The organism is Hymenobacter monticola, assembly GCF_022811645.1.
Taxonomy (GTDB): Bacteria; Bacteroidota; Bacteroidia; order Cytophagales; family Hymenobacteraceae; genus Hymenobacter; species Hymenobacter monticola.
Window position 1 is genome coordinate 1,601,523 of the sequence record NZ_CP094534.1, and the last position, 57,302, is coordinate 1,658,824.

A 57,302-nucleotide genomic window follows, 5' to 3' on the forward strand; every position below is an offset into this window, starting at 1 on the left:
ACATTTATTGAAAAAAGCAATGATGTCTCTGGGCCGCAAGAGTGTTCGTTGAATCATATAATCAAAGCCTGAAAGCTTGCCACTGCCACTCTTTGGCATGATGTCATCTATCGTAGGGGTTTCACGGCTGTACTGGCGGCGCATCAATAGGGCCAGTCTTTTGTTTAAAAGCTCTTTCAGAGAAGCATGATTCCACTCTAGATTTAAGTTAAGCTGTCTGAATTTTTCTCTTTGCATACGTCGAGCTTCGGTCTCCTGCAAAGCTTTTTCATATAGATTATCACGCAAAGCAATAATCACTTTTATTCCTGGTATGCCTTTTAATTCATTTATGGTTATTACTAGAGCGCGTATTAAATCATATACTATAGTAATATCTACCCAATCTTTATCTAAATCATCAATAATAATATAAAATCTTTTTTGACGAGTATTGAAAATGTCCTCCTTAAGTATATCATAAACTTGATAAATGGAATCGGCCTGTAATTCACTGATTACCTTCTGTGCTCTGTTTGCAATTTCCTTTTTGTCAACTAACACATCACCCATTTCAAACTTGAGCGTACCATTGAATAGCTTTTGAAGCGCTTCGGGAGCAAGTTTTAATTCTGTTGTTAGCCCCCTTTTGACTTGGTCTTCTATAGTGCGAACTCTAATGTCGGTCTTCTCCCAGAATCCATCGTCATGGTATTTGCGTAAGTACTCTAATAGTGTACGCTTCTTATTGCCCATCAAAAATCTTTGGATAAAGGACGATATTGCTCCGTTCTCTTTATTAACATCATCCCCAAATTGCATCTTCAAAAATTCTACAATGAATACATGTTTCCACAATACTTTGTAGAATAAGTCGAGGTTTGTCCCTAAGCCCTTAAGATATTTTATGATATCTGAGTTGCTCAGATATTTCAATGACATTGCTTCAGGGTTTATTCGCTTCGTATTCTCCTCCACTGTTTCCAGATACGTCAATAGCGCAGATTTGCCCGAGCCTGTGCGGCCTACTACAATAGACCTTACATTTTCTGTATCCTTCAACACCGATATGTCCCCTTTATCAGTAAAAGCTTCGATTAAGAAACTGTCTGTTTCCGCCTCAAGACTTCCTACATCTAGGTTACGACGAAAAGTGAACTTGTTGGCCATGTGTGGTGTATAGTGGTTTTTTGCACAAGGTAGGAAAACAAAGCTGCATTAACTTTTTTTGCGAGCCTCTTGCATATCCAGTTTTTAGTCGTACCTTTGCACACCTTTTAACGTATTGATTGGATATTATCGAATAAGGCGGACTGCCGGCGTCGAAGCCTACGGGTGGGAATAAGACCGGTCCTTATTCATACATAATGCCTTGGCTGCTCTCAGTCAAGGCATTATCTTTTCTAAAGAACCAAAAGCCTCGCTCATCAGCGGGGCTTTTTATATACCCGACCCCTACCTTGCCCCATGAAACACCTGCTACTCCAGGCGCTCCACGGTGCTCAAGCCACCACGCATAAGGCAACCCCTCAAAACTCCACAATGAACCCCACCGTCGGCACCACCAGCGCGTCGCTGTCGGGCAGGAGGATGGGGACGGCGTTGCTGCCATCGGGGCGCAGGGGCTGGCCGTCGGTGGTGGTGTAGGCGGAGTTGTCGGGCAGGCGCTCGAAGGTGTAGGTGGGCACCGATACCGGCTTGGCCAGCAGCGCGTTCTGCACGTCGATGTAGAAATCGAAGCTCAGGCGGCGCAGGCTGATTTTCTTGTCGAGGCGCAGGTCGAGCTGCTGGAAGGAGCTGAGGCGCTGGGTGTTCAGCTGGCGGTAGTCGAGGACGCCCTGGCCCACGGCCTGGTAGCTGGCCCGGCTGGCGGCCGCGTCGTAGGGCGTGTAGGGCGCGCCGCCGCCCAGGCGGAATTTGGCCCCCAGCTCCCAACCGCGGCCCAGTTTGTAGCCCAGCAGCGCCGAGCCCAAGAAGCGCGTGTCCCAGGCCGTGGGGCGGTACACGCCATCGGCGCCGTTGAACTCGGAGCGGAAGGCCGTGAGCGACACGATGGCGAAGAGCTTGCCGCTGAGCTTCTGCTGGAAAAACGCCTCGGCCCCGTAGGCGCGGCCCTGGCCGGTGCTGGTGACGGCCTCGTTGCCGATGGCGTTGAAGTCGCCGCCCAGGTTGGCCAGGCTGATGCCGTCGCGCACGCTCACCGGGTAGTAGGCGTACTTTTTATAGAAGCCCTCCAGCGTGAGGCGGGTGGCGGCGCCGGGCAGCCACTCCAGCCCCGCCACGGCGTGGTCGGAGCGGATGTAGCGGCTGTCGGAGTTCACGCGGGCGCCGTTGGGGGCACGGTAGCCCAGAATGGTGCTGGGCGGAATCTTGAAGTAGCGGCCCAGGCTGGCGTTCAGGTTCAGGGTGGGCAGCAGCGCGTAGCTCAGGGAGGCCCGCGGCGAGAGCGTGCGGTCGAGCCGGTAGGCGCCTTCGGTGAGGGCTGTGGTGCCGTCGGTGCGCAGGCCGGCCGACACGGTGAGGCGGCTTTCGGCGCCGTAGGTGCGCGTGGCCTGCACAAAGGCCCCGTAGCGCAGAAAGTCGAGGTCGGTTCTGAAGCGCACCGCTACGGCCGGGCTGATGAGCGCGCCGCTGGCATCGCGCACCTCGGCGCGCAGGCGTTGGAACAAGTCGTTGTCGTAGTGCACCAGCTGGCCCACCACGCCGTAGCTGTACTGCCAGCGGCCCACGCGCTTGTTTACGTCGGCGCGCAGCTTGTTTTCTGTTTCGCCGCTGCGGGCGCCCAGCTTGCGGCGGCTTTCGTCGCCCACGTAGCCGTACTCGAAGGCATCGGCGGTGCTGTGCTGCTGGGTGCGGCTCAGGGCCACGTTCAGGTAGCCGTTGGGCACCAGGTGGCGCAGGTTCAGGCCTACGGTGTAATTCCACTGGTCGATGGTGGGATTGGAGCGCAGCACGTACTCCTTGTTGGGCGAGCTTTTCTTGGGCGGCACAATCTCGAAGTGGTCGATGGCGCCCAGTCCCAGGCTGGTGAGCGTGGTTTTCTCCGACAGCTTGGTGGTGGTTTTGAACTGAAAATCGTAGAAATCGGGCCGGATGGGCAAGTCAATCAGCTTGAACAACACTTGCAGGTATGAGCGCCGGGCCGAGGCCAAAAACGTGGTGTTCTGGGTGAGCGGGCCTTCCAGCGTGGCCGCCACCTCGGTGCCCGAGGTGCGCAGGTTGCCCTGAATGCGCTCGGCATTACCGTCGCGCTGCCGGAACTGCAGCACGGCGCTCAGCGCATTATCATAGCGCGCCTGGAAGGCCGACGAGCTCAGCGTCACATCCTCGATGAAGCTAACGTTGAGGATGCCCGCCGGGCCGCCCGCGCTGCCCTGGGTGGGAAAATGGTTGATGACGGGCACCTCGATGCCGTCGAGGTAATACACGTTTTCGTTCGGTGCGCCGCCTCGGATGATGATGTCGTTGCGGAAGCCCGCCGTGCCGCCCGAGCCCCCGCCGCCCACGCCGGGCAGGCTCTGCACCACCCGCGAAATGTCGAAGTTGCCGCCCGGGTTGCTCTTGATTTCCTCGGTGGTGAGGCGCTGCACGCTGAGCGGCGTTTCGGCGGTGGCCACCCGGATGGCGCGGTTGGCCGTCACGGTCACTTCGCCCAGCGCCTGCGGGCTTTTGTTGAGCTCGAGGTTGAGGGTGTTCACGTTGCCGCTGCTCACGGCCACATCGGCGCGCAGCAGGGCATCGTAGCCGACGAAGCCGACGCGCAGGTTGTAGGCCCCGGCCGGCACGCCCGCGAGACGGTAGCGCCCCTCGGCATCGGTGGCCGTGCCGAAGCTGGTGCCTTCCAGCGTCACGCTCACGCCGGGCAGGGCTTCCTGGGTGGCGCGGTCGCGCACGGTGCCGGTCAGCGTGCCGGGGTTTTGGGCGTGGCTGATAAGGGAGAGGAGCAGGAAAAGCAGCAGGGTAAGGATTCGCATAAGGCAGTAAGTATTCGGAAAGGAGAATGTTCAGACGTCGGGATTCCATCCCTATCTGTTATCCTGAACGCAGCGAAGGACCTTCTCACGTATCCTGAACGCAGCGAAGGACCTTCTCACGTTCGGGCAAAAATGTTCTTACGTGAGAAGGTCCTTCGCTGCGCTCAGGATGACAGATGGTTGCGCATACTGATGAAAGCCGATTGTGCACGGCACATTAGGCCGTCTCAAAGAAATTTTACCGTCGAGGCAATCCGCTCACGCAAGCCGTGGCGTAGGTGAGGCATCTTTCAAAACATTCAGTCATCTGACTATATCCATGAAAAAGTCCCTGTTTTCCCTCGCTTTCGTTGCCCTGTTCAGCTTTGGTGCTACCCACACCGCTTCGGCCCAAAAAGCCAAGACCGTGATGGTGGGCGGTGCCCCCATGTACCCCACGAAAAACATCGTGGAAAACGCCGTTAACTCGAAAGACCACACCACCCTGGTGGCCGCTGTGAAAGCCGCCGGCCTGGTGGAAACGCTGCAAAGCGCTGGTCCCTTCACCGTGTTCGCCCCCACCAACGAAGCCTTCAATAAGCTGCCCGCTGGCACCGTGGAAACCCTGGTGAAGCCCGAGAACAAAGCCACCCTCACCAAAATCCTGACCTACCACGTAGTAGCCGGCCGCATGACGGCCGCCGACCTGATGAAGGCCATCAAAGCCGGTGGCGGCAAGGCCACCCTCAAAACCGTGAGCGGCGGCACCCTGACGGCCATGATGAAAGGCAAAGGCATTGAGCTGAAGGACGAAAAAGGCGGCACGTCAATGGTGACCATCGCCGACGTGATGCAGAGCAACGGCGTGATTCACGTAGTGAACACGGTGCTGATGCCTAACTAGTTTGCAGCTTTTTGCAGATTGTGAAAGCGCCGCTGGCTTCGTGCCAGCGGCGCTTTTTGTTGCTCTGAGTATTCGCTCAATCGCCGCTGCCGGTCGGACCGCCCTAGGCAGTCCGACCGGTGGTCGTTATTAGTCAGAACGTCATTGCTTCAACCGGTCGGACCGCCTAGGGCGGTCGGACCGGTGGTTCCGCTTCGCACGCGTGCTTCTACGCGGCTGCTGAAATCACCTGCATTCCGCCTCCGCAGCGCGGGCGTATTCGTAGCCCAGGTTCACCGCCCGGTGGTAGAACTCGCAGGCCGCCGTGGAGTCGCCAGTGTGGGCGGCGAGGCGGCCCAGCAGGAAATGCGTGCGGCCATCCTTAGGGTTGGCTTGCAGGGTATTGAAGTAATCGGTGCGCGCTTCGTTGTAGCGGCCCAGGGCCGTTAGGGCCAGGCCGCGCACCTGCACATAGCTCCAGGGCGTGGGGGCCGCCGCGCGGCGGCGTTGGGCCAGGCCGGTGGTGAGGTCGGTCAGGGCCAGGGCGGCGTTGTTCAGGTCGAGCAGGCGGCCTTTGCCGCGCGACAGGTAAGCGGCGCTGAGCGTGGTGTCCAGCCGCAGGGCGTGGGAATAGTTCAGGTCGGCATCGGCGGGGCGGCCCAGGGCGGATTCGCAGCGGCCGAGGTGGTAGAGTACCTGGGCCTTGACGCGGCGGGGCTGGGAATGGCGCAGCGCCGCCCGAAAATCGGCGCGGGCGGCCTCCGGGTCGTGCTCAAACAGGCGTTCCAGCTCGCCGTGGCGGCGCAGGGCAGGGGCATATTCGGGCCGAAAGTGCAGGGACTCTTCCAGGAAAGCGTAGGCGGCGGCAAAGTTGCCGTTGGCATAAGCGCGCAGGCCGTCGTCGTAGTTGCGGTTGGCCGAAACGCGGTCCATCGTCACCTTCACGGCCAGCGAAAACAGCGCGATGCCCAGCAGAAAAAGCAGCGTGAGGCCCCAGTCGCGGGAGTTGAAGCGGGCGCGCTGCTGCGGGATGCGCTGGTAGTGCCGCTCGCGGCTGCCGGCGGGTGGGCGCGTGCGCAGCGGCGCGGGCGGCGGCATGGGTACGCCGTACACGTGCTGGCTAACAGGGCGCTGCTGTTGCTGGCGGCGGGCTTCCTCGGCGCGGCGGGTGGCCTGCTGCAGCTGGAAGTCGTAGGTAGCGCGGCGGCCGGGGTCGCCGAGGATGCGGTAGGCCAGGGCCACGGCCTTGAACTCCTCTTCGTAGCGCACATCGCCGCCGTGCTTATCGGGGTGGTAGCGCACCACGAGCTGCCGGTAGGCGCGCTTGATGTCGGCCGCGGCGGCCGAAGGGGCTACTCCAAGAACTTGATAATGATTCTGACTCACGCTAGGCGGCAAACACAAACGACCGCACAAAAGTCAGCCACGCGCCGAAATATTCCGTAGAACCGGCGCAGTCTATTCTCCCTTTCGGGGGCAATGGTTGCGCTTTCCCGCCTTTTATTCTTTCGTGCCACTCCTTTCACGCGCCGTATGGTCACCGACGACGACACCTCCAAAACCCCTCGCAACGATAGCCTGATTGGCAATCTGACCGGCTACCTGGACACCCGCATCGACTTGGTGCGGCTTGAGCTCCAGCAAAAAATTTCCACGGGCCTCGTGGGCACCATTCACGGCGTGACGCTGGCAGTGCTGGGCATGTTCTTCCTCATTTTCCTGAGCGTATTTGCCGGACTGGCGCTTAATTCGGCCCTCGACAGCCCGTTCTGGGGCTTTGGCATCGTGGCCGGTTTCTACCTGGTGCTGCTGGTGCTGGTGCTGGTGGGCGTCGACAAATCGGCCTTCCAGGGCATCGTCAACAAGATGATGAAGGACACTATCTATAAATCTGACAAACGCCAAGCCTAACGCCTGCCATGAGTGACCTGCAAAACCCCCTGTTCGACGAGGAAAAAGAATTTCTCGAACGCAAAAAGCTGGAGTACGAGCGCGCCCTGCGCGGCGACGTAGACCACATCAAGGACCAGTCGGTGAAGGTGGGCAAAGTGGCTGCCGTGGGCGTGGGCCTGGCCGGCAGCATCTGGCTCATCACCAAAGCCTTCAGCGGCAAGAAGAAAAAGAAGCACAACCCCTACGTCGAGGAGGAAGACCACGACTACGACCACGAAGATGCGGGCAGCTACGGCCATTACGATGGGTTCGATACCCACGAGTTTGACCGCGACAGCGAAGCCTTCGACGAGGACGATGAAACCGGCCCCGGCTACTACACCGCCGGCAACGGCAAGCGCTACAAGAGCAAGTTCTACCGCAAGTCGGCCGCCGATTCGGCCCGCGCCTTTGCTGCCCACGACGAGCACAACGAGCATGGCCACTACGGGCAGGAGCAAAGCAACGAGGACGACCGGCCGGACTTCGCCACGGCCACCTCGCACGCCGAAAACCGCGCCCAATTGGCGGGCGCCGGGCTACCCGCCTATTCATCGGGCCACGACACCGAGGAATTTGAGGACGACCCCTTCCAGGATTTGCCCTACGACGACAGCCGCCGGTTGCCGAATACGCACGCTTTTGACGAAGAGCACGACCATGTGGACGGCAGCCGTCCCGCGCGCCCCAGCTTTGTGGGCGAGGTGTTGCAGTCGTTTTTGAAGTCGGACACGGGCAAGGTGCTGGTGGGCCAGGTGGCCGCCGTAGCCCTGGCGCTGGTGACCAAAAAGGTGAGCGAGTTTTTTCCGGCCGATAAGAATTCGGATGCGGCTTCTGACAATTCGGGCGTTAATTCCGACCTTGCACCTTCCTCGGGCTACGCGCCCGTTGAAACCGGGTTTGCCCCCGTCGCCTCGTCTGTCTCCCTAGATTCCCCGGATGCGTCCACCCACTCCCAGTCTTTATGATGCGTTGCGGCTGCGTCGGCAGCACGGCCACAAAGCGTTGGCGGTGCTGCTCGACCCCGATAACTTAGATGAAAACAGCCTGTTGCAACTGCTGCGGTTGAGCGCAGCCCATCCGGTCGATTACTTTTTCGTGGGGGGCAGCCTGGTGCTAAGTTCGCACCAGGCTGCCCTCATTGCGTTGATTAAGGAGCACTCCAGCGTACCGGTGCTGCTCTTCCCCAGCCACAGCCTGCACCTCGACGGCCCCGCCGACGGCGTCCTACTGCTTTCGCTGATTTCGGGCCGCAACCCCGATTTTCTGATTGGCCAGCACGTGGTGGCCGCCCCGCGCCTACGCGCCAGCGGCCTGCAGCTGCTGCCCACGGGCTACATGCTGGTCGACTCGGGCCGCCAAACCACGGCCTCCTACATGAGCGGTACCACGCCGCTGCCCGCCGATAAGCCCGGCATTGCTGCCTGCACTGCCCTGGCCGGCGAACAGCTGGGCCTGAAACTGATGTACCTGGACGGCGGCAGCGGCGCCCAGAACCCAGTGTCGGCCGCCATCATTCGGGCTGTGCGCGACACGGTGGAAACCCCCATCATCGTGGGCGGCGGCCTCAACACCGGCAAGAAAGTGTACGCCGCGCTGGCCGCCGGGGCCGACGTGGTGGTGGTGGGCAACCACATCGAGGCCCATCCCGAGTTTTTGGGCGAAGTGGCCGGCGTGGTGGCCTCGTTCAACCAGGTGGTGCAGGAGCGGTAACGGCAAACGATTCAGCAATACCTTCGCAGTAGTATGCTGATTTTGTTTGGTTTGGGAGCTGTTATCGGCCTCTATTTCCTACTGCTTAGAATCCTGCCCCTCTTTCTGTACCCGGAAGTGGTGCGGCACCCGTTGCAGTGGGCCCACCGGGCGAGTGCCATCCTGATACCGGGAGCGGTGCTGGTGAGCGGCATCTGGAACCTGCACATCCGCTACCCGATGCTGTTTACCTTGGTGGTGGTGGGTAGTGGGCTGGTGGGCGGCCTCCGCGCGAAGCTGGAGGTGATTTCGGAGTGGGCCCGGCCCTTTGCCCGAACTCAAATGATAATGACGCCCATTCTCACGCCGGTGCTATTCCTTTGGGCAGTTTTCAGCACGGAAGACGTGGTGTATTCGGATGCCCATGTGACCGTTGAGGTCAGCACGCACACGGGATGGATGAGTGGCATTACCAGTACACGGGTTACGCTGTACCAGGCCTGCGGCATTTTATTCGATAAGCATGTCGGCGATATAGGGGTTGGGGAAAGCCGCGAGTATGGTGTTGGGGAGCCGGATTTCAAGCAGAAGGAATGGTGGCAAACGGTTCGGTGGGTGACCTTCAACACCGTTACGCTGACGGGCGTGGTGCAGCAAGTGCAGGGCTCATATCCCTTTGGAGTAGAACGGGCGTGGCGGAAGGTGCCTCCGCCGCCCGCTGAGACGTCCGCACCAGCGCCCGGCGGATTTCCGACAGTTGAGGACCGATAGGCTTACCCTCGCATGGGTAGCGCTGACCGTGCCGCGCTATGGCGAGCGGGAGGCAATGCCGTTTGCCTGGTTTGGCTAGCACGTTCTCTTTATCCCAGCGGCAGGGCCACCACCACGGCAAAGCCCGATGGCTGTGCCTCGTAGTGCACGGAGCCGCCCACGGCTTGGGCCCGGGCCTGCATATTGGCCAGGCCGTGGCCGCCGGGGCGGGGCTGGCCGTTGTGGCCGCAGCCGTCGTCGGCCACGGTCAGGGCCAGGCCGAGGGCGGTGGCGGCCAGCCGCACCGTGACGGTGGTGGCGCGGGCGTGCTTCACCACATTGTGCAGAGCTTCTTTGTAAATGAGGTAGAGGTTGTGCCCGAGGTCGGGGGCTAGCTCGGGGTCGGGCAGGTCGGCGGCGGTGAGGAAGCGCACGTCGAGGCCGGCGGGGGGCAGCACCTCCTGGGCGTGGTCGCGCATGCGGGCCAGCAGCTGGCTGAGGCTGAGGTGCTGGGCGTCGAGGCCCCACACCACGTCGCTCATTTGCTGCGCGGCCTGGCGAGAGGCAGTGGCCATGGCATCGAGCCGGGCCAGGGTCTGGGCCGGGCTGTGAGGCGTTTCGCGCAAGAGGCTGCTGTGCATGCTGATTTGGGTGAGCAGGTTGCCCACGTCGTCGTGCAAGTCGGCGGCAATGCGGTTGCGCAGGGCGCGTTCCGCCTGCCACTGCTGCTCGCGCTGGCGGGCGCGGCGCTGCTGCCACCCATACACCCCGCCCGCCGCCACCGCCATCAGCAGGCCCGTGAGGGTAGCCCACACGCCGGGCCGCCGCCACCAGTGGGTGCGAGCCCGCACCGGCACGCGCAACACGTGGCGAGCGGGGACGCCCAAGCCGGTTTCGGCCCTGATTTCGAGGGTATAGTCGCCAGGTTCCAGCCCTTGCAGGCGCAGGCGGTTGCCGGTGCCCAACTCCTGCCAGGGCGCGGGCCCGTTGCCCCGCAAGCGGTAGGCGAAGCGCCCTGCGGTGCTCACGTCATCGCTCAAACTCAGGGCTAGGTCGGCAAAGGCATCGCCGGGGGCAAGCTCCAGGCCCGGGGGCAGGGTACCGGCCAGGTAGTTGGTGCGAATGGTGTCGGGCTGGGCGTGGTGCTGGGTAACGGCGGTGAGCAGCAGCCGGGGGCGGTGCTCGGCGGCGGCCAAGGCTTGGGGGGCGAGGAAGCTCAGCCCGCCCACGCCGCCCACGTACAGGCGCTGCCGGGCCGTGTCGTACCAGGCCGACTGGCGGTTTAGTTCGTTGGTGGCCAGGCCCTGGGCGGTGGTCAGGTTGCTGCGGCGGCCGGTGCGGGGCTCTTAGCGCACCAGGCCGTTGTGGGTGCCCACCCACAGCACCCGCCCCGGCGGCGGCGCCACCACAAAAGCCACGGCCTCGCTAGGAAGGCCCTGGCTCAGCGTGAGCTGCCGCTGCACGCCGCGCCGGGGGTGCAGCAGCAACAGGCCGGCGTCGAGGGTGCCCACCCATACGCTGTCGGGGTGCAGGGGCAGCACGCAGCGCGTCAGGGCCGTGGGCAGGCGGTAGGGCGGGGGCTCGGTGGGGCCGTAGTGACGCAGGGCGCCGGTGACGGGCTGCAGGCAGTAGAGGCCCTGGTTGGTGGCCAGCCACAGTTCGCCGCCGGCCCCTTCGCTCATGGCTTCAATCTCGCAGTGGTGCAGGGGCCAGGCGGGGTCGGCGGCGCGGTAGCGGGTGCGCCGCCGGTGCGGCAGGTCGAGTTGGAACAAGCCCTCCTGCCCGCCCGCCCACAGCTGTCCCGCCCGGGTGCGTAGCAGGCAGAAGGTGGACTTGCCCACCAGCGGGGGGTGAGGGCCGGGCCATGCAATCTCCTCGAACCGCCCCCCGCTCAGCACCACGATGCCGTAGTTCTCGAGCCCGATGACCAGGCGCCCGTCGGGCAGGCCCAGGCTGCAGAACCACACCGGCCCCGGTATCGGGCCCAGCCAGGGGCGCAGGGGGGCTTGCGGGCTGTCGGCGGCCTGCGTGAAGGTGCCCGCGTAACTGCCCACCACCAGCCGGCCGTCGGGCAGGCGGCTGATGGCGCGGGTGCTCAGCTGCAGCCGGCCGGCCACGGGCAGTGCCTGCACGGCCACCCGCCGAGGCCGCAGCTCAAACACCCCCGGCATGCCTTCGGCAAAGGCCCACAGTCCGGTCTGGTCGCGGTTGTAGCACAGCCACCCGTTCCAGCCCCCGGCCAGCGCCAGCGCCAGGTGCTGCACCCGCGGCGCCTGCCGCTGGCGCCGCACCGACATCGCCAGTACTTCTCCCTGCCCCAGCCAGTACCAGGTGCTGTCCAGCTCCAGCACGTTGAGGTGCGGCACGGCGGCGGAGGAGAGGTTGCGCCTCCAGCGGGCCAGCACGCGCGGCGGCTGCCCGGGCCGCTGCTCCAGCAGGGTGCTGTCGAGGAGGGCGTAGGGGCCGTGGGGCAGGCGCAGCGGGTGGGTGGCTGGCTGCGCCCAGCGTCGGCCGTTGGCCTGCTGCACGCGGTAGCGGTGGCTGTTGCCGGGCATGGCCAGGGGCCGCACGCGCCCATCCGGCCCCAGCCGCCAGCACACCTTTTCCCCAAACAGCAACAGCTGCCCCACCGAATCGGGCTCAACGGCCATCACTACGCCCTGCGACAGCTGCCACACCAGCCGCGGCACCTGCCGGGGGTGCCGCAGCGGCAATCGGAACAGCCGAAAAGGGTTGGCGCCCTGGACCACCCATAGCGCACCCTGGTGCAGCAGCAAGAGGCTGCGCCAGTTGTCGGCGCGGGGTGGCAGCGGTACCTGGCGCAGCTCGCCGGTGGCGGGCACGAAAGCGTACACCGCGCTCAGCATCCCTATCCACACGGTGCCGGCCGTGTCCACCACTACCCGGGTGACTTCGCCGTGCGGGCGGGGGCCCTGCCGCACCAGCTGGCCAAGAGGCACCAGCTGCCGGCCGTCGTAGCGAAACAGGCCCTGCCGGGCGGCTACCCAGGCAAAGCCGGCGGCATCGCGGGCAATGTCGCGGACGCCCACCGTGCTCAGCACACGGTCGGTGTGCTGCTCCAGGGGCTGGGCGCGGGCCACTGGTCCGGCCAGCAACAGGCAGGCCAGGGCCAGCAGCCAGTGTGTGATTTTTATTCGCTTAAGCACAGTGATGGCCGGATAGGCCAGCAACTTGCCGCCAGAAAATTGCTAATAGAGTAAAGGTTATTTTCATCTAAAAAATAATAAATGTGATATTATAATGCAAGAGTACGATATAAACGCCGCAGATGAAAGCGGCCGCGAGCCTTAAGCTTTGTCCGGTTCTGGCCTCTTCCACAAGCGTTTTGAACGCTCGCATCTTCCTTCCGGAATATCTAAAAAGCGAGACTCCCCAGACCTTGCCCCTTAGCCAAAAATTATTGACTAGCGCTGGCGAGCAACATGGCCAGCGAGTAGCGCCCAAGACCGGTACAGTTGCGGCGTGCTTGCACAAAAAAGAATGCCCGCAACCTGCGTTGCGGGCATTCCCCATAAAGCTGCGTTAACCTTACGCGTGGCCTGCCGGGCCACCGGGGCTACTTTGCTGCTACCGTCGTCGCGGGCGGCGTCAGCTTGTAGCCCAGTGCCTGCGTCAGGCTCAGGTTGTCGAAGTAGAAACGGTCCAGGTCTATTTTCCCTTTCGTGACGTGGGCCGTCATCTGAAAAGGAGCGCGCAGGGTTTTGCCGTCCTGGGTGAACGTGTATTCGCCCCAGGTGGCCACCCAGTTGCCCATCAGCCGGCCAGACTTCACCCGAAAAGCCGTCTGGCCTTCCGCACCTTGCGGTTGAGCTGCGTTTTGTAGTGCTGCTGCCAGCTGGCCATCAGTTGGTCGCGGCTAGCCGAATCAGTCGCGGCGGGGCCGTAGCCCCGGTAGGTATCCGTCAGCAGTAGCCGGGCTTTGTCCGTATCGCCGGCTATCAGCAAGTTGAGGTAGTTCGTGACGGTCTAAATGTCGGCCTCGGTGGTGGGGTTCTCGCCCACCAGGTCCGCGTAGCGGGCCGCTGGGGCAGGCTTGGTCTGGGCCTGCACCGGCCGGTGGGCCGCCAAAACCGCCACAGCGGCCAACAACAGGGTGGAGGTGAAGTTTTTTTGCATGGTTGTGATGGTGCTAAAAAAGGATTGCTGAAAGAATGAAAAATGCTGGTCGCACAGGGAAGAAGGTCCTTGCACGGCAGCGCCTGCCTTATTCCACCACCACGCGCTTCACCACCAGCGCTTCGCCGGTTTGAAGCCGCAGCGAGTACACGCCCGGCGCCAGACCGCGCACGTCAAACTCGGCGGTGCCGCCGGTGGCGGGCAGGCGCAGCGGCCGGGCCTGCACCACTTGGCCCAGCGCGTTGAGCAGCGTGACCGAGGCCGCGCCCAGCGGGCCGGCGGGCACGGCCAGCGTGAAGGTGCCGTGGGCGGGGTTGGGGTAGAGGCCCACGGTGGCGGCCAGGGCTTCGCTGCGCGTAGCCGTGACGAGGGCCAGCCGGACATTATCAAGGCCGATGTCGGAGGTGGCGGGGCCGTAGTCGCTGGTGGCGCGGAAGCGGATGACCGTAGTGGCCGAGGTGCTGGCAATGGTGGCCGTTTGGCGCGTGATGGCGGGGCTGACGCCAACCGTGAGCACAGGCGCGGGGCCAAACGTGGCGCCGCCGTCGGTGCTCACCAGTACGTCCAGCACGTCGGTGCCACCCAGGTTGATGTAGTTAAACGTCAGTATTTTGGCGCCGGCCGCGCTTAGGTTCACGTACAGGTCGAGTGCCCCGGTGGTGCCCAGCGGGGCATCGTAGGAGTTGAAACGGGCCGAATGCAGGCTCTGGCTGCCGCTCCCGGGGTAGGCGCCCAGGTTGGTAAGCCAGTTGGCGGAAGCGCCGTCGTCTTCGCGGCGCCACGACTGGTTGCCGCTGGCGGGGGTGTTGCGCCAGTTGCTGCTTGGAGCGTCGCGCACGGCCCCGATGCTCAGCCACGGCCCCTCGAAGCCTTCGCTCACGGGCAGGGTGGCGTAGGCAGCCGCGGCCGGCGGCGGGGTGGTGAAGGTGACAAAGACCGGGAATGAGCTCTGGCCGCTGCCGCAGCTGGCCGTCACGCTCGCCGTGTAGGTAGCGCCTGCCACAAGGCCGCTGAGCGTGACCGACGAAGCAGAGACAGCCAAGGTGGTGGCAGGCTGCATGCTGCCAAAATACGTCAGGGAATAGCTGCTGCTGCCCCCGGCCGGCGGCGTAAACGTGAGCGTGGCGCCATTGGGCGTGAGGGCGGTAGCCGACAGGCTGGCAGGCCCGGGGCAGGCAACGGCTGGGGCCGTCACGGCCTCTATCATCAGCCGCTTGTAGCCCCCGGTGTTGCTATTCAAGGGTTCGGGAAGCGGCAAGGAAGTGGCCGTAACGACGTAGAAAGCATCTTTCCGGCCCGGCTCGTCCACCTGAACACCGAAGGGCGCGTAGTTGACCGTCTGGCCGGCCGGGTACACCGCCACCATACCCACCAGCACGTCGGTGCCCGCCGGCAGGGGCACCTGGGTTCTCAGGGGCAGGGTTACGTAGGAATTGATGTCGGTCGCGGTCAGCACGTAGTCGTTCGAGCGGGCCAGCACCGCGCCGGTGACCTGGTCAACCAGTATTCGCCAATGCTACTCCCGGGTTGGCCGGCCGCCAGCCCGCTGAAATTGACAACATACGAGCGAATCTGCGTCACGCTGACGGGGCTGTTGATGCGGTAGTGGCAGGCAAAAGCCCGGTCGGCCGGGTCAATTCCAAGCTGAAAAGCACCCGTGGCACCGCCCAGGGCGGCGTGAGAATAGGTGGTAGCATTTACCTCTTGCGCCACGTTGCGGCTGTTGTTGGTATTGTCGTCGTCGGTGGGGGTTGTTACGGTCAGCGTGTTGGTGCCCTGGTTAGCAGGCGAAAAGCTGTTGAAAGTCACCCTGATGGAGGCACCCGCGGCCAGCGAGGCCACGGTCTGGGTATCGGTGAAGGCATTGGCTCCGCTCACGGTCAGGGTCACGGACAGGTTGGTCTGGGCAGTGGCGCCCTGGTTGCTCACCACGGCCCGCACCACGTGCGGCGCACCCGCCGGAATGGGCAGCTGCGTGAGCGTGAGCACCGACTCCACGGCCGCGTCGTTGGCTGCCGGCACCGTGGCGCAGATGGTGAAGGCGCCCTGCGTATCGGTGGAGCCGTAGCCCGATACGGCCACGTAGTACGTAGCGCCGGGCGTGAGGCCCGCCGCCACCAGCCGGGCGGCCTGCGCGTTGTTAGAGCCGCCGTTCGCGCAGGCAATGGCCGTGAAGGGGCCCGCCCCGCCCACCGTGGTCGAAAACAACCGCACCTGGCCCGCGGCGGTACCCGTCACGGCAATGGCCGCCGCCGTGCTGCCGGGGTTGCCGGCCGCGGGGGTTCTGAAGCGAAACCACACGTCTTTCGGGGCGGTGGCAACGCCGCAGCCGGGGTTAGCGTAGCCGTTGGGCGTGGTGGTAGTGGCTCCTGCGTTGGTGGCGTTGGTAGGCGTGCAGCTGGTGGCCAGGGGCAGGGCAATGGCACCCAGGGGGTCATCGTTGGCGGGAGCTTGGGCGTGGCCGGCCAGGGGCAGCAGCGCGACCAGACACAGTCCGGCGCGGGTCAGCCAATGGGGTAAAGAAATTTGCATGATGTGAAGGGATAAGGGTGAGGTGTGACGCTCGAAGGCCACAGCCCCCGGTTGACACAAAGCACGTCCTTCCTCTCATGCAGCACAATGACACGAAAGTGTTATACTATTCGGATAAAAATAACCTAGCCGCGCCGCTTCAGGGCCAAGGCCAGTAGCTCGCCTTTGGAGTTGATGTGCAACTTGCGGTACACGGCCCGCAGGTGGTTTTTCACCGTGTCGAGGGTGATGCCCAGCGCATCGGCAATGAGCTTGTAGCTCAGCCCTTCCTCCACGGCCGTCACAATGTCCTGTTCGCGGGGCGTGAGGCGCTCCTCGGCCGAGGCCGCCACGGCCACCGGCGGCTGCCGCCGAAACGCCTGCAGCACATGCCGCGCCACGGCCGGCGACATGGGCGAGCCGCCCGCCGCCACTTCCAGCAGCTGCGCCTTGATGACGGGCAACGGCGTGTTTTTTAGCAGGTAGCCCGCCGCCCCGGCGCAAATGGCCTCGAACACCCGGGCCGCATCGGTGAACACGCTCAGCATGAGCACCTGCGCCTCCGGCAGCTCCGTGAGAATGAGGGGCAGCCCCTCGATGCCCGAGCGCCCGGGCAGGCCAATATCGGAGAGCACCAGGGCCGGCCGGGTGCCCAGCGCGGGCAACTGCCGAAAAAAGTCTTCGATGGAGTTGGCCGTGAGCACGCACTCAAACTCGGGCTGCGCGCTCAGGTACTGGCGCAGCATTTCCCGAATGGCGGACTGGTCTTCGATGATGGCCAGGGGCAGGCGATTTTGCATGGGCCAAATGTAGCGGCCCCGTTCACGCCGCGGTATGACACAAAAGGGGGGTATGCGCCTGGACTACGGCCCCTACGCCACCGTGCCGCCACAGCTGGAGCCCGCGCCGGCCGTGCAGCCGTAGCAGTGCTGGTTCACCACAATGGGGCGCTGGGCCAGGGCCGCGGCGTCGAAGTCGCGGATGTGCTGGCTGGTGCTGGCCACGTGCAGGTCCAGCATCTGGTTGAAGTCGCAGTCGTAGAGGCCGCCGTCCCAGCCCACCGAGATGGTGTCGCGGCACATCACGCCCGTTGCCGCCGTGGGGTTGAAGGCCGTCACCAGCTTCTCCATGTAGCCCGCGTAGTTGCCCGACTCGATGAGGTAGTCCAAAAAGCGGCTCACCGGGATGTTAGTGATGGCAAACAAGCTGTTGAACACAATGCCGAAGTCCTTGAGCAGAGCCCGCTTGAACTGCTGCTCCAGCCCCGCCTGCGGCCCCGGCATGAAGGCCCCGGCCGGGTTGTACACCAGGTTCAGCACCAGGCCGCTGCCGGGCTGGCCATAGCCCACGGCGTTCAGCATTTGCAGGGCCTTGATGGAGTCGGCAAAGACGCCGTCGCCGCGCTGCCGGTCGGTTTTGTCGGCCGAGTAGAAGGGCAGGGAGCTGACCACCTCCACGCCGTGCTCCTTAAAAAACTCGGGCAGGTCGTGGTATTTCTTGTTGGCCACGATGATGGTGAGGTTGCAGCGCACTAAGACTTTGCGGCCCAGCTTGCTGATTTCGGCCACAAACCACCGGAAGTCGGGGTTCATCTCGGGCGCGCCGCCGGTCAGGTCTACGGTCGGAATGTCGGTTTGGGCCAGCGCGTCGAGGCAGAGCTGCATGGTCTCGCGGGTCATGATTTCCTTGCGGTCGGGGCCGGCGTCCACATGGCAGTGCTTGCACACCTGGTTGCACATCTTGCCCACGTTGATTTGCAGCACCGCTGGCGCTACCGGCCGCAGCGGAAATAGCCCCACCTCGGCCATTTTCTGATGAAAAGGCGGCAGGTGCAGCACATCTACCACTTCCTGGCGCAGCACCGTCAGCTGAAAAGCCGAGTCGGCGAGCTGATTGCCGGTGGCTTTAAGGGATTTTGTCATGAGATAAGGGTAGTAGGCGGGCCAGGCAGCAAAAAAGAACGTCAGGCGGCACTGCTGCGCATCAAACAGCATGCGCCGTCTGACCATTCAATTGGCACGTAATTACATCGACAACTCTTTTACCTTGTTCATCATCTGCACGCCGTGCACCAGCGTGGCCCCGCCGCGAATGGCGGCGGCCACGTGTACGGCCTCCATCATCTCGGCCTCGGAGCAGCCTTTTTCTAACGTGTCGGCCGAGTACGCGTCGATGCAGTAGGGGCACTGCACAGCGTGAGAAACGGCCAGCGCAATCAGGGATTTCTCGCGGGCCGTGAGGGCGCCCTCGGCAAAAACAGCGCCGTAGTAGGAGAAAAATTTATCGGCAAACTCTTTCTGAAACTCGCCGATGTTGCCGAATTTCTTGAGGTCGGCGGGGTTGTAATACGTTTCCATGCGTGGGGTTTATAAACAATACGAGAAAAAGGAAGGGGGCAGATTGCCGCGGGCTACTCGTAGAAGTTCCGCATCCGGCGCTGGGAAGTTAGCACCACCCAGTCGCCGAGGCGCGGCAGCAGCGAGTGCACCACCAGAATGAGGCGGCCCAACGCCGAAATAACCGTGCGCCGTCGCCGCCGCTGTACGTGCTTCACAATGATGGCCGCCACCTCGGCCTGCGACTTTTGCCAGCGCGGCGGGCGGTGCGCAATGGGCACGGGCTGGCCTGCCGCGTCGAGCACACGCTTGTCGGGGTCGTTCTGGGTAAAGCCGATGTGCACCACCCCGAAATGCACCCCCGCCTCGGCCAGCTCCAGGCGCAGGGTATGGGCCAGGTTGGCCAGTGCCGCCTTGCCGGCGCAGTAAGCCGAGCCGCTGGGCATGCCATTCAGGGCCGAAATGGAGGAAATAAACGTGACGCTGCCCCGACTGGCCATCAGGTGCGGCAAAGCGGCCTTGAGCGGATACACCGAGCCGTACACGTTGCTATCCATCACTTGCTTGAATACCTCGGGCTGCATATCGGCAAAGTAGGCGCGCTGCGAGATGCTGGCGTTAGTAACCAGTGCATCGAGCCGGCCGAAGCTGGCAATGGCCGTAGCCACCAGCCGCTCGCAGGCCGCGTAGTCGGTCACGTCGGCCACGCAGGCTGCCACCCGGCAGCCCTCCGCCGCCAAGGCCTGGCGGGTGTGCTCCAGGCGTTCGGCCTGGCGGCCGTTGAGCACCACGGCGGCCCCCAGCCGGCCAAAGGCACGGGCCGTTTCGCGGCCAATGCCCGACTCGGAGCCGGTAATCAAAACGACCTGGCCCGCCAGCGGGCCGGCGGTGGGGTTACTGGACATAATTGTGGGCTTTAAACCATTCAAAAGCCTCGGCCACGGCCTCACGAACCGGCGTCTGGGGCAACCCCAGTTCGGCGCGGGCCTTCTGCGGAGTGAAGTAGTGCCCGTCGTTGGCCACGGCTATCATGGCCGGGTTCACGCGGGCGGGGCGACCGGTGAGGCTGGCGTGCCAGCTGCTGAGCACGCCGTAGCAATTGGCCAGCGGCGGCAACAGGGGCCAGCGCGGCGCGGCCACGCCCAGCACGTCGGCCATCAGTCTGAAGGCGTCGCGGTAGCTCAGATTTTCATTGCCCAGAATGTAAGACTCGCCCACGCGGCCTTCCGTGAGAGCATTCACGCAAGCCACGGCCACGTCGTGCACGTGCACGTAGTTTTTGCCGCCTATGGGGTAACCGGGAAGCCGGCCGGCGCGCAACTCCAGCAGCAGCGCGCCAGAGGTGGGTCGGGCGTCGCCGGGCCCCAGCATAAAGGTTGGATGCACCAGCACGGCTGGCAGCTGCTCCTGGGCCGCGGCGCGCAGCACCAGGTCGGTAGCGGCGCGCTTGCTGTCCATGTAGTCGAGGCCGTAGCGCTGGCCGGCGTAGGGCCGGGTTTCGTCGCCGGGCTGCTTTAAAGTGCCGAAACCGAAGACGTTGGCCGTGCCCACATACACCAGGCGCGCCACGCCAGCCTGCTGCGCCAGGCTCAGCACCTGTTCCGTGCCCCGCAGGTTGGTGGCCCACACGGCTGGGCTGCGGGCTGGGTTCACCTGGGCCAGCGCGGCGGCGTGGATGATGGCCCCGCAGCCGGACGCCGTGGCCACCAGCTCCGCTTTGCGCACGGCACAGCTGAGGTCCAGCTCGCATATTTCAACCGGCAGCGTGTGCAAAGGCGGCAGGGCCGGGCTAGGCGGGCTGCCAGGCCGCACCAGGGCGCGCACCGGGTAGCCACGGCGCAGCAGTTCCGCCACGAGGTGGCGGCCCAGAAAGCCATTGGCACCGGTCACGAGCACGCGGGGAAGCATCAGCGGTAGTTGAGCAGGGCCTTGTAGGTGCGGGCAATGCGGGTGGGCGGCAGCCGGAGGAAGTACATCGAAAAGGCGGTGAGGTTGGCCAACTGCACGCGCAGCCAGCTGTTGGTTTCGTACTTGCGGGCCGACACCACCACGTCCTGCGGCACGATGTAGAAGCTGGCCACTCGCCGGATGCGCTCAATGATTTCAAAATCTTCCATGATGACGAACCGCTCGTTGAAGCCGCCCAGCTGCTCAAACAGCGCCCGCGTGATGAACAAGGTCTGGTCGCCGCCCCGGCTCATGATGCCCTTGAAGCGCGTGCCGTAGCTGTTGATGCGCAGCAGCGGATGCTTCGAGTCGAAGCGGAAGCGGTAGCAGCCCGCGGCGTGGCCCCGGGCCACGGCCTCCCAAATGGTGGCCACGTAGCCGGGGTGAATGCCCACATCGGCGTGCACGAAGTAGAATATATCGCCCTGCGCCTGTTGCGCCCCCAGGTTCATCTGGGCGGCGCGGCCGGGCCGGGCGTGCTCCAGCACGGTGGCACCGGCCGTGCGGGCGGCGGCGGCCGTGCCATCGGGGCTGCTGGCATCGACTACCAGGATTTCGACGGTGCCCGGTGGCGCATGGCGGCGCAGGTCGGCCACAAGGCGGCCAATATTGGCAGCTTCGTTGTAGGTAGGAATGATAACGCTGAGCATCGGGGGCGGAAGGGCTTAGGGCCCGCAACTTCCGGATTAATTGACAAATCAGAGCGGCAGCCGTTATTGCTTACGAAATGGCCGCGGCCGAAGGATGGCCTGACAATCTTTACCGCTCCGCTTTCTCGTATATGGCCGCGATGAATAAACGCTTGAACCTTGCCGCCCTCGGCGCCCTGCTGCTGGCGGCCGGCATGCCCGCCGCCGGGGTCCCCGGCCTGCCCGGCCACCGCCCCGAGTGGCATCCTGCCCACGCCGCCGCCAGCGCCGCGGTCGACCACAGCGCCTTCGACAAGCTGCTGAAAAAGCACGTCTCGGCCAAGGGGCTCGTTGATTACAAGGGATTTAAAGCCGATGAGACGGCTTTTAACCAATACCTGGCCATGCTCAGCAAAAATCCGCCGGCATCCAGCGCGCCCAAAAATGAGCAGATGGCCTACTGGATTAATGCCTACAATGCCTTCACCATCCGCCTCATCCTGGACCACTACCCGGTGCAAAGCATCAAGGACATTGGCTCCAAAATCAAGATTCCGTTCGTGACCACGCCCTGGGCCGCCAAGTTCTTCAGCATCGGCGGCGAGAAAATGAGCCTCGACAACATCGAGCACGGCACCTTGCGCAAGAAGTTCGACGACCCGCGCATTCACTTTGCGCTGGTATGCGCCTCCATGTCGTGCCCGCGCCTGCGTAACGAGGCTTACACGCCCGCCCAGTTGGAAAAGCAGCTCGACGACCAGGGCCGCGACTTCCTGAACAACCCGGCCAAAAACAAAGTCGGCAAGGCAGCAGCCCAGCTCTCGAAATATTTCGACTGGTACAAAGGTGATTGGCAGAAGAATGGCCAGTCGGTAGCGAAGTGGGTGAACCGCTACGCTTCCGTCAAGATGGACGAGAATACCAAGATTTCCTACCTCGACTACAACTGGAGCCTTAACCAGCAATAGCCTAAACCTCCCCTTTATGAGTTACCTCGAAACCACCGCCGACGTGTACCGTCAGGCGGCCCAGGAGCCCCAGGTGGGCCTGTGCTGCACCACCAACCCCGTGTGGCAGCTGCCTGGCCTCAGCATTCCGCAGCGCATGCTGAGCATGAACTACGGCTGCGGCAGCACCGTGAACCCGCGCGACCTCACCAACTCGCCCACCGTGCTCTACGTGGGCGTGGGCGGCGGCATGGAGCTGCTGCAATTTGCCTACTTCAGCCGCCGGCCGGGGGCCGTGATTGGCGTGGACGTGGTGAGCGAGATGCTCGACGCCTCGCGCGAAAACATGCGCACGGCCGAGGAGCAGAACGACTGGTTCCGCAGCGAGTTCATCGACCTGCGCGCCGGCGACGCCCTGCACCTGCCCGTGGCCGACGAGAGCGTGGACGTGGCCGCCCAAAACTGCCTGTTCAACATCTTCAAGCTCGACGACCTCAAGCGCGCCCTGCAGGAAACCTACCGCGTGCTCAAGCCCCACGGCCGCCTCGTGATGTCGGACCCCACCTGCGAACAGCCCATGAGCGACGAGCTGCGGGCCGACGAGCGCCTGCGCGCCCTCTGCCTCACCGGCTCGCTGCCCCTGCAGCAGTACCTCGACATGATAACCGAGGTGGGCTTCGGCACCGTGGAGGTGCGGGCCAGGCGCGCCTACCGCGTGCTCTCGCCCCAGCACTACGCTACCGATGAGGTTATTTTCATCGAAAGCGTGGAAGTGTGTGCCATCAAAGACCCCATGCCAGCCGATGGGCCCTGCATCTTCACGGGCCGCACGGCCATTTACTACGGCGGCGAAGAGTACCTCGACGACCACAAAGGCCACGTGCTGCTGCAAAACCAGCCGCTGGCCGTGTGCGACAAAACGGCTGGGGCACTGGCCGCTCTGGGGCGCGACGACATTTTCATCTCGCCTTCCACCTTTCACTACGATGGCGGCGGGTGCTGCTAACTAGTTTTACAATAGTGTTTTATCAAAAGGCCGTGCCTGCCGCGAGGCAGCACGGCCTTCTTTTTCCTTTCTACCCAGCGCCCTTTCATGTCGCTTGCTTCTTTTCTGCTGCTCAGCGCCTTGGCGCGGCCTTGTGCTGCGCGCCCGCCCGTTGCGGCCGAGGTGCGGCGCTACGGCATTGAGGTAGCCGGCATTCGGGTAGGCACGATGACGGCAACGAGGCAGGCCCCGCCCGGGGCCGATGCGACCTACACCTTAGTGAGCGACGTGAAAGTTGATTTTCTGTTCTATCACCTCAAAATCTACTATCAGGTTACCAACCGCTTCCACAACGGCCAGCTGCTGCTTTCGACGGTGACGGCGCACACCAACCAGGGCGATTTTGCCTCCCGGGCCGAATGGAAGGGCGACCACTACGACATCGTGGCCGACCAGTACAAGCACCACTACCAGGCCACCGAAACCCAGCCCATTCGCTACGCAGTAACCAACCTGTTTTGGGGCGAACCACCGCCGGGCCAAGCCCGTGCCTTTGCCGAATACTTCGGCGACTACTTCGCCCTGAGCCGGGGCAGTGCGGGCGCCTGGAAGGCCGTGCGCGATGGGCGCGAGGACGAATACCGGTACGCCACTGGCCAACTGGTGACCATTATCAAAAAGAACCCGCTCAAAAATTTCATCATCCGCCTACTGCCGGAGTAGGAGCCAGGTCGGCATTAGCTGCTAAAAGCAAAAAGCCCCGGAAAATGCTTTCACGGGGTGAAAAGCTTTTCCGGGGCTTTAAGAAGAGCCGATTATTGGACTCGAACCAACGACCTGCTCATTACGAATGAGCTGCTCTACCAACTGAGCTAAATCGGCTTGTTCCCGGCCAACGGTTTTGGAAGGGAGCGCAAAGATAGGCACGCCGCTAAACGCCGCGCAACCTCTGAGCCGGAAAAAATTTAGCAACTCCGGTTTCGGACGTGCGTTTGATTGAGCAACATTCCTTTCCACCCCATGAAGCTTCTTCGTTCCCTTGCCGCCGGCTTTGCCGGGGCCGTCGCCCTCACCGCTATTCACGAAACCGTGCGCCGCCTGCGCCCCGAAGACGCCCCGCGCATGGACGTGCTGGGCATGCGCGGCCTGCGCAAGCTGCTGGGCAAAGCCAACGCCCCGCAGCCCGACGATGACACTCTCTTCAATTTGACCATGGCCGGCGATGTGCTCAGCAATGGCCTCTACTACAGCTTGGTGGGCAGCGGTAAGCACGCGGTGCGGCGCGGGCTGCTGCTGGGCGTGGCCGCCGGCGTGGGCGGCGTGGTGCTGCCTGGCCCGTTGGGCCTGGGCGAGGGCCCCAGCAACCGCACGCCCCAAACCCAGGCCATGACCGTGGCCTGGTATACGGCCGGCGGCCTCGTGGCCGGTGCTGTAGCTCGGGCGCTGCGGAAACGTTAGGCCCAGCCGGGGTGTTGGCCTGAAGTATAGGCCCGGCTCAAACGTCAGCCCGCGCTGGCTGTACCTTTGGGGCAGCCCCCACCTGATGGACTCTATGAAATTCTGGCTCATTTTCATTCTGATTTTTTTCGCGGTTCGCTACCTGCTGCCCATTGTGCTGCGGCTGGTGCTGAGCAGCTTTGTGCGCAAACAGATGCGCAACGGCGGCTTCGTGGTGCCGCCACAGGCGCAGGCCGGCTCTCCGCCGGCCCCCGGCCAGGTGCGCGTCGATTATGTGCCGCCCGCCGCGAAAGCCACCAACGCGCCGCAGGACTTCAAAGGCGGCGAGTATGTTGATTTCGAGGAGGTAAAGTAGGCGCGCAAGGTTGCGCAAGGCGAAAAGAGGTTTTGCGGGGTTGCCATTGGGCTAAACCTTGCGAAACCTCTTTTCACCTTGCGCAACCTTGCGCGCTGTACCTTCGGGCACGTTTTTGTGTTCCCTCAAATTTGCCCTGATGGCTGCTGCTGTTTCCGCTTCTTCTGTTTCGTCCGCGCCGTGGTGGCAGCGGGCTTTACCGCACGTGCTGGCGGTGCTATTTTTTGCGCTGCTGGCCTGCGTGTACTTCTCGCCCATCGTGTTCGATGGCAAGACCTTGGCCCAGCACGACATCACCCAGTTTCAGGGTGGGGCCCACGAGGCGCAGCAATACGCCAAAGCCATGGGCCAGGAGGCGCTCTGGACGAATTCCATGTTCTCGGGCATGCCCACCTACTTGATTAGCCTGCACTTCCCGGGCGACTGGTCAGGCTACCTGCAGAAGGTGCTGACCTTGGGGCTGCCTGCCGTGGTGGCCAACCTGTTTCTGGCGCTGCTGTGTGGCTACATCCTGCTGGTGGCGCTGGGCGTGCGGCCGCTGGTGGCGGTGGCGGGCGCCGTGGCGCTGGGCTTTTCGAGCTACAACCTCGCCATTCTGGCCGCCGGCCACAACACCAAGAGCATGGCCCTGGCCTATGCGCCGCTGGTGCTGGGCGGCATCCTTGTCACCTACCGGCGCGACAAGTGGCTGGGCGCGGCGCTGTTTGCCGTGGCGCTTACGCTGAACATTCACGTCAACCACCTGCAAATCACCTATTACCTGCTGCTGCTGGTAGCCATTTTCGCCGTCATCGAGCTGGTGTCGGCCGCACGGAGCGGGCGCCTGCCCGACTTCCTGCAGCGCACGGCCCTGCTGGGCCTGGGCGCCGCGCTGGCGGTGGGCGTGAGCTTCGGCCGCCTCTACACCACGGCTGAGTACAGCAAGTACAGCAACCGCGGCCCCAGCGAGTTGAAGACGGCGGCCCCTTCCGCCCCCGGCGAAGCACCCGCACCCAAAGCCGCCGATGAAGGCTCGGGCGTGGACCGCGACTACGCCTTCCAATACAGCTACGGCGTGGGCGAAACCATTACCCTGCTGATTCCCAACTTCTACGGTGGCGCCAGCTCGATGCCGCTCGGCACCGATTCTAACCTTGCCAAAGCCGGCCTGCCCGCCGACTACCTAGGCTCGATGCCGACTTACTGGGGGCAACAGACCTACACGGCCGGCCCGGTGTACATGGGCGCGGTGGTGTGTTTCCTGTTTATTCTGGGCTTGTTTGTGGTGGAGAAGCGCACGCGCTACTGGCTGCTGGCGGGCACCATTCTCTCCATTTTGTTGGCCTGGGGCAAGAACTTTGAAACCTTTAACTACCTGATTTTCGACCTGCTGCCCGGCTACAACAAGTTCCGCGCCGTGAGCATGGCCCTTGTCATTGCGCAGCTGGCCATGCCCATTCTGGGCGCGCTGGCGCTCAGCCGCATCTTCCGGGCCCGCGCCGTGGTGGTGCCGGCCGTGCCGGTGCTGCCCGGTACCAAGGTGGCGCTGGCGCCCGAAGCGGCGGCCCTGCTGCCCCAGCTGCTGTATGCCGGCGCCATCACGGCGGGCATCTGCCTGCTGGCGTACCTGGGCAGCTTCAGCTTCGATTTTGCGGCGCCCATTGATGGGGAACTGACCAAGCAGGGCTTCACGCCCGAGCTGCTAAAGGCCCTGCGCGCCGACCGCGCCGACCTGCTGCGCAACGACGTGTGGCGCGGGCTGCTCTTCATTGGGGCGGCGCTGGGCGTGCTGTATTTCTACCTGCGAGGCAAGCTGGCGGTGATGCCCGCCGCGCTGGTGATGGTGGCCCTGACGCTGCTCGACCTGTGGGGCGTGGACAAGCGCTACCTCGGTGAGAACAAATTCCAGCGCGAAACCATCGCCGAGGAATTCCAGCCCTCGCCCGCCGACCAGCAGATTCTGCGCGACAACGACCTGAGCTACCGCGTGCTGAACCTGGCAAACCCATTCAACGAAGCCCAAACCTCGTACTTCCACAAGAGCATCGGCGGCTACCACGGGGCCAAGCTGCGCCGCTACCAGGACCTGATTGAGCGCCAGATTTCGCCGCAGATGCAGCAGATTTTCGCCCAGAACAAGCCCGACGCAGCGCCGGTGCTGAACATGCTTAACACCCGCTATTTCCTCACGCCGCCCTCGGAGAAGCAGCCGCAGCAAGTCATTCTGAACCCCGGCGCGTTGGGCAATGCTTGGTTTGTGAGCACCATCCGGCCGGTGAAGACGGCCGACGAGGAGATGACGGCTCTCAACACCCTAAACCCGCGCGTGGAAGCCGCGGTGGACGTGACCAAGTTCCCCGACCTGAACGCCACCTCCTTCGAGGCAGCCGGCTCCACCATTGCCCTCACCAACTACAGCCCCGACGAGCTGAAGTACCGCTATAATGCCCTCCACCCCGGGGTGGTGGTGTTCTCGGAAGTGTACTACGCCGATGGCTGGCAGGCCTACATCGACGGCAAGCCGGCCCCGCATTTCCGCGCCGACTATGTGCTGCGCGCCATGCAGGTGCCGGCCGGTGCCCACACCATCGACTTTAAGTTCGAGCCCAAGTCGTACTCGGTGGGCAATGCCGTGTCGCTGGCTTCCAGCATCGTGCTGGTGCTGGTGCTGGTGGGCGCGGGCGTGTACGTAGCCCGCCGCAAAACGGCGCAGGCTGACCGCACCGATGTAGCGCCCATTGCCTAGCGGCCTCTCGTTTGCGAAATATCCGGAAAGGCTGGGCTGGAAAGCCCGGCCTTTCTTTTTGAGCCAATAACCGGAATCATGAGCAAGCTTTTGCAGGAAATTAGGGAGCCCGTGGCCAATGCCCGTGGCGTGCGGCTGCTGCTGTGGCGCGACGACCTGGCCCACCCCGACTTGCCCGGCAACAAGGCCCGCAAGCTCAAATACAACCTGCAAGCGGCCCGGGCGCAGGGCCACCGCACGCTGCTCACCTTTGGCGGCGCCTATTCCAACCACTTGGCGGCAGTGGCCACGGCCGGCCGGCTGCTGGACTTCCGCACCATTGGCCTAGTGCGCGGCGACGCTCCCACGGCCGGTGCCGCGCTCAACCCGACGCTGACTCAGGCCGCGGCCGATGGCATGGCCCTGCACTACCTCGACCGCAGCAGCTACCGCCGCCGGGCCGAGCCGGAATTTCTGGCCGAAGTGCAGGCGCGATTCGGCCCGGCCTACGTGTTGCCCGAAGGCGGCACCAACGTCCTGGCCTTGCCAGGTTGCGCCGAGTTGGTCGATGAAATCAGAGCACAGGTGGAGTTTGACGCACTCGCCGTAGCGGTGGGCACGGGCGGCACACTAGCGGGCTTGCTGACGGGCCTGTGTGGCCTTGAGCAGGCCCTTGGCGTAGCGGCGCTGAAAAACGGCGGCTTCCTGCGCGCTGAAATTGATGAGCTGACTCAGCAGGCGGTTGGTAAGACGTTTCCTGATTATTCGCTGCAAACCGATTATCACTTCGGCGGTTACGCGAGATATTCGGCGGAGCTATTGGCCTTTATCGAAGCGTTTCAGCAGCGGCATGGGGTGCTGCTCGACCCCATTTATACCGGCAAGATGCTTTTTGGCGTGCTGGATTTAATTCGGCAAGGGCATTTCGCACCCGGCAGCACGGTGGTGGCCATTCACACCGGCGGGCAGCAGGCCTGGGCCGGCTGGCATCAGCGCTTCGGCTGAGTCGACGCGGAGGCGGGCCTGCGGCTCGTCAGCTCCAGCGCGGCTAGTACAAACACCACGGGCAGCACCGGTGCCAGAAAGCGCACGTCCCAGTCGTCGACCGTGAGCATGATGATGGCCGTTTGCAGCAGGAAGATGGCGGCCAGAAAAAGGCGGGCCGGCCGCCAGATGTCGGCCCGGCGGGTGGCCCGGGCCGCCAGCCAGTAGCCGGGCCACAACACCAGCACGCCCAGCAGCCGATGCGCCAGCGAGTAGTGCGGCTTGAGGTAGCTGACAAACACAAACAGCTTGCCCAGCATCAGACGGCCTAAATACACCGGGTTGTGCACGGCGAAGTACAGCACGCGAAGGGCTGGGCCGGTGCCGGGCGGGGGCATTTGCAGCGGCGCGGCCTGGTGCACGGCCCACAGCTGGGAGCGGAAAATGAGCTCGCCGCGCTGGTAGGTATCCATTAGGAAGTAGGTAGCGAGCTGGTGGTTGAGGGCCGCCCACAGTAGTGGCGAGAGCAACAGCAGGCTTAGCAGGGCCGCGCGCCAAGGTCGGCGGTTGGGGGCGCGGCGCAGGGAATCGAGGCCGGCCAACCCGGCGGCCAGGGCCACCAAAAAGCCGTTGGGCCGGGCCAGGGCGGTGAGCAGCAGCAACACCAGAAACACCAGCCAGTGGCGCGGCCGGCCCATCCGCAAGCGGGTGAAGGCACCGAACGACAAAGCCACCAGGCTGATGAACAGCGACTCGGTCAGCAGGAAGACGTTGAACGGCTGAATGTCGGGCCAGGCGATGAACAGGAAAGTCGTCAGCGCCGCGGCCCCGCCCAGGCCCCCGGCCAGGCGCCGTGTGCCCCGATAGATGGCCCGTGTAGCCAGGGCCGATACGGCCATTTGGCCCGCTACAATGCCCCACCAGCCCAGGCCCAGCCGCAGCCACAGGCTCTGGAACAGCGGGTAGAGCACGTAGCGCAGGTTGTGGCCGGGCTCGAAGTAGAATCGCTCGGCAATGTTGGTGGCGTAGGCCAGGTAGCGCCCGCTGTCGTTGGCAAAGTGCGGGCCGTGAAACTTGCGCAGGTACACCAGCTGCACCAGCACCCACAGCGCCGCCAGCAGCACCGGGCAGTGCGGCGCCAACCGCTGGCTTAGCAACCGAAAAAACGAAAACACGCGCATGGCCCGCAAAGCTAGGCCGCGCGCCGGGCCAACGCGCCGGGCCCACGGCCGTACGCTACCGTATATGAACCTTATTCGATTAATCCGCCGCCTGTTGCCGCTGCTGTTTCTAGTCGGGCTGGGCTGGTTTCTTTGGAAGAAAGTGGGGCCTACCCTAAACGACCTCAACCCCCTGGCCGACACCGAGCCCCGCGTCACGGTCACGCACAACACGGTGCTCACGCAGGTGGAGGCCCTGGGCCGGCTGGAACTGGTGCGCTACCGCTTCAAGGACGTGGTGGAGTACCGGCGCCGCACCTACCGCTTTTTGCCCGAGTCGAAGGTGGCGCTGGTGGTGGGCGGCGAAGCGGTGGGCTGCATCGACTTGCGCAAGCTCAAGCCCCAGGACGTGGTGCTCGAAGGCGACTCCGTTGTCCGGGTGTCGTTGCCAGCGCCCGAGCTGTGCTCGTTCCAGATTAACCACAACCAAAGCCGCGTTTTCAACACCGAAAACGGCTTTTTCAAAGATGCTGAGCTGGTGGACGAAGGCTACAAGTACGCCGAAGCCCAGGTGCGCAACGCCGCGCTGCAATCCGGCATACTGGCCCAAACCCAGCGCAACGCCGAGCAGATTCTGGTGCCCATGCTGCGCACCCTCACCGGCCGCCGCGTGATACTGGGCCAGCAAATGACGCTGCCCAAAGCCGGCCCCAAGCAGTAGCGTGGACTCTGTGAGTCCGCGCATGCCTGAACTGAGAAGGTCATTCGGCCCGGCGCAGACTCACAGAGTACACCCTATTCCTCGTCGTCTTCCGGCACCTTGCCCAGGTCATCGAGCACCATTTTAATCAGGTCCTGCTCGTAGCCTTTGCCCGTGAGGTACTGCGCGATTTTCTGGCGGCGGACGCGCGGGTTTTTCTCTTTTTCCTGCCGGTCTTTTTTCTCGGCCACGTCCACCAGGTTCTGGTAGTACTCATCGCCGTCAATTTCCTTCAGGCCCGCCTTGATGCAGAACTCGCTGATGCCTTTCTGCTTGAGCTCCTGCACAATGCGGCGCCGGCCCCACTTCTTGTGGCGGTAGTGGCCGCGCACAAACGCCTGGGCAAACCGCTGCTCGTCGAGCAGCTTCTCGCGGCTGAGGCGGATGATGATTTCGCCGGCTTCGTCCTCGTCGAGGCCATAGGAGCGCAGCTTCTGCTCCACTTCCTTGAAGGTGCGCTCCTGATAGGCGCAGAAGGCGGCAATTTTTTGCAGGGCTTCGCCGGGCGTGTACTGCTTGGGCGCTTTGTCGGGATTCTTGAACATGCAGTGGGTAAGGTAGCAGGCACGGCGGCCGTAGCCTACTACCCAACGCCACTGGTAAAAGTTGGGTTCGCACCGGTTAGCTCCGGCTATTGGGCAGCAGCACGGTGGGGCCAACAACTGCCATATCGAGGCCGGGCATCGTAGTAAGCTGAACGTTAACGCTTTTGCCTGAAGTGCGCGATTAATACCTAAAGCCGTCCGCTTTTCTACTCATTTTTAAGCCAGACGAGGCGCACAACCAATCGAAGCGCGTAAGGCTATTATCCTTCTTTTCCACATTTCCTTTTCGTTTTATGTACAACTCCCACAACCACTTTGCGGAACCTGCCGCCGACCCGGGCCAGGCCGCTAGCAGCGCCGTGGCCCGGCGCGATTTCCTGCGCTATTCGGGCGCGGGCCTTGCCATCGGTGGCCTCTGGCTGGCCGGCTGCTCTAAAGACAGCGACAACGTAGACCCCACCCCCGGGCTCATCGATGTAGGGAGCGGCGACCCAGGCATTCTGAACTATGCTTACGCGCTGGAGCAACTCGAAGCTGCCTTCTACACGCAGGTGGTGAGCTCGTTCTACACCGGGGCCACGGCGGCCGAGCAAGCCATACTGAAGGATTTGCGCGACCATGAAGTCATTCACCGCGAATTTTTTAAGGCCGCGCTCGGGAGCGGGGCCATTAAGGCGCTGACGCCCGATTTCAGCAACATCGACTTCACGCAACGGACGACAACGTCGGGCAAAATGGGCGTGCTGAACGCGGCTAAGGCGTTCGAGGATTTGGGCGTGGCCGCCTACAACGGCGCCGGGCGTTTCATTACCAGCAACGACAACCTGGTGCTAGCCGGCAAAATCGTGTCGGTGGAAGCCCGGCACGCGGCCGCCATTCGGGAGCTATTGGGCACCAACACGTTCGTGGCCGACGACGTGGTGGACATCAATCCCACGACTGGGACCGGGCAGGAGCGCTCGAAGCGCCCGCAGGCCGTGCTGGCCATTGCCAACACCTTCCTGGCCAACGGCTCCAAGCTCAGCGCCACCAGCTTTGTATAATCCGGTTGGCGCCATCCCCTTATCCTTTCTAAATCAGCTTCAACATGGACTTATTTCAAATCATTGACGATATCGCCAAGGTCGACCCCGAGGTGTACGACCGGTTCGACTCGCGTCGGGCGGCGTTTCGCAACTTCCTGGGTTTTGGCAAAAAAGTGACGGCCGCTGCCCTGCCGCTGGCGCTGCCTGCCCTGTTCAACAAAGCCTACGGCCAGACCACCGGCGGCAGCGGCCTGCCCCAAATCGTGAGGGACACCCTGAACCTGGCCCTGCAGCTGGAATACCTCGAAAAGTATTTCTACCAAACGGCGCTGGCTTCAAGCATTCTGCCGGCCGGCTCGGAACAGCGGGGCGCCATTGAGATTATTCTCAATGATGAAAACCTGCACATCAAAACCCTGACCAGCGTGCTGAAAAGCGACGCCATCCCCGACCCCGGCCGGAGCGGGTTCGACTACACGGGCTCGCAAACCAACCGCCGGGCCAAGCTATTCCCCTCGCTCGGCGACGCTACCACCCCCAACACGGGCAACTTCACGAATCTGGCGGAATTCCTGATGGTGGCGCAGCAGTTCGTCGACACCGGCGTGCGCGCCTATAAAGGCGGTGCCCCCAATCTGAACACCCCTACCACGAAAGACATCCTGGAAGCTGCCCTCAACATTCACTCGGTGGAAGCGCGCCATTCTTCGCGCATCCGCTCGCTGGTGCGGGGCGGCATTGCGAGCACCAGCCTGCCCAAAAGCTGGATTGCGCCTGCCGAAACGCCCGCCACGCCGCCGCTGCCCAACAACGGCGTCGCCGGTGCGCCGGCGGCCGTTGGCCCCTACAATGCCGGTGCGCCCGCCACGGGCACGGCCCCGGCCTCTTATTTCCCCGCCGAAAGCAACGCGAGCCAGGGCAACCCGGCCGTGAACGTGCAGACGCTGGTGCCCACCGGCGGCTCGGCCACGGCCGGCGCCGAGGCCTTCGACGAGCCACTGGATGCGGCTACGGTGAAAGCCATTGCCAAAAACTTCGCGGCCAACCCCACTGCGCTGTTCAACTAGCGCAAGCAGCAAGAGCCGGTCGGGGGCTGCACAAGCCCCCGGCCGGTTGGGGCTTTGCTTAAAAAGAACTGATTAGCGCCCCGGCGGGGCAGCCTTCGCCCCGAAGGCTGCCCCGCCGGGGCTTTTATTTGGAGTAGTGCAGCCCGGCTTTCAGGCCCGCGCCAACATTTTACATCGAGGGCCGTTCAGCGTGCTGACCCTTAATCCAGTCGCCCTATGTCCTCTCTACATTCGCTAGCCCAGGCCGCCGGCCAGCCGCTGCCGCGGCGTTCCTTCCTGCAATATACCGGTGCTGGCGTGGCCGCCGGCAGCCTGTGGCTGGCGGGATGCAGCAAAAAAGAAGACCCTGTGGTGCCCACCACGCCGGCTCCTGCCATTGCTAGCTTTTCGCCTGGCAGCGGGGCACCCGGCGCGGCCGTCACGCTCACCGGTACCAACTTCACGGGCGCCACCGCCGTCACGGTGGGCGGCGTGGTGGCTTTCTTCAATGTGGCAGGGCCCACCACCATCAACCTGCTGGTGCCGGCCACGGCCCAAACGGGCGCCATTGTGGTCACCACCCCAGGCGGCACCGCCACCAGCAGCAGCTCTTTCACAGTGCTGCCCGCCACGCAGGCGGCCACCATCACCGGCTTTACGCCCAGCAGTGCGGCGCCCGGCACCGTGGTCACCGTGAGCGGCACCAACTTGGGCGGCGCCACGGCCGTGACGCTGAACAACGTGGCCATTACCGGCTTCACGGTGGTAAATGCCACCACCATCACCTTCACTGTGCCCGCTGGCGCCGCCAGCGGCCTGCTAGTCGTGACCACGCCTGCTGGCACCGCTACCAGTAGCATATCCTTCACGGTGCTGGTAGCCCTGGTAAATGTGGGGACGGGCGACGTAGGCGTGCTCAACTACGCCTACGCCCTCGAGCAGCTCGAAGCGGCCTTCTACACGCGGGTGCGCACCGGTGCCTACTACACCAGCCTGGCCGCCGGCAGCGCCGAAAAGCAGATGCTCGACGACCTGTACTACCACGAAATCATACACCGCGAATTTTTCAAAGCCGCCATCACTACCGGCCGCATCACCGATGGGCTGGTGGCTGATTTTTCCGTCATCGATTTTAACAACCGCGCCGGCGTGCTGACGAATGCCAAGACTTTCGAGGACCTGGGCGTGGCGGCCTACAACGGAGCGGCCCGCTTCCTCACGTCTCCGGCTTATCTGGCCCTGGCCGGCAAAATTGTATCGGTAGAAGCGCGCCACGCTGCTTTGCTGCGCGATTTGTTGCAGGAAGGCAATTTTGTGGGTAGCGACGTGGTGTCGGTAACATCCACTAGTTTGGAAATCAGCAAGCTTCCTGCCGACGTGGTGGCCGTGGCCAACAACTTCCTGGCGGTCGGCTCGAAGCTCGACGTGTCGGGGCTGGTGTAGGCGCTTGGGGCCGGTGCGGCCAGCGCCCACCGGACAGGCAACTCGGGAGCCGCCTTTGGTATCTGCGCTCCCGGAGGCCGTAACTTGGCTGGCCTTCTTTTTCTGCGCGCTACCCTATGCCTTTGTCTGCTTACCGTTTTCTGGTCGTTGTTTTATTACTGAGTGGGATGTCCGGCCTGAGCCATGCCGGCGTCATTAAGGGCACGGTGAGCGGCACGGGCGGGCAGGGGCTGGCGTTTGCCAACGTGGCCGTGCGCGGCTCGGCCACCAGCACCGGGGCGAATGAGCAAGGCCAGTACCAGCTGCGCCTGCCGGCGGGGTCGGTCGAGCTGGTGTTTCAATACGTGGGCTACCGGCCGCAGACGCGCCCGCTACGCGTGCCGGGCGGCGACTCGGTGCTGACCCTGAACGTGACTTTACAGGCTGAGGCCTACAACCTGGGCGAGGTGCTGGTGAAATCTTCGGACCGCGACCCGGCCTATGCCATTATTCAGCAGGCGCAGCAGTGGCGCGCCTACCACCGGCGCGAGGTGGCCGCCTACCGGGCCCGCATCTACATCAAAAGCCTGGGTCGCATCGACGACACGCCCGCCAAAATCATGGGCCTGTTCAAGCTGGGCCCCGACATTAAGAAGGGCATCTTCTACCTGTCCGAAAGCCTGTCCGACATCAGCTTCACCCAGCCCAACGTGGTGAAGGAGCGCATGATATCGAGCCGGGTGAGCGGCGACTCGCGCGGGCTGAGCTTCAACCGGGCCAGCGCCGGGCGCAACCTGGGCTTCTATGAGAACCTGATAAAGCCGGCGTTTTCGGAGCGCGGGTTTGTGTCGCCCATTGCCAGCAACGCCATGCTGTTCTACAAATACGAGCTGGTGGGTAGCACCCCGCAGGGCGGCGAAACGGTGCACAAAATCCGCGTGATTCCGCGCCGCCGGACCGACCCGGTTTTCTCGGGCTACATCTACATCGTGGACGGCTCGTGGCGCATTCACTCCGTCGATTTGAACCTGGACAAGGACGCCCAAATTGACTACGTCGACAACCTGACTATTGCCCAGCAATACGCCCCCGCGCCCGGCAACCCCAACGTGTGGCTCATTCAGTCGCAGCAGGTGCGGGCCAGCTTGTCGGGGCTGGGCTTCAAGGGCTCGGGCTACATCAACGCCGTGCTCTCGAACTACGCGGCCGTGGTGCCCACCTACCCGGCCCCGCCCGAGCCCAAAGCCGCGCCGCCGGTGGTGGCCGAGGCCAAGCCGGACGCGCCCGTGGGCCAGGAAACCGCCGCTCAAATCCGCAAGCGCAGGCCCGACCTGGGCGGCCTCAACCGCCAGGTGCGCAAGCAGGTGAAGCAGGCCCGACGCGACTCGGTGAAAAATGACCCCTTTGCCAGCATGGGACGCGGCGAGGTGCAGCGCATTGAGAAAGGCGCCAACGAGCGGGATTCGGCCTACTGGGACGCCGTGCGTCCGGTACCGCTCACGCTGGAGGAGAAGAAGGACTACCACGTGAAAGACAGCACAGAGGTCATCCGCAACTCGCGCCCTTACCAGGACTCGCTGGACAAAAAGCGCAATGAGTTCGAACCCATCGGCCTGCTGATGGGCGGCTACACCCACCAGAACACGTTCAAAAAGCAGTCGGTGCGGGTGTTGCCGGTGGCCCAGATTATTCAGTACAACACCGTGGAAGGCGTGGTGCTCAACGCCCAGGCCATTTTCAACAAGTACACCGACGACCGCCGGTTTTTCAATATCACGCCCACGCTGCGCTATGGCTTCAGCAGCGAGCAGCTCAACCCCAGCCTGAGCGCCACCTGGCAGCTGCACCCGGTCCGGATTAAGCAGGTGGGGCTGGTGGCGGGCCGCACCGTTGAGAACTTCGACAAGAACTCGCAGCTCACACCTTTCATCAACTCGGCGTACACGCTGTTCGACAACCGCAACTACGCCAAGCTTTACCGCCGCGACGGCGCCGAGTTCACCTACCTCACCGAGCCGGTGAACGGCCTGAACCTGCGCGCCACCGCCGGCTACTTCGACCGCCACGAGCTCTACAACACCACCGATAAGCTCATCCACGACGTGCCCGGCCGCGCCTTCACTTCCAACCGCCCGATGAGCGACGAACTGCCCGATACCGGTTTCGGCCGCAGCCAGATTCTCACAGTGGGTTTGTCGGTAGACTATCGGCCGGGCACCCGCTACATCAACCGGCCCGACGGCAAGTTCAACCTCGGCTCGAAGTGGCCTACTTTCAACGTGCAAGGCCGCCTGGCCGTGCCCGGCGTGCTCGATTCTGACGTGCGCTACCTGCTGCTGCAAGCCGGCGTGCGCGACAACCTCTCGCTGGGCCTGCTGGGCAGCAGCAGCTTCCGCGTGAACGTGGGCGGCTTCGTGGGCCGGCAGCAGGGGATGACGTTCATCGACTACCGCCACTTCTCTGGCAACCAAACCCTGCTCACCGGCAACTTCAGCTACTTCCAGCTGCTCGACTACTACCGCTTCAGCACCAACAACTCCTACCTCGAAGCCCACTACGACCACCATTTCAACGGCTTCTTCCTCAACTACGTGCCCCTGCTGCGCAAGCTGAAATGGCAGGAAGTAGCGTCCCTCAACTACCTGAAAACCGCTCAGGCCGGACACTATGTGGAAGTGGGCGTGGGTATTGAGCACATTATCAAAGTGCTGCGGGTTGATTTCTACACCGCCCTGCAAAGCGGCGAGAGGCTGGGCACGGGCTTCCGGATTGGGATGGGTTTCTAGGGCCGCCAAGGGGTACGTCCTCGCCATTACATTACACCAGAGGTACCCGTCACGGCAATCAGAGAAATGAGAAAAGCCCCCGAAACCGAGTTTCGGGGGCTTTTCAATGCAAATCAACAAGCAGTCTACCGGCTGGGGGCGGCAGCGCGCTTGCTTTGACGCAGGCGCTTGAGGCCGTAGGCGGCGCCGGCGGCCAGCAGCAGCGAAGCGCCCCCATCGAGCGGAACGTCGGTGGGATTGGTGGGGGTGACGGGCGTGCCCGGACCCGGGCCGCCGCTGCCGGGCTGGGCCAGCACCGGCGTCAAGCCACCTGCCAACAAGCATACGCCGGCCGCGGCAACGAAAAGGCGAAGAGTTGAGGTAATCATTTTCATGGTGAGGAGCTGAAAGTCGTTGGAAATGAAACGCAGGCCCAACCAAACCCCGGAGGCACAAAGACCTCCGGGGCCGGGTGGGTTAAGCCATTATTCGACCACAAGGCGCTTGGCTACCAGGCCGGCGGCCGTGCGGGCCAGCACCGAGTACACGCCCGGGGCCAGGCCCGTGAGGGGCAGCTCCAGCGTTTCGGCGGCACCGGCGGCCAGCGTGCGGGTCAGCACGGTGCGGCCCAGGTTGTCGACCACCGACACGCTGGTGGCTTGCTGGCCGCGCAATGCCACGGGCAGCAGCAGCGTGGCCGCGCCGTGGGCGGGGTTGGGGTGCACCGAGGCCAGCTTGGCCAGCGCAGCGGGCGCCGTGGCCAGCACGCGGGCCTGCGTGGTGAATTCCACCGCGTATCGGCCCCCGGCCGCAGCGTTGGCGGCCAGCGTGAGCGTGAGGCTAGCACCGGGCGTCAGGCGGGTATAGGTGCCGGTGAGACCGTCGCGCAGGTAAGCGGAGTAGCCAGTTGGTAGGTTGGCCAGGTCGTCTACCTGCAGGATGTAGGTGCCGCTGGTGGTGGCGCCCACGTGGAGGGGAACCACTACGTCGGCCCCCGTCAGCACGGGCAAGCCACTGATGGCAAGGCTTTCGGCGCCGGCCGCCAGGGCCAGGGTCAGGCCATTGGAGCCGGGCAGGAAATTGGCGTCAAAAGCACGGTCGAAACCGGCGGTGGCCCCGGCTTCCATGTACACCACGGCCTGGGTGCGGGCCGAGGCGTTGCCCAGGGCCAGCGTGAGCTGGGGCCGGGTGTCGGCCGCGTTGCGCTGGAAGGGCGTGGCATCGAAGGTGGTGATGCGCTCGGCGTTGGTGAAGGTGAGGCTGCCGGTGGCGCCGGCCGCGCTGGTCCGCACGAAGAAGCCCTGGCCCAGGGGCACCACGTTGGTGCCGCCGTTGGTGCCAATGCCACCCACGTAGCTGGCGTAGCTGCCGGTATACTGGCCGCTGCTCTTGAATACGTAGAGCGCGTTGTTTACGCCGTTCAGGCGGCTGTTCTGTACCATCAGGTTCCAGTCGAGGGCCGAGGGGAAGGGGTTGCCGCGCAGGTGGTAGCCGCTTTCTGCCTGGCTGCCGCGGGTGAGGCCGCTGGCCACAATGGGCGTGGCGCCGTCGTTGGGCGTGCCCACAAAATCGACCAGCTGCGAACCGTCGATGTTCACCGTGTAGCCGCGGCTCACCTGCATGACGTCGCTCAGCGCATTGGGCGAGAAGTAGCCCTTATCAAAATCAATGGAGCCGGCGCTGCCGCTGGTGTTCACGCGGGTTTCGTCGTAGCCGAACACGTTGGGGAAGGTGGCCACGGTGTTGCCCTGCGCGTTGTACAGCGGGTTCACCACCGGCGTGAAGCCGCTGGTTTGCAGGTCGGCCACGGTGGTATTGCTCACCGGCGCCGAGTAGTGGCGGTAGCCCAAGCCTTGGTTCAGGCTGGGGTCGATGTAGCGCTGCACGGTCACGTTGCCGGTGACGGTGCCGCCGCTCGACACGATGTAGGCCGTGCCTGCGGCGCTGGAAAGCAGCGTCAGCGTCTGGCCGCTGGTCACGAGCGAGTTGCGCACCGTGAGGCCGCGCCGGATGGCCACCGGGCCGCCAATGTTGGTGGCCGCCGTCGCGCCGGTGGTCAGGTTCGGGAAGGTCGTCAGCGTGCCGCTGATGCTTTGTGCCGCCGTGCCGGCCAGCGTCACGCGGCCCGTGCCGGTGCCCGAGAACGTGACGGTGGCCGAGTTGTTCACGATGTTGCCGCTCACGCTCAGCACCGAGCCATCGGCCAGGGTAAGGGTGGCGCCCGTGTTCAGCGTCACGGCGTTGGCCAGCTGGTTGCCGGTCACCACGGGGTCGTTGGTCACGTCCGGAATGATTACGTTGTTGGCGGCGGTGGGTACCTGGGCGGGCGTCCAGTTAGCGGCCGTGCCCCAGTCGGTGCTCACCGAGCCGTTCCAGGTCAGCAGCGTTGCAGCTGAAATGAAGGCCGACAAACCCGACAGGTTCGTGCCCTGGCCAATGCGCCCGGCATTGCTCACCGTGAAGTTGAACGGGCTGCCAAAATCACCCACGATGTATAGGTTGTCGTTGGCGCTGGCTGAGGAGGCCGCCGTGGCAATGAAGCCCTGGTTGGTGGTGGTGCCGGGCGTGTTGTAGATGTCGAAGTCTCCCCCGGTAGTCGTGCCGGTTCCCGTCACGAAATAAGCCGGGCCGCTCACCACCCCGCCGTTGGGGTTGGTGGCCTGCGTGAAGCTGCCGTTCGACGAGTCAAACACGTACTGCGCGGTGGTGTTGGTGCCGCTTTGGTTGTTGGTGTAGGCCGTGGCCGAGTACGTGCCGACCGTCCCGTTCAGGTTGGGGTCCATGCTGGCCACGGCGCCGGTGTTGGGGTCGAGGCGGTAGTTTGCGTTGTTGGTGCTCACCACTCGAATGCGGTCCACGGTCGGGTTGAAGTCGAAACCCACCTGCGAGGTGCCCGCGCCCAAATCCAGCCGAATGGCCGAGCCCACGGCCGTGAGGTTGCCCGTGGTTAGGTTCACGGTGTAGAGTTGGGCGTTGTTCGTGGGGCTGGCCAGCGCCGGGTCATAGCCCAGGGCGTACAACTGCGCATCGGCTGGCCGGAAGTCCACGCCCACCACGGTTTGGCCGGTGGTAATGCCGCCGCCAAAGTTCACGGCCGTGCGGATGACGCCTGGGCTGCCCGAGTCAAACGAAATCAGGTTGCCGCCAGCTACGCCGTACAGCAGCCGGCCCGTGAGGGCCGCCGTAGCGTTGGGCGTCGAATTTGGCGCAAGCAGCACCGAAATGTCGCGTAACACCAGCCCCGTGCCAATGGCGCCCAGGTCAGTAGCGGCCTGGTCGGTAGTAGCCGTGGTGCTGAAAGGGGCCAGACGGTACAGGCGGCTGGCAGCCTGCCCGTTGGGCACCGCGGTCAGGTAGCCGACGTTCGCCGTGCCATCAAAATAAATGTCAAAGTCGTTCTGCGCATCGATGGCTCCGCCCACGCCTGACCCGTTCACCCCGGTCAGCGAGCGCGAAACTTCCTGCGTGCCGTTGTTGGGTGGGTTCTGGTAGTTGATGAGGCCCAGCGCGTGGTCCAGCGTGTACAGGAAGGTGGTGGTGGAACCCGCAAACGAGTTGACGTAGGCACCGGTGCCCACCGTGGGGTTGGCACCGGCGTTGGGGTTGCTGGCCGCGTAGGCAATGTTGCCGTCGGGGGCAGCAATGGCGCCGTTGGTGGGGTTGAGGCGGTAGTTGCGGTCATTGGTGCTCACCACCCGGATGCGGTCCACCGTGGGGTTGAAGTCAAAACCGATGCTATTGGTGGCGTTGCCCAGGTCCAGGGGAATGGTGGTGCTGCCCGGCACCTGCGTAGCCACGCCCGTGTTCCGGTCAATGGTATACAGGTTGGCGCTGGGCGAGCCCGCGGCGGCCGTAAAGTCATAGCCCAAGCCAAAAAGCTGGCCGGTGTTGGGCCGGAAGTCGGTGCCTACCAGCGTCTGGCCCGCGGCCAGGCCCGTCACCGGGGCCGCGCTGCGTATGATGGCCGGGTTGTTGGTATCGAAGCTGACGAACACGCCCTGCGCCGTGACGCCGTAGGCCAGCTGGCCCGTAAGGGCGCCGGCCGGCGCGGCGGCAATGTCGCGGATTTCAAACGGCGTGCCGGCGGGCACGGTGTTGCCGCGCCGCGTGGCCGCGCCCGTGCTCAGGTCCAGCGAATAGAAGTTGGTGCCGCCGGAGTTGTTCACTTCCGTCAGAAACGCCTGGTTTTGCTGGGTGTCGGGGTTGTAGTAAATGTCCATGTCGATGGCGCGCACCACGCTGGTGGGGAAGCCATTGAACGTCACGGGCAGCTGCGCCGTCAGCGTCCCGCTGTTCGGCGGATTTTGAATGGACAGAATATTGGTGCCCCCCGTGGTGAGGTTCAGTTCGTCGTAGTCGTAGAGCGTGGTGCTGGTAGCTCCGGCAAAAGAGTTGGTGTAAGCCACCGTGCCCACGCCGGGGTTGGTTGGGCTACCGCCCGCATAGTTCAGCGAACCATCGGTGTTCGAGAGCACACCCGTGGCGGGACTTACCCGAATATTCGCCTCGTTGGTGCTCACCACTCGGATGAGGTCCACGGTCGGGTTAAAGTCAAACCCGATGCGGTCGGTGTCCGTGCCCAGGTTAAACGTAAAGGAGGCGGCCACGGGCGTGGCCATGCTGGTGGCCGGATTGAGGGTGTAAAGCTGCACCGCGGTGGTGGCGGCATTGTAGCCCAAGGCGTACAGCTGCCCGGTAGCGGGGCGGAAATCGATGCCCACCAGCGTCTGGCCCGCCGCCACGCCCGTGATGGGGGTGTTGATGAAGGGCGCAAAGCCGGTGCCGGCGTCGATGGTCACCAGCCCCTGCTGGCCGTTCACGAACGGACCTACGGAGGCCGTGAGGGTGCCCAAGCCATATACGGTCTGGGCTTGCGCGTCGGCTGCTCCCAAGAGCAGTGCTAGGCCCGCCGCAGTACCCAGCAGACGACGAAACTGCCGGCCCGTTGCCGGCAGTGAAAGTAGGGGTTTGGACATGAGGTAAGGAGTAAGGATGGAACGATACGGAAGGCAGGCGGACAGACTATATAGCAGCCCGCCTGATTCCCTACGTCAGCCTTCTTACTCTCGGATTCGCCATTACATCGTTTTAATCCCGAATTAATTCCGGCTCCGAACGCTCCACCTCCTTTTCCTGTTCAGCGGCTCCGAATGGCACGCATCATGTTGGCGAGCGCCGCCGCCGGGTAGGCCTTGCCGCGCGACACCACCGCGTCAATCTGCCGGATGTTGGCAATGTTTTCGAGCGGATTGGCCGTCAATAGAACCAAATCGGCATCGCGGCCTACGGCAATGGCCGCCGTGCGCTCCGCCACGCCCATAAACTTCGCGCCATTGATGGTGGCAGCCTGCAGGGCCTGCAAGGGCGTGAGGCCCGCCTTGACCAGCAGAATAACTTCTTCCTGCAACGAAGCCCCCGGGTAAATAAAGGAGTTGAACGGCCCGCTGTCGGACCCGGCCAGGATGCTGACGCCGGCTGCCTGCAGCTGCGGCACCAGGCTCATAAACTTGGTTTCGAGCTTTTGGCTGAACTCGCGGGCGGCCAGCGGCTGCTGCCGGGCGCTGGCCAGCCGCCGCGCATAAGTGGCCTGAATCTTCGGGTCGATGTAGGCGCGCAAGGTGTCGCGGGCGTGGTCGTTGGCGGGCAGCTCGGCCAGGGTTTTGCCGATGTGGAGCGTGGGCACCACGGCCGTATGGCGCTTGGCCATCAGCTTGAAAATGCGGCTGGCCGCGGCTGGGCTGTAGGTGTCGTACACGGCCGGCAGCACGGCAAACAGCCCCAGCGGCTTGGGCGTTTTCAGGCTGGCGCGCACCAGCGCCGTCAGGCTATCTTCCTTGCCGGAGCAGGCCTTGAACACGTAGTACAGGTGCTCGGTGGCGTCGAGGCCGCGCTTCACGGCCGCGCCCAGCGTCACGGAGTAGGGCATGTGACCGGTGGTTTTCAGGCCGCGCCGCTGGGCCTGCGCAATGGTGTTCAGGTAGGCTTCGCCCGAAATCTTGCTGTCGTAGAGCTTCACGTAGTCCACCTTCAGCCGCTGCAGCGAGTCCAGGGCCTTGCCAACTTGTGCCGGCGTTTCCACCTCCAGCGAGCCGGGCCAGTAGGCGCCGGGCCCGTCAATCTTGGGGCCCGAGGTAAAGATGCGCGGGCCGGCGATGCGGCCGGCCTCCATTTCCTGCCGCCACTGCCGGATGCTGGGCGTCAGGTCGCCGCCGCAGTCGCGCACCGTCGTGATGCCGTGGGCCAGGTACAGCGTGAGGCTCTTCTTGTTGGCCGCGGCCAGGCTGTCGCCGCCCCGGAAGTGCACGTGCATGTCCCACAGGCCCGGAATGAGGTAGCGGCCGTTGCCGTTCACGTACTGCTTGGCGGCGTAGCTGTCCTTATCGGCAGTTTGCACCTCCACAATCTTGCCCTTCGCAATGGCCACTACCTGGTTGGGCTGCAGCTTGCCGGTGGCCACGTCGATGATGGTGACGTGGTTGATAACCACGTCGTAAATCGGCAGCTTGGTGGGGCGGCGGGCGCAGCCCGCCAGCACAGCGGCCAGGCTCAGGCCAAACAGAACTCGGTTGAAATGCATGCGGGAAGCGGCAAACGGCCAGCGGCAAAGGTAGGCCGGCCGCAAAACCAATCAACGGCCAAGGCTAGAAGCCGAAACTCAGCGCCAGCGCACTTTGGCCCCGGCGTTGGTGGCGTGCAGCCGGGCCGGCACGCTGGCCAGAATGAGGTCGCGCAGGGCCGTGAGCAGCGTGGTGCGCACAAAGCCATGGTGCACTACCAGGCTCACCTCGCGTACGGGGGCCGGCTCGGCAAAGCGCTTGAGCAGCCGGTTGTGGTCTACTTCGTCAAGCACCGCCAGCTCCGGCACCAGCGTGTAGCCGTGGTGCCGGCGCACCAGCTCCTTCAGCGTCTCAATGGAGCCGCTTTCGTACGTCACCGCCTCGGTAGGCGAAGCCAGACCGCAGAGGTTCAGCACTTGGTTGCGGAAGCAGTGGCCCTGCTGCATCAGCCACAGGCCGGGCTGGCGCAGGTCGGTGGGCTGCACGGTGGCGGCCGCCGCCAGCGGATGGGTTTCGGAAGCCAGCAGCAGAAACGGCTCGTTCAGCAAGGGCAGCTCGTGCAGCTGCCGGTCGTCAAGCGGCGTCACGAGCAGGCCCACGTCGAGCCGGTGCTCCTTGAGCTGCTGCATAATTTCCTCGGAGCGCAGCTCTTCCACCCGCACGCGTAAATCGGGATAGGCCGCCGTCAGGCCCACCAGAAAGCGCGGCACCAAGTAGGGCGCCAGTGTGGGAATGACACCCAACCGCAGTTCGCCCACTACCTCGCCCTTTTCCACCTGCACCAGCTCGCGCAGCAATTGGGCCTCGCGCAGCACCAACCGGGCCTGGGCAATGACCTTGGCGCCGATGGCCGTGGGCTCGGCCCCGCGCTGGGTGCGGTCGAAAAGCAGCACGCCCAACTCCTCTTCCAGCTTCTGCACCTGCACGCTCAGGGCGGGCTGGCTCACGCAGCTTTTCTCAGCGGCAAGGCCGAATTGGCGGTGGGTGTCGAGGGACACCACGTAGCTGAGCTGCTGCAGGTTCATAGCGCAAAGATAAGCTGGCGTTATATAATGCTTTGTAATATTTGGTTTAGTTATGAATTAACTGTGTTCCGAAAACGTGGCCCACTCCCGTCATCAGGGGCAAGCCAGGTAAACCGAAAGTCGAACCATGAGGGCCAGTTGACTGCATTATATTCACCTTTCCACCTAAGAAAGTGCAGAGGAGAAGGTGCCTATGAAAACAAAGGGAACCCCGCCGAACCATCGCCCTGGGCCACTGGTCGCTCTTTCCACCGCCTGTCCGACCTTTGCGCCGTGTTCGCCTTCTCCTTGCTGCCGCGCCTGTTGGCCGGCCACCTCCTCCAAGCCCCCGCCGACCCGGCCGCCGAAGTCCGCCACCTGCTGCTCGACAGCCGCCGGGTGGGCCTGCCGGCGGGCGCGCTGTTTTTCGCTCTGCGCGGCCCCAGCCACGACGGCCACCGCTACCTGCCCGCGCTCTATGCCCAGGGCGTGCGGCTGTTTATTGTCGAAGCCGCGCACGAACTCCCCGGCGGCCTGAGCGCCTACCCGGGGGCCGGCATCATGGCCGTGCCCAGTTCGTTGGCGGCCCTTCAGGCGCTGGCGGCTGCCCACCGCGCCACCTTTGCCGGCCCGGTGCTGGCCATCACCGGTTCCAACGGCAAAACCATCGTGAAAGAGTGGTTGGCCCAGCTGCTGAGCCCCGACGAAGACATCTGCCGCTCGCCACGCTCCTACAATTCGCAAGTGGGCGTGCCGCTGAGCGTGTGGGAGTTGAATCCTGCCCGCCATACGCTGGGCATTTTTGAAGCCGGTATTTCGGAAGTGGGGGAGATGGCGCGCCTGGCCGAGGTTATCAAACCCACCGAAGGTATTTTCACCAACTTGGGCACGGCCCACGACGCCGGCTTTGCTTCCCATGAGCAGAAGCTGCGCGAGAAACTAAAGCTGTTTCAGGGCCCGCAGCTGCAGCGGCTCTTCTACTGCTACGACCAGCCGCTGGTGCGCGCCGCCGTAGCAGAGTTGCAACTGCCCGGTTTCAGCTGGACGCGCCAGCCCGACCAGCCGGCCGACGTGTACTTTGCCGCCGTGACCAGTGCCGACGGCCCCACCCGCTGGCGTGCCCGCACGGCTAATGACACCCACGAATTCACCCTGCCCTTTGCCGACGAGCCCTCGGTAGAAAATGCCCTGCACTGCCTGGCCGTGCTGCTGCACCGCGGCGTGGAGCCCGCCGAACTCCAGCGCCGCCTCACGCGCCTGCACCCCGTGGCCATGCGCCTGGAAATGAAGCTGGGCCGCCACGATTCCTACCTGCTCGACGATACCTATAACAACGACCTCGCCGGCCTGTCGCTGGCCCTCAACGCCCTGGCCCGGCAGCCTCGGCCCGGCCGCCGCACCCTCATACTGAGCGACGTACTGGAATCGGGCCTCGGCAGCGCCGAGCTGTACGCCCAGGTAGCGGCCCTGCTGCCAGCCGCCGGCATCACGCGCCTCATCGGGATAGGGGAGGAGATAAGTCAGTTAGGAGTTAAGAGTGAAGGGCTAAGAGTTGCCGCATTGGAAGCTGCTGAATCAGAGCCCCAGCTCTCAACTCAATTTTTCCCCTCCACCGAAGCCTTCCTGGCCCAGCTCAACCCCGCCAACTTTGCCCGCGAAGTGGTGCTCATCAAGGGCGCCCGCCGCTTTGGTTTCGAGCGCATCGTGGCCGCCCTGCAGGCCCAGCAGCACGGCACGGTGCTGGAAGTCAACCTCGACGCCCTCAGCCACAACCTGCAGCACTACCGCCGCCAGCTCCGGCCGGGCACCAGGCTCATGGTGATGGTGAAGGCCTTTGCCTACGGCGCGGGCTCCTACGAAGTGGCCAGCCTGCTCGAATTTCAGCGGGCCGACTACCTGGCCGTGGCCTACGCCGACGAAGGCATCGCCCTGCGCGAAGCCGGCATCAGCCTGCCCATCATGGTGATGAACCCGGCGCCGGATTCCTTCGACCTGCTGCGGCATTACCGCCTGGAGCCGGAAATCTACTCGTTCGAAATGCTGGACGAGTACCTGGCCACCTTCCGCACGCTGGACGAGACGGCCCCGCCCGCGCCCAGGATTCACCTCAAGCTCGACACCGGCATGCGCCGCCTCGGTTTTGACGAAGCCGACCTGCCCGCGCTATTGGCCCGCTTGCGCACCCACGCCGCCCACCTGCCCGTGGCCAGCGCCATGACGCACCTGGCCGCCGCCGACGACCCCGCCCACGACGACTTTACCCAAGCGCAGCTGGCCGCCTTCCGCCGCATGGCGGCCGCGCTGGAAGAGGCGCTGGGCCACCCCGTTATCAAGCACGCGCTGAACTCGGCCGGCATTCTGCGCTTCCCCGACGCGCATTTCGACATGGTGCGCCTCGGCATCGGCCTCTACGGCGTAGACGCCAGCGGCCGCGATACGGACGCCCTGCGCCCCGTGAGCGAGCTGCGCACCACCATTTCCCAAATCAAAACCCTGCCCGCCGGCCACACCGTAGGCTACGGACGCCGCGGCGTGGCCGCCGACGTGGCGCGGCGCATAGCCACGCTGGCCATTGGCTACGCCGACGGCTACGACCGCCGCTTCGGCAACGGGGCCGGCATGGTCCTTATTCGGGGGCAGCGCGCGCCACTCATCGGCTCGGTGTGCATGGATATGTGCATGGTGGACGTGACGAGCATTCCCGACGCCCGGGCCGGCGACGTGGCCGTGGTGTTTGGCGAGGGCCTGCCGTTGCCCGAGCTGGCCGGGCGCATCGGCACTATTGCCTACGAACTGCTCACCAACGTGAGCGAGCGGGTGAAGCGCGTGTTTGTGAGCGAGTAGCCAGTAGTCGGGCTCGCAAGCGGCAAACGACTGGTTGACAACAAAGCCCTCGTTTCTGGCCCGAAGCGGGGCTTTCCTTTTGCAATCGATGCGGCTGTGAAAGATTGGCAAGATATTTATTTTGCTACTGATAACTTTGGGGGCCATTGGCATTTCCGGTGCCCTTCTTTTAAGCTATGACCGTCAATACTTATCGTTTACTGCGCCTGCTGGGCGCATTCTTATTCTGCCTCACCCTTGCTGCCCCCGGCTGGGCCCGCCCGGGCGCCGCGCCCCGCGCCGTGGCCGATGCCCCCGCCCTCGACGGCCTCTGGAAAGGCCAGCTAAAGGTGCCCGGCGGCCAGCTCGAGGTCATCTTCCGCTTCGTGAAGCTCACCGGCGGCGAATACTTCGCCACCATGGACGTGCCCCTGCAGAAGGTGAGCCGCATGGCCGTGAAAACCGAAGTGAAAGGCGACACCGTGCGCCTCTTCGCCGAAGAAGCCAACAGCCGCTTCGTGGGCAAGGTATCGGCCGATGGCAAGCAGATGGTGGGCCAATGGCAGCAGCCCGGCTTCAAGGTGCCCATGACGCTGGCCTTCAGCCCGCTGCCGGCCATGAATGACAAGAAGGTACGCCTCACCCCGCCCTACCGCGAGGAGGAAGCCACCTTCAGCAACCTCACCGTGAACACTCGCCTCTCGGGCATGCTCACCATTCCGGCCGGGCCTGGTCCGTTCCCGGCCGTGGTGCTGCTGTCTGATGCCGGCCCGCAGGACCGCGACGGCACCGTGGGCGACTTTGCCCCGCTGGGCTTGCTGGCCGACTACCTCACCCGCCGCGGCGTGGCCGTGTTGCGCTTCGACGACCGGGGCACGGGCAAGTCGGGCGGCACGCCTGCCGTGACCACCGCCGACCTGGTGAGCGACGCCCAGGCTGGCCTCAATTACCTGCGCACCCGCCCCGAAATCGACCTGGCCCACCTGGGCCTGGTGGGCCACGGCGAAGGCGGCAACGTGGCCCTGCTGGCCGCTGCGCAGCCCCTGCCGCCGGCTTTTGTGGTGGCCCTGGCCCCTTACGGCCTGCCCGGCCGCGACATTGTGGTGCAGCAGCAGGCCACCACGCTGCGCACCCTCGGCACCGAAAACGCGCAGATTGAAGCGGCCACCAAGCGCCAGCAGGCCATGCTCGAAATCATCCGGCAAACCACCGACAACGCCCAGGCCCAAGCCATCGTGGCCAACATGCTGAAACAGAGTAACGCCGCCATCGACAACGCCACCGCTCAGTCGAGCGCCGCCGAAATGACTTCGCCCCGCTACCGCTACTTCCTGGCGTTCAATCCTGTTGAAAAACTGTCGGCCGTGGCTTGCCCGGTACTGCTCCTCAACGGCACCTCCGACCTCACCATCAACGCCGACGCCAACCTGAATGCGCTGAAAAATGGCCTGAGCAAAAACAAGGGCGTGACGGTGAAGAAACTGCAAGGTGTGAACCACCTCTTCCAGCCCGATGCCACCAAATGGCCCGTCATCAACGGCCAGCCCCAGCCCAACTTCTCGCCCGAGGCCCAGGAAACCATCCGTGAGTGGATTATGGCCCAGGCAAAGAAATAGACCGCAGATTCTGCGGATTGAACGGATTTCACAGATTCATTGCCGCGCTGTTCAGGTCATTCTCGCTTTGCGAAAGGCATAAAAGAAAAAGGCCCTACTCGTGTAGGGCCTTTTCTTTTATGCAGCAGCCGCGCCGTCAGAATCTGCGCAATCTGTTCAATCTGCTTAATCTGCGGTCTTACTTAATCATGTCGACCTCGGCCTTAATCATGGCGTTGTAACGGCGGCCCTGGCCGTTGGCCAGCGTCAGCAGGTTCCAGCCCTTGCCGATGGTGTAGCTCCAGGTACGGCTCTCCTTGTATTCGAAGGTGGGGCGCATAATCTGGCCGTAGGGCGTGTAGTTGTCCATGAAGTTGGTGGTGTAGAACTTGTCGCCGCCCACAATCCACTCCATGGCCACGAAGAAGCCCTCTTCCGGCGCCGGGATGTTATAAGTGCTCAGGTCGATGGTGTACCACTCGCCGCCGCGCGAGGCGGATACTACCACGTTTTCGGTGAGCAGGTCGGTGTTGGGGGCGTTGTAGTTGCCGTCGGCCTTGTAGAGGCGCACGCGGAAGGGCTCGCGCGGGAAGCCGTTCTCGCCGATGTAGAACGACACCGTCCGCACGTTGCCCAGCTTCTTCTGCTTATCGTTTTTCACGAAAAAAGCATACTGGCTGCCCGGCAGGCCCTGAATCATGCCCTCGCCCGGATTATTTGATTTCGACCCCAGCTCCAGGTTCTTCACCTTGCCGCCCACTACTTTCACTTCGCCCAGCCGTACCTCACGCTTTTTGAGCTCGATGATGAGGTCTTCGGTGCTGCCGCGTTTGATAAACAGTGCGGTGCGCTCGTAGCCCAACGTCATCACAATCAGGGAGTCCTGGCTGGTTTTTTCGAGTCCAGCCAACTGAAAATAGCCATATTCATTGGTGAGAGCGCCGGTGCCCTCTTCGCGCAGGCCAATGGAGGCGAAGGGCACCGGGTCCTTGGTCTTGGCATCCACGACGCGGCCGGTGATGCGGTTTTCCTGCGCCCAGCTTAGGGCGGGCAATAGTAGCAGAACCCAAAAGGCGATAAGAGGTAAGCGTTTCATCATTGCCAAAAATAAGATAACGGGAAGGCGACTGGCAAATTTACAAATTCTGAGCCAGAGTATCATCAATAACATCTGCTGAGCGCAATAAGCGGCCCGCTGAATGCAAATTGAATTAGGCCGCTTAGCGCCAGAAAATGGCTTTTATCACTACAAAAATAAGCGTTGAACGATTTTCTCCTACCAGCAAAAAAAACTGAATTTTTGGTCCCCGTTCTAAAAAAAATAACATAGTAAGAGCGGCTGCGTAACGGGATGCGTTCTCATTTTTGCCTTATCGTTCCCACTCATGAAAAAAACCATTCTTTCGCTATTCGCAGCCACAGCGCTGCTGGCCAGCTGTGAAACCAAGCACTCGGAAACCAAAGACCAACTTGCCGAAGCTGGCCAGGATACGGCCGTGATGGCCCGCACCGGCCAGACCGCCGGCGACATGGCCGCGGGTGCTGCCGCGTCGGCCGACAACGCCTGGGACATGACCAAGGCCAAGCTGGCCGACGTGAAGTTCAAGGAAATCACGCTGCCCGGCGTGAGCGTGCGCGGCGACAGCACCTACAATGTGTACAGTGTGGACGAGAAGGTGTTGTTTGATACCGATAAGTCGGACATCAAGCCCACCGCGGCCGAAGCGCTGAAGCAGATTACAGGCTCCATTGGCCAGCGCTACGGCACCAGCCAGGTGCGCGTGATGGGCTTTGCCGACTCGCGCGGCGACAAGGACTACAACAAAGACCTGAGCGAGAAGCGCGCCGAAGCCGTGAAGAATTACCTCGTCAGCAACGGCAGCATCGATGCCGGCCGCGTGAGCGTGGAGCCCATGGGCGAGGCCATGCCCGCCGCCTCCAACGCCACGGCCGCCGGCCGGCAGGAAAACCGCCGCGTGGAAATTGCGGTGCGCACCCGGTAGGCGGTTGCCACCTTATCTGCTGCCTGTTTGGGCCCGGCCGTGCACACGGCCGGGCCTTTTTGCTGGGCTGTCGGGCTGGGTTTCGAAATTGAATATAGTATAATGATAATTAACAAATTGTGTAGATTGACGATGGAGGTTAATAGTGCTGCGCCCTTGCTGAACCGTTGTTAGCGCAATGCCGACACGCTCAATTTTATGGCGTCACCCAGTTGTTTCGTATCTTGCGGATGCCACAAATGGATTTGTATTAATACGAGATGAAAAGTTGTTTACTGGGGGTTCTTTTGCTGTTGAACTTGATGGGGCCGGGGCGGGCCATGGCAACTGGCGTACCTGCCGATGAAACATTGCCCCTGGGTGGCTTGTGGAAAGGAAAGCTTCCGCTGCTGGGCGGGCAGTTGGAGGTGACCGTCAGCGTAGTACCGTTGTCGAACGGAAAGTTTTTTGCTGCTCTCGATGTACCGGCGCAGAAAGTGAGCCGCATGGAAACGGAGCTGACCGTGCGCGGCGATTCGGTGCTGATGCGCATGCCGGGCGCCGATAGCCGCTACGCCGCCCGCTTCGACCGCAGCAAGCGCGAGCTGAACGGCACCTGGACGCAGGGCCGGGAAAAGTCGGCGGTGCGACTTTACTACTTCCCCATGCCCACCGCCACGGGGCCGGGCACCCGCCTCACCCCGCCGTACCGTGAAGAAGAAGTCACCTTCAACAACCCCGTGGGCCGGCTGAACTTGGCCGGCACCTTCACCATTCCGCCCGGCAAGGGGCCGTTTCCGGCCGTGGTGCTGGTGAGCGACGTGGGCGCGCAGGACCGCGAGGGCACCACCGGCGACTACCACATGATGGGCTCGCTGGCCGACTACCTTACCCGCCGGGGCATTGCCGTGCTGCGCTACGACGACCGGGGCGTGGGCAAATCGGGCGGCAACACCACCACGGCCACCACGGCCATGCTGGTAAGCGACGTGCAGGCCGCCGTCAACTTCCTGCGCTCGCAGCTCGACGTCAACATCAACCGCATTGGGGTAATCGGCCACGGCGAAGGAGCCAACGTGGCCCTGCTCGCGGCTGGCAAGCCCCTGCCGCCGGCGTTTGTGGTGTCGTTGGCCGGGTACGGCCTCACCGGCGAGCAAACGTTGTTGCAGCAGCTGGTGGACGAGCAAAAGGCGCAGAAAATCGACCCCGTGAAAGTGCAGGCCGCCTACGAACGCCAGCGCACCATGTACGACATCATGCGCCAGACCGGCACCCCGCAGGCCCAGGCCATTGTGGCCAACATGATGCGCCAGGACCAGCCCAGCCTCGACGCCAAAGCCGCGCAGGCGCAGGCGGCCCAGCTGCTCACGCCCTGGCGAACCTATTTTTTGTCGTTTGACCCCATTGCTGAGTTGGATGGCGTAAGCTGCCCGGTGCTGTTGCTCAACGGCGCCAACGACCTGCAGGCTCCGGCCGACCTGCACCTCACCGCCCTGGAAAAGGAACTCAGAAGCGTCAACCGCAACGTCACCACCAAGCGCCTGCCCGGCGTAAACCACCTGTTTCAGCCCCCCAAAACGGAGTGGACCTTGATGAACGGCGAGATGATGCCCCTGTTTTCGCCAATGGCCCTGGAAACCATCCGCGAATGGATTGTGGGCCTGGGCGTGAAAAAATAGACCGCAGATTCTGCAGATTGAACGGATTGCACGGATTCTAACGGCGCAGTTAGCACAATAGAAAAAGGCCCTGCGTGAGCAGGGCCTTTTTGGTATCTCCTTTTACACAACTAAAGTCAGCAGAACAGCGCGGCAATGAATCTGCGCAATCCGTTCAATCCGCATAATCTGCGGTTCGGACTACTTAATCATGTCGACTTCGGCCTTAATCATGGCGTTGTAGCGTAGGCCCTGGCCGTTGGAGGCCGTGATGAGGCTCCAGCCCTTGCCGATGGAGTAGTTCCAGGTGCGGCTTTCTTTGAACTCGAAAGTGGGGCGCATAATCTGGCCGTAGGGCGTGTAGTCGTCCATGAAGTTGGTGGCGAAAAACTTGTCGCCGCTCACCACCCACTCCATGGCCACGAAGAATCCTTCTTCGGGCGCGCTGATGTTGTAGGGCGTCAGGTCGACGGTGTACCACTGCCCGCCCTGGGGGGCCGAGACGACGACGTTTTCGGTGAGCAGGTCGGTGTTGGGGGCGTTGTAGTTGCCGTCGGCCTTGTAGAGGCGCACGCGGAAGGGCTCGCGCGGAAAGCCGTTTTCGCCGATGTAGAACGACACCGTCCGCACGTTGCCCAGCTTCTTTTTCTTGTCATTCTTGACGAAGAAGGCGTACTGGCTGCCCGGCAGGCCCTGAATCATGCCCTCGCCGGGGTTGTCGGACTTGGCGCCAAGGCCCAGGTTCTTCACCTTGCCGCCTTTCACCGTCACGTTGCCGAGTGCTACGGCCCGCTTGGGCACCTCAATGGTGAGGTTTTCGAGTGCTACCCCGCGCTTCACCAGTACGGCCCGGCGGGCATAACCCAGCGCCACCACCACCAGCGAATCGGCCGTGTTTTGCGTGGGAGCCGGTACGATGAAGATGCCGTGCTCGTTGCTGAGCGCGCCAATCTGTTCATTTTTCAAGCCGATGGAAGAAAAAGGCAGGGGCTCTTTGGTGTCTTTGTCTACAATTACCCCCTTGATTTGGACCTGTTGAGCCCAGCCGGACGTGGTAAATGCAGCTATAAATAATGCTAATAAAAGTAGGCGTGTAGACATAAGGCGCTAGATAGAACGAACAAAATTACAAATTAGAGGGCGGAAAGTTATTAGAAATTATTAGCACATACAACCATTGCCAGAAAGCTGAGGCAGGAACGGCCTAGAAATGATAATAAAGCGAGGTCATTTATTAGTTGAAAAATTGTTGCAAGGCGAGAAGCTTTTGCGGTCGTACCTTTGTTTGTATTGTTTCTAAATAAGCCTAACGCCTTTTCACCCGTGGCCCTTTTTCGTCGCTCTGCTCCCAAACCTGCGGCTACCGTCTCTTCCCGACGCACGGCCCAAGACCTGCGCCTGGGTGAAACCGGCACCATCTGCTGCCTCGAAGACCCCGAAATGGCGCTGAAGCTGCTGGAAATGGGCTGCATCCCGGGCGTGAAGGTGCGCCTGAGCGGCCGCGCGCCCCTCGGCGACCCGCTGATGCTGGTGCTCGGCGACCAGGAATACACTTTGTCGGTGCGGGCCAGCGAGGCCGCCACCATTATGCTGAAAGAATAGAGGTAACGGATGACGGCAACCCTGAGCAAACCGATGGCGGTGGAGGCCGCGGCTTCGCAGGCCGGCCCGCGGCCCGTGCGCATTGCCCTCATCGGAAACCCAAACAGCGGCAAAACGTCGCTCTTCAACCAGCTCACCGGCCTCAACCAGAAGGTGGGCAACTTCCCGGGCGTGACGGTGGACCGCAAAACTGGGGTTTCGCAACTTACCGCCACCCAGCGGGCCGAAATTATTGATTTGCCGGGCACCTATTCGCTCTACCCCAAGAGCCTGGACGAGAAGGTAATAACCGACCTGCTTTACGACAAGGGCGCCGACAACTACCCCGATTTTGTGGTGGTGACGGTGGACGCCAACAACCTGCGCCGCAGCCTGCTGCTGTTCACCCAGCTCGGCGACCTGGGCCTGCCCGCCGTGCTGGCCCTGAACATGATGGACGTGGCCGAGCGCCACGGCGTGCACATCGACCTGCCGGCCCTAGAACGCGAGCTGGGCGTGCCCATCATCCCGATGAATGCGCGAAAGGGCATCGGCGTGGCGGCCCTGAAAATTGTGATGGCGCAGCGGCTGGATGCGCCGCCCGTGCGCTGCTGGGAGCCCGACGACGCCCTGCTGCCGCTCGTGCGCCAGATTCGCTACTACTTCAACCTGCACAACGACTACCTGGCGCTGCACTATGCCCAGCAGTACCGGCAGATTGGTTTTTTGAGTGCTGACGAGAAAGCGCACATTCAGGAGCTGACGCAGAAATATGGCTTCGACGCCACGGCGCAGCAGGCGGCCGAAACCATTGCCCGCTACGCCCGCATCAACGAAATCCTGCTCGAAACAGTGACGGTGACGCGCACCGAAACCCGCGAGCCGGTGAGCAACCGCATCGACAAGGTGCTGACGCACCGGGTGGGCGGCTACCTCATTTTCCTGGGCATCCTGTTCCTCCTGTTTCAGGCCATTTTCGCTTGGGCGCAGTACCCTATGGACTGGATAGACCAGGGCATCTCGGCCCTGAGCGCCACCGTTCAGGACAACTTCCACGGCCCGCTCATCCGGCTGCTGACGGAGGGCGTGCTGGCCGGCCTGGGTGGCGTACTCATCTTCATTCCGCAGATTGCCTTGCTGTTTGGCTTCCTGGCGGTACTGGAAGAAACGGGTTACATGGCCCGCGTCACTTTCCTCATGGACAAACTGATGCGGCCCTTTGGGTTGAGTGGCAAGAGCGTGGTGCCCCTGATATCGGGGCTGGCCTGCGCGGTGCCGGCCATCATGGGCGCGCGCACCATCGAGAGCTGGAAAGACCGGATGATAACCATCTTCGTGACGCCGCTCATGTCGTGCTCGGCGCGCATCCCGGTGTACACAGTACTGGTGGCGCTGGTGGTGCCCGACCAGGCGGCCTGGGGCATCTTCAACCTGCGCGGCGTGGCCCTGATGGGGCTGTATCTGCTGGGCTTGTTTTCGGCCCTGGCCTCGGCCTGGGTGCTGAAAACGGTGCTGAAGGCGCGGGAGCGGAGCTATTTTATCATGGAGTTTCCGGTGTACCAGTGGCCGCGCTGGAAGAACGTGGGCCTCACTATTTACCAGAAGGTAAGAGCCTTTGTATTTCAGGCCGGTAAGGTAATTGTGGCCATTTCGGTGCTGCTGTGGGTGCTGGCCAGCTACGGCCCCGGCAACCGGCAGGAGGAGGCTGTGGCGCAAATTATGAAGCGGCAAGACATGGGCTTCAGTTCGCCGCAAGCCATGGCGCACTACAACCAGGAACACCCCGGGTACAAGGAGGACCTCGCACGCCGCGTGGCGTCGGCCCGCCTCGAAAACTCTTACGCCGGCACGTTCGGCCACCTCATCGAGCCGGCCATTCGTCCGCTGGGCTACGACTGGAAAATCGGCATTGCGCTGCTGACCTCGTTTGCGGCGCGGGAAGTGTTTGTGGGCACTATTTCAACCATTTACAGCGTGGGGCAGGATGCCGACATGGGCACGCTGCAAGAAAAGCTGAGCGCCGAGCGCGACGCCAACGGGCAACCTTTTTTCAACCCGGCCCGGGGCTTTTCGCTGCTGGTGTTCTATGTGTTTGCCATGCAGTGCATGAGCACGCTGGCTGTGACGTACCGCGAAACCAAGAACTGGCGCTGGCCGCTGGCGCAGCTGCTCTACATGACGGGGCTGGCCTATGCGGCGGCTTTTGTCGTGTACCAAGTGTTGTCCTAAACAGGCGAAAGCTTATTTGGAATTTGTCTAAATAAGCTAGGAAATGCCGGTTTGCTGCCGTTGCTTTGCACTTCCATTTGCAAACAACGCAGCATGACGACTACCCGGATTTCCCCCATTTGGTCTTTTATCTTTTTAATAGTGAGCCTGTTTGCGTTTGCAAACGGCTCAGCGCAGGCGCAAGCTACGGGCAGCATCCGCGGCCGGGTCACGACGACCGACGGCGAGCCGGTGGAAGCCGTTTCGGTTGGGGTGCAAGGCCAAACCTTCGGCAGCATCACCGATAGCCAGGGCAATTTCACCATTGGCAACGTGCCGGTGGGCAGCTACACGGTGGCCGTGTCGGCGGTGGGGCTGAAACCGGCGCAGCAGCCCGTGACCGTGACGGCCGGCCAGCGCAGCACGCTCGATTTTCGGCTGGCCGAAAGCGCGGCCGAGCTGCAGGAGGTGATAGTGCAGGGCGCCCGCACCAACAAGTTCAGCCGCACCAGCAGCGTGGACGTGGCCAAAATGCCCCTCAAGAACCTGGAAAACCCGCAGGTGTACGCCACCGTGGGCAAGGAATTGCTGACCGAGCAGCTGGTATTCACCGTGGACGACGCGACGCGCAACGTGCCGGGCCTGCAGAAAATGTGGGACGCCACGGGCCGCGGCGGCGACGGCGGCGCTTTCTATGCCTCGCGGGGCTTTGTGGTGAGCAGCCAGCTGCGCAACGGTGTGGCCGGCAACGTGACCAGCGACATCGACGCGGTGAACCTGGAGAAGCTGGAAGTCATCAAAGGGCCGTCGGCCACGCTCTACGGCAGCGCGCTCACCTCGTACGGCGGCCTCATCAACCGCGTGACCAAGAAGCCTTACGAAACGTTTGGCGGCGAAGTGGCGGTGGCTGGCGGCAGCTACGGCTTCCACCGCGTGAGCGCCGACGTGAACACGCCCCTCAACGCGGCCAAAACCCTGGCCTTCCGCCT

The 57,302-nt window shown here is 63.2% G+C and carries 48 protein-coding genes and 1 tRNA gene (2 of these 49 cut by a window edge); 24 read left to right on the top strand and 25 right to left on the bottom strand.

Translation table 11 applies throughout. The features are described from left to right. Window positions 1–1,149, bottom strand: the 5' portion of a protein-coding gene (locus tag MTP16_RS06755) for a P-loop ATPase, Sll1717 family (protein ID WP_243517113.1). It extends 483 nt beyond the left edge of the window; only the first 1,149 of its 1,632 coding nucleotides appear in the window; the start codon lies at window positions 1,147–1,149; the stop codon falls past the left edge of the window. Between the two features lie 359 nt (window positions 1,150–1,508). Continuing rightward, a complete protein-coding gene (locus MTP16_RS06760; protein WP_243517114.1) occupies window positions 1,509–3,953 on the bottom strand; it encodes a TonB-dependent receptor in 2,445 nt (814 codons plus the stop codon). 319 nt (window positions 3,954–4,272) lie between these two features. Here MTP16_RS06760 and MTP16_RS06765 point away from each other — a divergent pair, with 319 nt between their 5' ends. Beyond that, window positions 4,273–4,836: a fasciclin domain-containing protein gene (locus tag MTP16_RS06765; protein ID WP_243517115.1), complete on the top strand. Its 564-nt coding sequence runs from the start codon at window positions 4,273–4,275 to the stop codon at window positions 4,834–4,836. A 225-nt stretch (window positions 4,837–5,061) separates the two neighbouring features. On the opposite strand, the gene MTP16_RS06770 is transcribed toward MTP16_RS06765, so the two are convergent. Next, complete coding sequence (locus MTP16_RS06770) at window positions 5,062–6,201, bottom strand: J domain-containing protein (RefSeq protein ID WP_243517129.1); 1,140 nt, start codon at window positions 6,199–6,201, stop codon at window positions 5,062–5,064. 147 nt (window positions 6,202–6,348) lie between these two features. On the opposite strand from MTP16_RS06770, the gene MTP16_RS06775 reads away from it, so the two are divergent. The 4 genes from MTP16_RS06775 to MTP16_RS06790 are packed head-to-tail and all read left to right on the top strand — an operon-like array spanning window position 6,349 to window position 9,210. Beyond that, on the top strand, window positions 6,349–6,726 hold the full coding sequence (locus MTP16_RS06775; protein WP_243517130.1) for a phage holin family protein: 378 nt from the start codon (window positions 6,349–6,351) through the stop codon (window positions 6,724–6,726). 8 nt (window positions 6,727–6,734) lie between these two features. Next, entirely contained in the window at window positions 6,735–7,715 is a 981-nt protein-coding gene (locus MTP16_RS06780) for a hypothetical protein (RefSeq protein WP_243517133.1), read from the top strand. Then, the gene (locus MTP16_RS06785; protein WP_243517135.1) at window positions 7,687–8,460 is read left to right on the top strand and encodes a geranylgeranylglyceryl/heptaprenylglyceryl phosphate synthase; all 774 of its coding nucleotides are present in this window, start codon (window positions 7,687–7,689) and stop codon (window positions 8,458–8,460) included. Before MTP16_RS06780 ends, MTP16_RS06785 begins: the two co-directional genes overlap by 29 nt. Before the next feature lie 33 nt (window positions 8,461–8,493). Then, the gene (locus MTP16_RS06790) at window positions 8,494–9,210 is read left to right on the top strand and encodes a hypothetical protein (RefSeq protein WP_243517137.1); all 717 of its coding nucleotides are present in this window, start codon (window positions 8,494–8,496) and stop codon (window positions 9,208–9,210) included. A gap of 89 nt (window positions 9,211–9,299) precedes the next feature. Here the strand turns inward: MTP16_RS06790 and MTP16_RS06795 are convergent, their stop codons facing one another. The 13 genes from MTP16_RS06795 to MTP16_RS06855 all read right to left on the bottom strand — a co-directional run bounded on the left by MTP16_RS06795 (window position 9,300) and on the right by MTP16_RS06855 (window position 20,770). Then, entirely contained in the window at window positions 9,300–10,385 is a 1,086-nt protein-coding gene (locus tag MTP16_RS06795) for a sensor histidine kinase (RefSeq protein ID WP_243517138.1), read from the bottom strand. Between the two features lie 150 nt (window positions 10,386–10,535). Continuing rightward, on the bottom strand, window positions 10,536–12,356 hold the full coding sequence (locus MTP16_RS06800; protein ID WP_243517139.1) for a ligand-binding sensor domain-containing protein: 1,821 nt from the start codon (window positions 12,354–12,356) through the stop codon (window positions 10,536–10,538). 410 nt (window positions 12,357–12,766) lie between these two features. Further along, entirely contained in the window at window positions 12,767–12,982 is a 216-nt protein-coding gene (locus MTP16_RS06805) for a nuclear transport factor 2-like protein (RefSeq protein WP_243517141.1), read from the bottom strand. After that, complete coding sequence (locus tag MTP16_RS06810) at window positions 12,979–13,155, bottom strand: hypothetical protein (protein ID WP_243517144.1); 177 nt, start codon at window positions 13,153–13,155, stop codon at window positions 12,979–12,981. Before MTP16_RS06810 ends, MTP16_RS06805 begins: the two co-directional genes overlap by 4 nt. A gap of 21 nt (window positions 13,156–13,176) precedes the next feature. Then, window positions 13,177–13,326 carry a hypothetical protein gene (locus tag MTP16_RS06815; RefSeq protein WP_243517147.1) on the bottom strand — a complete coding sequence of 50 codons (150 nt, stop codon included), beginning with the start codon at window positions 13,324–13,326 and terminating at the stop codon, window positions 13,177–13,179. Window positions 13,327–13,414: 88 nt separating this feature from the next. Beyond that, window positions 13,415–14,806 carry a T9SS type A sorting domain-containing protein gene (locus MTP16_RS06820; protein ID WP_243517159.1) on the bottom strand — a complete coding sequence of 464 codons (1,392 nt, stop codon included), beginning with the start codon at window positions 14,804–14,806 and terminating at the stop codon, window positions 13,415–13,417. Continuing rightward, window positions 14,776–15,858, bottom strand: coding sequence for a CARDB domain-containing protein (locus tag MTP16_RS06825; protein WP_243517160.1), 1,083 nt, complete (start codon window positions 15,856–15,858; stop codon window positions 14,776–14,778). Before MTP16_RS06825 ends, MTP16_RS06820 begins: the two co-directional genes overlap by 31 nt. Before the next feature lie 125 nt (window positions 15,859–15,983). Continuing rightward, on the bottom strand, window positions 15,984–16,637 hold the full coding sequence (locus MTP16_RS06830) for a response regulator (RefSeq protein WP_243517161.1): 654 nt from the start codon (window positions 16,635–16,637) through the stop codon (window positions 15,984–15,986). Window positions 16,638–16,709: 72 nt separating this feature from the next. Further along, entirely contained in the window at window positions 16,710–17,759 is a 1,050-nt protein-coding gene (gene arsS / locus MTP16_RS06835; RefSeq protein ID WP_243517162.1) for an arsenosugar biosynthesis radical SAM (seleno)protein ArsS, read from the bottom strand. A 102-nt stretch (window positions 17,760–17,861) separates the two neighbouring features. Continuing rightward, window positions 17,862–18,194: an arsenosugar biosynthesis-associated peroxidase-like protein gene (locus MTP16_RS06840; RefSeq protein ID WP_243517163.1), complete on the bottom strand. Its 333-nt coding sequence runs from the start codon at window positions 18,192–18,194 to the stop codon at window positions 17,862–17,864. A gap of 53 nt (window positions 18,195–18,247) precedes the next feature. After that, window positions 18,248–19,078 (bottom strand): SDR family oxidoreductase, encoded by an 831-nt coding sequence (locus tag MTP16_RS06845; RefSeq protein ID WP_243517164.1) that lies wholly within the window; start codon window positions 19,076–19,078, stop codon window positions 18,248–18,250. Beyond that, entirely contained in the window at window positions 19,068–20,081 is a 1,014-nt protein-coding gene (locus tag MTP16_RS06850; RefSeq protein WP_243517166.1) for an NAD-dependent epimerase/dehydratase family protein, read from the bottom strand. Before MTP16_RS06850 ends, MTP16_RS06845 begins: the two co-directional genes overlap by 11 nt. Continuing rightward, entirely contained in the window at window positions 20,081–20,770 is a 690-nt protein-coding gene (locus tag MTP16_RS06855) for a TIGR04283 family arsenosugar biosynthesis glycosyltransferase (protein ID WP_243517168.1), read from the bottom strand. The genes MTP16_RS06850 and MTP16_RS06855 overlap by 1 nt, the downstream gene beginning before the upstream one ends. Window positions 20,771–20,910: 140 nt before the next feature. Here MTP16_RS06855 and MTP16_RS06860 point away from each other — a divergent pair, with 140 nt between their 5' ends. From MTP16_RS06860 to MTP16_RS06870, 3 genes are all read left to right on the top strand, one after another. After that, complete coding sequence (locus tag MTP16_RS06860) at window positions 20,911–21,717, top strand: DUF547 domain-containing protein (RefSeq protein ID WP_243517170.1); 807 nt, start codon at window positions 20,911–20,913, stop codon at window positions 21,715–21,717. 16 nt (window positions 21,718–21,733) lie between these two features. Further along, the gene (gene arsM, locus MTP16_RS06865) at window positions 21,734–22,702 is read left to right on the top strand and encodes an arsenosugar biosynthesis arsenite methyltransferase ArsM (protein ID WP_243517172.1); all 969 of its coding nucleotides are present in this window, start codon (window positions 21,734–21,736) and stop codon (window positions 22,700–22,702) included. A gap of 87 nt (window positions 22,703–22,789) precedes the next feature. Next, window positions 22,790–23,404, top strand: coding sequence for a DUF6134 family protein (locus MTP16_RS06870; RefSeq protein WP_243517175.1), 615 nt, complete (start codon window positions 22,790–22,792; stop codon window positions 23,402–23,404). Window positions 23,405–23,490: 86 nt separating this feature from the next. On the opposite strand, the gene MTP16_RS06875 is transcribed toward MTP16_RS06870, so the two are convergent. After that, window positions 23,491–23,563, bottom strand: a tRNA-Thr gene (locus tag MTP16_RS06875). A gap of 138 nt (window positions 23,564–23,701) precedes the next feature. Between MTP16_RS06875 and MTP16_RS06880 the strand changes: the two genes are divergently transcribed. The 4 genes from MTP16_RS06880 (at window position 23,702) to MTP16_RS06895 (ending at window position 28,203) form a co-directional block, all read left to right on the top strand. Further along, on the top strand, window positions 23,702–24,139 hold the full coding sequence (locus MTP16_RS06880) for a hypothetical protein (protein WP_243517177.1): 438 nt from the start codon (window positions 23,702–23,704) through the stop codon (window positions 24,137–24,139). 94 nt (window positions 24,140–24,233) lie between these two features. Further along, on the top strand, window positions 24,234–24,494 hold the full coding sequence (locus MTP16_RS06885; RefSeq protein WP_243517178.1) for a DUF4834 family protein: 261 nt from the start codon (window positions 24,234–24,236) through the stop codon (window positions 24,492–24,494). Between the two features lie 139 nt (window positions 24,495–24,633). Continuing rightward, a complete protein-coding gene (locus MTP16_RS06890; RefSeq protein WP_243517180.1) occupies window positions 24,634–27,219 on the top strand; it encodes a YfhO family protein in 2,586 nt (861 codons plus the stop codon). A 78-nt stretch (window positions 27,220–27,297) separates the two neighbouring features. Next, window positions 27,298–28,203 (top strand): 1-aminocyclopropane-1-carboxylate deaminase/D-cysteine desulfhydrase, encoded by a 906-nt coding sequence (locus tag MTP16_RS06895; protein WP_243517182.1) that lies wholly within the window; start codon window positions 27,298–27,300, stop codon window positions 28,201–28,203. On the opposite strand, the gene MTP16_RS06900 is transcribed toward MTP16_RS06895, so the two are convergent. After that, complete coding sequence (locus tag MTP16_RS06900) at window positions 28,188–29,363, bottom strand: hypothetical protein (RefSeq protein ID WP_243517184.1); 1,176 nt, start codon at window positions 29,361–29,363, stop codon at window positions 28,188–28,190. The genes MTP16_RS06895 and MTP16_RS06900 overlap by 16 nt on opposite strands. 64 nt (window positions 29,364–29,427) lie before the next feature. Here MTP16_RS06900 and MTP16_RS06905 point away from each other — a divergent pair, with 64 nt between their 5' ends. Beyond that, window positions 29,428–30,063, top strand: coding sequence for a DUF4230 domain-containing protein (locus tag MTP16_RS06905; protein WP_243517186.1), 636 nt, complete (start codon window positions 29,428–29,430; stop codon window positions 30,061–30,063). A 74-nt stretch (window positions 30,064–30,137) separates the two neighbouring features. On the opposite strand, the gene MTP16_RS06910 is transcribed toward MTP16_RS06905, so the two are convergent. Further along, window positions 30,138–30,647 (bottom strand): regulatory protein RecX, encoded by a 510-nt coding sequence (locus tag MTP16_RS06910; protein ID WP_243517190.1) that lies wholly within the window; start codon window positions 30,645–30,647, stop codon window positions 30,138–30,140. Between the two features lie 293 nt (window positions 30,648–30,940). Between MTP16_RS06910 and MTP16_RS06915 the strand changes: the two genes are divergently transcribed. From MTP16_RS06915 to MTP16_RS06930, 4 genes are all read left to right on the top strand, one after another. Continuing rightward, the gene (locus tag MTP16_RS06915) at window positions 30,941–31,690 is read left to right on the top strand and encodes a ferritin-like domain-containing protein (protein WP_243517194.1); all 750 of its coding nucleotides are present in this window, start codon (window positions 30,941–30,943) and stop codon (window positions 31,688–31,690) included. Window positions 31,691–31,734: 44 nt separating this feature from the next. Continuing rightward, window positions 31,735–32,739: a ferritin-like domain-containing protein gene (locus MTP16_RS06920; RefSeq protein WP_243517197.1), complete on the top strand. Its 1,005-nt coding sequence runs from the start codon at window positions 31,735–31,737 to the stop codon at window positions 32,737–32,739. A gap of 216 nt (window positions 32,740–32,955) precedes the next feature. Continuing rightward, the gene (locus tag MTP16_RS06925) at window positions 32,956–34,161 is read left to right on the top strand and encodes a ferritin-like domain-containing protein (protein WP_243517200.1); all 1,206 of its coding nucleotides are present in this window, start codon (window positions 32,956–32,958) and stop codon (window positions 34,159–34,161) included. A gap of 122 nt (window positions 34,162–34,283) precedes the next feature. Then, window positions 34,284–36,926 (top strand): DUF5686 and carboxypeptidase regulatory-like domain-containing protein, encoded by a 2,643-nt coding sequence (locus MTP16_RS06930; RefSeq protein WP_243517201.1) that lies wholly within the window; start codon window positions 34,284–34,286, stop codon window positions 36,924–36,926. A 125-nt stretch (window positions 36,927–37,051) separates the two neighbouring features. On the opposite strand, the gene MTP16_RS06935 is transcribed toward MTP16_RS06930, so the two are convergent. The 4 genes from MTP16_RS06935 to MTP16_RS06950 all read right to left on the bottom strand — a co-directional run bounded on the left by MTP16_RS06935 (window position 37,052) and on the right by MTP16_RS06950 (window position 44,487). Continuing rightward, complete coding sequence (locus MTP16_RS06935) at window positions 37,052–37,300, bottom strand: PID-CTERM protein-sorting domain-containing protein (protein ID WP_243517203.1); 249 nt, start codon at window positions 37,298–37,300, stop codon at window positions 37,052–37,054. A gap of 90 nt (window positions 37,301–37,390) precedes the next feature. Next, window positions 37,391–41,881 carry a DUF4394 domain-containing protein gene (locus MTP16_RS06940; RefSeq protein WP_243517204.1) on the bottom strand — a complete coding sequence of 1,497 codons (4,491 nt, stop codon included), beginning with the start codon at window positions 41,879–41,881 and terminating at the stop codon, window positions 37,391–37,393. Between the two features lie 161 nt (window positions 41,882–42,042). Then, complete coding sequence (locus MTP16_RS06945; protein WP_243517205.1) at window positions 42,043–43,482, bottom strand: amidohydrolase family protein; 1,440 nt, start codon at window positions 43,480–43,482, stop codon at window positions 42,043–42,045. A 78-nt stretch (window positions 43,483–43,560) separates the two neighbouring features. Continuing rightward, window positions 43,561–44,487, bottom strand: coding sequence for a hydrogen peroxide-inducible genes activator (locus MTP16_RS06950; RefSeq protein ID WP_243517206.1), 927 nt, complete (start codon window positions 44,485–44,487; stop codon window positions 43,561–43,563). Window positions 44,488–44,760: 273 nt separating this feature from the next. On the opposite strand from MTP16_RS06950, the gene MTP16_RS06955 reads away from it, so the two are divergent. Together MTP16_RS06955 and MTP16_RS06960 are read left to right on the top strand one after the other, a co-directional pair. Continuing rightward, a complete protein-coding gene (locus MTP16_RS06955; RefSeq protein WP_243517207.1) occupies window positions 44,761–47,310 on the top strand; it encodes a bifunctional UDP-N-acetylmuramoyl-tripeptide:D-alanyl-D-alanine ligase/alanine racemase in 2,550 nt (849 codons plus the stop codon). A gap of 176 nt (window positions 47,311–47,486) precedes the next feature. Next, window positions 47,487–48,905, top strand: a complete 1,419-nt coding sequence (locus MTP16_RS06960) for an alpha/beta hydrolase family protein (protein WP_243517208.1) — start codon at window positions 47,487–47,489, stop codon at window positions 48,903–48,905. 178 nt (window positions 48,906–49,083) lie between these two features. Here MTP16_RS06960 and MTP16_RS06965 read toward each other — a convergent pair whose 3' ends face one another. Beyond that, on the bottom strand, window positions 49,084–49,983 hold the full coding sequence (locus tag MTP16_RS06965) for a carboxypeptidase-like regulatory domain-containing protein (protein ID WP_243517209.1): 900 nt from the start codon (window positions 49,981–49,983) through the stop codon (window positions 49,084–49,086). Between the two features lie 286 nt (window positions 49,984–50,269). On the opposite strand from MTP16_RS06965, the gene MTP16_RS06970 reads away from it, so the two are divergent. Together MTP16_RS06970 and MTP16_RS06975 are read left to right on the top strand one after the other, a co-directional pair. Beyond that, window positions 50,270–50,887 carry an OmpA family protein gene (locus tag MTP16_RS06970; protein ID WP_243517210.1) on the top strand — a complete coding sequence of 206 codons (618 nt, stop codon included), beginning with the start codon at window positions 50,270–50,272 and terminating at the stop codon, window positions 50,885–50,887. A 365-nt stretch (window positions 50,888–51,252) separates the two neighbouring features. After that, entirely contained in the window at window positions 51,253–52,545 is a 1,293-nt protein-coding gene (locus MTP16_RS06975; RefSeq protein ID WP_243517211.1) for an alpha/beta hydrolase family protein, read from the top strand. Window positions 52,546–52,725: 180 nt separating this feature from the next. Here MTP16_RS06975 and MTP16_RS06980 read toward each other — a convergent pair whose 3' ends face one another. After that, window positions 52,726–53,625, bottom strand: a complete 900-nt coding sequence (locus MTP16_RS06980; RefSeq protein ID WP_262922663.1) for a carboxypeptidase-like regulatory domain-containing protein — start codon at window positions 53,623–53,625, stop codon at window positions 52,726–52,728. A gap of 222 nt (window positions 53,626–53,847) precedes the next feature. Between MTP16_RS06980 and MTP16_RS06985 the strand changes: the two genes are divergently transcribed. The 3 genes from MTP16_RS06985 to MTP16_RS06995 form a co-directional block, all read left to right on the top strand. Continuing rightward, window positions 53,848–54,126 carry a FeoA family protein gene (locus MTP16_RS06985; RefSeq protein ID WP_243517217.1) on the top strand — a complete coding sequence of 93 codons (279 nt, stop codon included), beginning with the start codon at window positions 53,848–53,850 and terminating at the stop codon, window positions 54,124–54,126. 9 nt (window positions 54,127–54,135) lie between these two features. Beyond that, on the top strand, window positions 54,136–56,334 hold the full coding sequence (gene feoB / locus MTP16_RS06990) for a ferrous iron transport protein B (RefSeq protein ID WP_243517220.1): 2,199 nt from the start codon (window positions 54,136–54,138) through the stop codon (window positions 56,332–56,334). Window positions 56,335–56,475: 141 nt separating this feature from the next. Continuing rightward, window positions 56,476–57,302, top strand: partial view of a TonB-dependent receptor gene (locus tag MTP16_RS06995; protein ID WP_243517223.1) — the start only. The gene runs 1,612 nt beyond the window's last position; 827 of the gene's 2,439 nt are visible here — the first part of the coding sequence; it begins with the start codon at window positions 56,476–56,478; its stop codon lies beyond the right edge, outside the window.

Bases quoted from the DNA above. Each gene is read 5' to 3' on its own strand.
- MTP16_RS06920 (WP_243517197.1), top strand. From the start codon at position 31,735: ATGGACTTATTTCAAATCATTGACGATATCGCCAAGGTCGACCCCGAG.
- MTP16_RS06855 (WP_243517168.1), bottom strand. From the start codon at position 20,770: ATGCTCAGCGTTATCATTCCTACCTACAACGAAGCTGCCAATATTGGC.
- MTP16_RS06845 (WP_243517164.1), bottom strand. From the start codon at position 19,078: ATGTCCAGTAACCCCACCGCCGGCCCGCTGGCGGGCCAGGTCGTTTTG.
- MTP16_RS06890 (WP_243517180.1), top strand. From the start codon at position 24,634: ATGGCTGCTGCTGTTTCCGCTTCTTCTGTTTCGTCCGCGCCGTGGTGG.
- MTP16_RS06785 (WP_243517135.1), top strand. From the start codon at position 7,687: ATGCGTCCACCCACTCCCAGTCTTTATGATGCGTTGCGGCTGCGTCGG.
- MTP16_RS06895 (WP_243517182.1), top strand. From the start codon at position 27,298: ATGAGCAAGCTTTTGCAGGAAATTAGGGAGCCCGTGGCCAATGCCCGT.
- MTP16_RS06870 (WP_243517175.1), top strand. From the start codon at position 22,790: ATGTCGCTTGCTTCTTTTCTGCTGCTCAGCGCCTTGGCGCGGCCTTGT.
- MTP16_RS06880 (WP_243517177.1), top strand. From the start codon at position 23,702: ATGAAGCTTCTTCGTTCCCTTGCCGCCGGCTTTGCCGGGGCCGTCGCC.
- MTP16_RS06950 (WP_243517206.1), bottom strand. From the start codon at position 44,487: ATGAACCTGCAGCAGCTCAGCTACGTGGTGTCCCTCGACACCCACCGC.
- MTP16_RS06780 (WP_243517133.1), top strand. From the start codon at position 6,735: ATGAGTGACCTGCAAAACCCCCTGTTCGACGAGGAAAAAGAATTTCTC.
- MTP16_RS06910 (WP_243517190.1), bottom strand. From the start codon at position 30,647: ATGTTCAAGAATCCCGACAAAGCGCCCAAGCAGTACACGCCCGGCGAA.
- MTP16_RS06790 (WP_243517137.1), top strand. From the start codon at position 8,494: ATGCTGATTTTGTTTGGTTTGGGAGCTGTTATCGGCCTCTATTTCCTA.
- MTP16_RS06850 (WP_243517166.1), bottom strand. From the start codon at position 20,081: ATGCTTCCCCGCGTGCTCGTGACCGGTGCCAATGGCTTTCTGGGCCGC.
- MTP16_RS06900 (WP_243517184.1), bottom strand. From the start codon at position 29,363: ATGCGCGTGTTTTCGTTTTTTCGGTTGCTAAGCCAGCGGTTGGCGCCG.
- MTP16_RS06915 (WP_243517194.1), top strand. From the start codon at position 30,941: ATGTACAACTCCCACAACCACTTTGCGGAACCTGCCGCCGACCCGGGC.
- feoB (WP_243517220.1), top strand. From the start codon at position 54,136: ATGACGGCAACCCTGAGCAAACCGATGGCGGTGGAGGCCGCGGCTTCG.
- MTP16_RS06945 (WP_243517205.1), bottom strand. From the start codon at position 43,482: ATGCATTTCAACCGAGTTCTGTTTGGCCTGAGCCTGGCCGCTGTGCTG.
- MTP16_RS06815 (WP_243517147.1), bottom strand. From the start codon at position 13,326: ATGCAAAAAAACTTCACCTCCACCCTGTTGTTGGCCGCTGTGGCGGTT.
- MTP16_RS06965 (WP_243517209.1), bottom strand. From the start codon at position 49,983: ATGATGAAACGCTTACCTCTTATCGCCTTTTGGGTTCTGCTACTATTG.
- MTP16_RS06925 (WP_243517200.1), top strand. From the start codon at position 32,956: ATGTCCTCTCTACATTCGCTAGCCCAGGCCGCCGGCCAGCCGCTGCCG.
- MTP16_RS06760 (WP_243517114.1), bottom strand. From the start codon at position 3,953: ATGCGAATCCTTACCCTGCTGCTTTTCCTGCTCCTCTCCCTTATCAGC.
- MTP16_RS06825 (WP_243517160.1), bottom strand. From the start codon at position 15,858: ATGCAAATTTCTTTACCCCATTGGCTGACCCGCGCCGGACTGTGTCTG.
- MTP16_RS06940 (WP_243517204.1), bottom strand. From the start codon at position 41,881: ATGTCCAAACCCCTACTTTCACTGCCGGCAACGGGCCGGCAGTTTCGT.
- MTP16_RS06840 (WP_243517163.1), bottom strand. From the start codon at position 18,194: ATGGAAACGTATTACAACCCCGCCGACCTCAAGAAATTCGGCAACATC.
- MTP16_RS06860 (WP_243517170.1), top strand. From the start codon at position 20,911: ATGAATAAACGCTTGAACCTTGCCGCCCTCGGCGCCCTGCTGCTGGCG.
- MTP16_RS06960 (WP_243517208.1), top strand. From the start codon at position 47,487: ATGACCGTCAATACTTATCGTTTACTGCGCCTGCTGGGCGCATTCTTA.
- MTP16_RS06980 (WP_262922663.1), bottom strand. From the start codon at position 53,625: ATGTCTACACGCCTACTTTTATTAGCATTATTTATAGCTGCATTTACC.
- arsM (WP_243517172.1), top strand. From the start codon at position 21,734: ATGAGTTACCTCGAAACCACCGCCGACGTGTACCGTCAGGCGGCCCAG.
- arsS (WP_243517162.1), bottom strand. From the start codon at position 17,759: ATGACAAAATCCCTTAAAGCCACCGGCAATCAGCTCGCCGACTCGGCT.
- MTP16_RS06885 (WP_243517178.1), top strand. From the start codon at position 24,234: ATGAAATTCTGGCTCATTTTCATTCTGATTTTTTTCGCGGTTCGCTAC.
- MTP16_RS06775 (WP_243517130.1), top strand. From the start codon at position 6,349: ATGGTCACCGACGACGACACCTCCAAAACCCCTCGCAACGATAGCCTG.
- MTP16_RS06765 (WP_243517115.1), top strand. From the start codon at position 4,273: ATGAAAAAGTCCCTGTTTTCCCTCGCTTTCGTTGCCCTGTTCAGCTTT.
- MTP16_RS06905 (WP_243517186.1), top strand. From the start codon at position 29,428: ATGAACCTTATTCGATTAATCCGCCGCCTGTTGCCGCTGCTGTTTCTA.
- MTP16_RS06935 (WP_243517203.1), bottom strand. From the start codon at position 37,300: ATGAAAATGATTACCTCAACTCTTCGCCTTTTCGTTGCCGCGGCCGGC.
- MTP16_RS06970 (WP_243517210.1), top strand. From the start codon at position 50,270: ATGAAAAAAACCATTCTTTCGCTATTCGCAGCCACAGCGCTGCTGGCC.
- MTP16_RS06830 (WP_243517161.1), bottom strand. From the start codon at position 16,637: ATGCAAAATCGCCTGCCCCTGGCCATCATCGAAGACCAGTCCGCCATT.